Source organism: Thalassoroseus pseudoceratinae (assembly GCF_011634775.1).
Taxonomy (GTDB): domain Bacteria; phylum Planctomycetota; class Planctomycetia; order Planctomycetales; family Planctomycetaceae; genus Thalassoroseus; species Thalassoroseus pseudoceratinae.
In genome coordinates, this window is sequence record NZ_JAALXT010000004.1 from 1 (window position 1) to 57671 (window position 57671).

The 57671-nt window shown below is 55.1% G+C and carries 49 protein-coding genes and 1 pseudogene (1 of these 50 running past the window's edge); 29 read left to right on the top strand and 21 right to left on the bottom strand.

Annotated features, from left to right (window positions below; translation table 11 throughout):
• From G6R38_RS27855 to G6R38_RS14305, 3 genes and pseudogenes are all read left to right on the top strand, one after another.
• Positions 1-238 (top strand): annotated as a pseudogene (locus tag G6R38_RS27855) (hypothetical protein); the annotation flags it as partial.
• Between the two features lie 66 nt (positions 239-304).
• Complete coding sequence (locus G6R38_RS14300) at positions 305-823, top strand: hypothetical protein (protein WP_166826735.1); 519 nt, start codon at positions 305-307, stop codon at positions 821-823.
• Between the two features lie 48 nt (positions 824-871).
• The gene (locus G6R38_RS14305; RefSeq protein ID WP_166826738.1) at positions 872-1195 is read left to right on the top strand and encodes a hypothetical protein; all 324 of its coding nucleotides are present in this window, start codon (positions 872-874) and stop codon (positions 1193-1195) included.
• 13 nt (positions 1196-1208) lie between these two features.
• On the opposite strand, the gene G6R38_RS14310 is transcribed toward G6R38_RS14305, so the two are convergent.
• Positions 1209-1967 (bottom strand): BPL-N domain-containing protein, encoded by a 759-nt coding sequence (locus tag G6R38_RS14310; protein ID WP_166826740.1) that lies wholly within the window; start codon positions 1965-1967, stop codon positions 1209-1211.
• 218 nt (positions 1968-2185) lie between these two features.
• Here G6R38_RS14310 and G6R38_RS14315 point away from each other — a divergent pair, with 218 nt between their 5' ends.
• The gene (locus G6R38_RS14315; RefSeq protein WP_166826743.1) at positions 2186-2974 is read left to right on the top strand and encodes a VOC family protein; all 789 of its coding nucleotides are present in this window, start codon (positions 2186-2188) and stop codon (positions 2972-2974) included.
• Between the two features lie 81 nt (positions 2975-3055).
• Here the strand turns inward: G6R38_RS14315 and G6R38_RS14320 are convergent, their stop codons facing one another.
• Positions 3056-6325 (bottom strand): AAA family ATPase, encoded by a 3270-nt coding sequence (locus G6R38_RS14320; RefSeq protein ID WP_166826745.1) that lies wholly within the window; start codon positions 6323-6325, stop codon positions 3056-3058.
• Positions 6326-6396: 71 nt separating this feature from the next.
• A complete protein-coding gene (locus tag G6R38_RS14325; protein WP_166826748.1) occupies positions 6397-7809 on the bottom strand; it encodes a metallophosphoesterase family protein in 1413 nt (470 codons plus the stop codon).
• A 206-nt stretch (positions 7810-8015) separates the two neighbouring features.
• Here G6R38_RS14325 and crcB point away from each other — a divergent pair, with 206 nt between their 5' ends.
• Positions 8016-8426, top strand: coding sequence for a fluoride efflux transporter CrcB (crcB, locus tag G6R38_RS14330; protein ID WP_166826750.1), 411 nt, complete (start codon positions 8016-8018; stop codon positions 8424-8426).
• A 7-nt stretch (positions 8427-8433) separates the two neighbouring features.
• Here crcB and G6R38_RS14335 read toward each other — a convergent pair whose 3' ends face one another.
• Both G6R38_RS14335 and G6R38_RS14340 read right to left on the bottom strand, forming a co-directional pair.
• On the bottom strand, positions 8434-9237 hold the full coding sequence (locus tag G6R38_RS14335) for a hypothetical protein (RefSeq protein WP_166826752.1): 804 nt from the start codon (positions 9235-9237) through the stop codon (positions 8434-8436).
• A gap of 87 nt (positions 9238-9324) precedes the next feature.
• Positions 9325-10857: a glycosyl hydrolase family 28-related protein gene (locus G6R38_RS14340; protein WP_166826755.1), complete on the bottom strand. Its 1533-nt coding sequence runs from the start codon at positions 10855-10857 to the stop codon at positions 9325-9327.
• 294 nt (positions 10858-11151) lie between these two features.
• Between G6R38_RS14340 and G6R38_RS14345 the strand changes: the two genes are divergently transcribed.
• The 3 genes from G6R38_RS14345 to G6R38_RS14355 all read left to right on the top strand — a co-directional run bounded on the left by G6R38_RS14345 (position 11152) and on the right by G6R38_RS14355 (position 14802).
• Positions 11152-12474, top strand: a complete 1323-nt coding sequence (locus G6R38_RS14345) for an O-antigen ligase family protein (protein ID WP_166826758.1) — start codon at positions 11152-11154, stop codon at positions 12472-12474.
• A gap of 45 nt (positions 12475-12519) precedes the next feature.
• Entirely contained in the window at positions 12520-13347 is an 828-nt protein-coding gene (locus tag G6R38_RS14350) for an aldo/keto reductase (protein ID WP_166826761.1), read from the top strand.
• Positions 13348-13509: 162 nt separating this feature from the next.
• Complete coding sequence (locus G6R38_RS14355; protein WP_240928209.1) at positions 13510-14802, top strand: Gfo/Idh/MocA family protein; 1293 nt, start codon at positions 13510-13512, stop codon at positions 14800-14802.
• Positions 14803-14865: 63 nt separating this feature from the next.
• On the opposite strand, the gene G6R38_RS14360 is transcribed toward G6R38_RS14355, so the two are convergent.
• The 3 genes from G6R38_RS14360 to G6R38_RS14370 all read right to left on the bottom strand — a co-directional run bounded on the left by G6R38_RS14360 (position 14866) and on the right by G6R38_RS14370 (position 17853).
• Entirely contained in the window at positions 14866-15681 is an 816-nt protein-coding gene (locus G6R38_RS14360) for a metallophosphoesterase family protein (protein ID WP_166826766.1), read from the bottom strand.
• A gap of 115 nt (positions 15682-15796) precedes the next feature.
• Entirely contained in the window at positions 15797-16414 is a 618-nt protein-coding gene (locus G6R38_RS14365) for a peptidylprolyl isomerase (protein WP_240928210.1), read from the bottom strand.
• Between the two features lie 122 nt (positions 16415-16536).
• A complete protein-coding gene (locus tag G6R38_RS14370; protein ID WP_166826770.1) occupies positions 16537-17853 on the bottom strand; it encodes a DUF58 domain-containing protein in 1317 nt (438 codons plus the stop codon).
• A 160-nt stretch (positions 17854-18013) separates the two neighbouring features.
• On the opposite strand from G6R38_RS14370, the gene G6R38_RS14375 reads away from it, so the two are divergent.
• A complete protein-coding gene (locus G6R38_RS14375) occupies positions 18014-18943 on the top strand; it encodes a formylglycine-generating enzyme family protein (RefSeq protein WP_166826774.1) in 930 nt (309 codons plus the stop codon).
• A 248-nt stretch (positions 18944-19191) separates the two neighbouring features.
• On the top strand, positions 19192-21045 hold the full coding sequence (locus G6R38_RS14380) for a S1 RNA-binding domain-containing protein (protein ID WP_166826777.1): 1854 nt from the start codon (positions 19192-19194) through the stop codon (positions 21043-21045).
• 174 nt (positions 21046-21219) lie between these two features.
• Here G6R38_RS14380 and G6R38_RS14385 read toward each other — a convergent pair whose 3' ends face one another.
• Together G6R38_RS14385 and argB are read right to left on the bottom strand one after the other, a co-directional pair.
• The gene (locus G6R38_RS14385; RefSeq protein WP_390881413.1) at positions 21220-22437 is read right to left on the bottom strand and encodes an aspartate aminotransferase family protein; all 1218 of its coding nucleotides are present in this window, start codon (positions 22435-22437) and stop codon (positions 21220-21222) included.
• A gap of 105 nt (positions 22438-22542) precedes the next feature.
• The gene (gene argB / locus G6R38_RS14390) at positions 22543-23442 is read right to left on the bottom strand and encodes an acetylglutamate kinase (protein ID WP_240928212.1); all 900 of its coding nucleotides are present in this window, start codon (positions 23440-23442) and stop codon (positions 22543-22545) included.
• 154 nt (positions 23443-23596) lie between these two features.
• Between argB and G6R38_RS14395 the strand changes: the two genes are divergently transcribed.
• Both G6R38_RS14395 and G6R38_RS14400 read left to right on the top strand, forming a co-directional pair.
• Positions 23597-24223, top strand: coding sequence for an RNA polymerase sigma factor (locus tag G6R38_RS14395; protein ID WP_166826785.1), 627 nt, complete (start codon positions 23597-23599; stop codon positions 24221-24223).
• A 41-nt stretch (positions 24224-24264) separates the two neighbouring features.
• Positions 24265-25065 carry a hypothetical protein gene (locus G6R38_RS14400; protein WP_166826788.1) on the top strand — a complete coding sequence of 267 codons (801 nt, stop codon included), beginning with the start codon at positions 24265-24267 and terminating at the stop codon, positions 25063-25065.
• A gap of 13 nt (positions 25066-25078) precedes the next feature.
• On the opposite strand, the gene G6R38_RS14405 is transcribed toward G6R38_RS14400, so the two are convergent.
• Complete coding sequence (locus G6R38_RS14405; protein ID WP_166826791.1) at positions 25079-25786, bottom strand: RsmE family RNA methyltransferase; 708 nt, start codon at positions 25784-25786, stop codon at positions 25079-25081.
• A 97-nt stretch (positions 25787-25883) separates the two neighbouring features.
• On the opposite strand from G6R38_RS14405, the gene G6R38_RS14410 reads away from it, so the two are divergent.
• From G6R38_RS14410 to G6R38_RS14435, 6 genes are all read left to right on the top strand, one after another.
• The gene (locus G6R38_RS14410; RefSeq protein WP_166826793.1) at positions 25884-26756 is read left to right on the top strand and encodes an ExeA family protein; all 873 of its coding nucleotides are present in this window, start codon (positions 25884-25886) and stop codon (positions 26754-26756) included.
• A 15-nt stretch (positions 26757-26771) separates the two neighbouring features.
• Positions 26772-27791, top strand: coding sequence for a hydantoinase/oxoprolinase family protein (locus G6R38_RS14415; protein ID WP_166826796.1), 1020 nt, complete (start codon positions 26772-26774; stop codon positions 27789-27791).
• A gap of 107 nt (positions 27792-27898) precedes the next feature.
• On the top strand, positions 27899-28948 hold the full coding sequence (locus G6R38_RS14420; protein ID WP_166826807.1) for a Gfo/Idh/MocA family protein: 1050 nt from the start codon (positions 27899-27901) through the stop codon (positions 28946-28948).
• Between the two features lie 69 nt (positions 28949-29017).
• Positions 29018-29980 (top strand): hypothetical protein, encoded by a 963-nt coding sequence (locus G6R38_RS14425; RefSeq protein WP_166826810.1) that lies wholly within the window; start codon positions 29018-29020, stop codon positions 29978-29980.
• Between the two features lie 93 nt (positions 29981-30073).
• On the top strand, positions 30074-30913 hold the full coding sequence (locus tag G6R38_RS14430; protein WP_166826813.1) for an MBL fold metallo-hydrolase: 840 nt from the start codon (positions 30074-30076) through the stop codon (positions 30911-30913).
• A gap of 3 nt (positions 30914-30916) precedes the next feature.
• Positions 30917-32665, top strand: coding sequence for a serine/threonine-protein kinase (locus G6R38_RS14435; protein WP_166826817.1), 1749 nt, complete (start codon positions 30917-30919; stop codon positions 32663-32665).
• A gap of 11 nt (positions 32666-32676) precedes the next feature.
• On the opposite strand, the gene G6R38_RS14440 is transcribed toward G6R38_RS14435, so the two are convergent.
• From G6R38_RS14440 to der, 4 genes are all read right to left on the bottom strand, one after another.
• On the bottom strand, positions 32677-33306 hold the full coding sequence (locus G6R38_RS14440; RefSeq protein WP_240928214.1) for an RNA polymerase sigma factor: 630 nt from the start codon (positions 33304-33306) through the stop codon (positions 32677-32679).
• Positions 33307-33485: 179 nt separating this feature from the next.
• Complete coding sequence (locus G6R38_RS14445; RefSeq protein ID WP_166826818.1) at positions 33486-35069, bottom strand: prolipoprotein diacylglyceryl transferase; 1584 nt, start codon at positions 35067-35069, stop codon at positions 33486-33488.
• Positions 35070-35127: 58 nt separating this feature from the next.
• The gene (gene panC, locus G6R38_RS14450; protein ID WP_206028591.1) at positions 35128-36000 is read right to left on the bottom strand and encodes a pantoate--beta-alanine ligase; all 873 of its coding nucleotides are present in this window, start codon (positions 35998-36000) and stop codon (positions 35128-35130) included.
• Positions 36001-36245: 245 nt separating this feature from the next.
• On the bottom strand, positions 36246-37604 hold the full coding sequence (gene der, locus G6R38_RS14455; RefSeq protein WP_166826834.1) for a ribosome biogenesis GTPase Der: 1359 nt from the start codon (positions 37602-37604) through the stop codon (positions 36246-36248).
• Between the two features lie 249 nt (positions 37605-37853).
• On the opposite strand from der, the gene G6R38_RS14460 reads away from it, so the two are divergent.
• The gene (locus tag G6R38_RS14460) at positions 37854-38594 is read left to right on the top strand and encodes a hypothetical protein (RefSeq protein WP_166826837.1); all 741 of its coding nucleotides are present in this window, start codon (positions 37854-37856) and stop codon (positions 38592-38594) included.
• Between the two features lie 194 nt (positions 38595-38788).
• Complete coding sequence (locus G6R38_RS14465; RefSeq protein WP_166826839.1) at positions 38789-40069, top strand: phenylacetate--CoA ligase family protein; 1281 nt, start codon at positions 38789-38791, stop codon at positions 40067-40069.
• A gap of 17 nt (positions 40070-40086) precedes the next feature.
• Here the strand turns inward: G6R38_RS14465 and G6R38_RS14470 are convergent, their stop codons facing one another.
• A complete protein-coding gene (locus G6R38_RS14470; RefSeq protein ID WP_166826841.1) occupies positions 40087-40560 on the bottom strand; it encodes a ComEA family DNA-binding protein in 474 nt (157 codons plus the stop codon).
• Positions 40561-40680: 120 nt separating this feature from the next.
• On the opposite strand from G6R38_RS14470, the gene G6R38_RS14475 reads away from it, so the two are divergent.
• Together G6R38_RS14475 and hisB are read left to right on the top strand one after the other, a co-directional pair.
• Entirely contained in the window at positions 40681-41256 is a 576-nt protein-coding gene (locus tag G6R38_RS14475; protein WP_166826843.1) for a peroxiredoxin family protein, read from the top strand.
• Positions 41257-41282: 26 nt separating this feature from the next.
• Positions 41283-41870 carry an imidazoleglycerol-phosphate dehydratase HisB gene (gene hisB / locus G6R38_RS14480; RefSeq protein WP_166826844.1) on the top strand — a complete coding sequence of 196 codons (588 nt, stop codon included), beginning with the start codon at positions 41283-41285 and terminating at the stop codon, positions 41868-41870.
• 14 nt (positions 41871-41884) lie between these two features.
• On the opposite strand, the gene G6R38_RS14485 is transcribed toward hisB, so the two are convergent.
• Together G6R38_RS14485 and G6R38_RS14490 are read right to left on the bottom strand one after the other, a co-directional pair.
• Positions 41885-42760, bottom strand: a complete 876-nt coding sequence (locus G6R38_RS14485) for a diacylglycerol/lipid kinase family protein (protein ID WP_166826846.1) — start codon at positions 42758-42760, stop codon at positions 41885-41887.
• Positions 42761-42815: 55 nt separating this feature from the next.
• Positions 42816-43715 (bottom strand): GDSL-type esterase/lipase family protein, encoded by a 900-nt coding sequence (locus tag G6R38_RS14490; protein ID WP_166826848.1) that lies wholly within the window; start codon positions 43713-43715, stop codon positions 42816-42818.
• A gap of 173 nt (positions 43716-43888) precedes the next feature.
• Between G6R38_RS14490 and G6R38_RS14495 the strand changes: the two genes are divergently transcribed.
• On the top strand, positions 43889-44620 hold the full coding sequence (locus G6R38_RS14495) for a site-2 protease family protein (RefSeq protein WP_166826850.1): 732 nt from the start codon (positions 43889-43891) through the stop codon (positions 44618-44620).
• Positions 44621-44726: 106 nt separating this feature from the next.
• On the opposite strand, the gene G6R38_RS14500 is transcribed toward G6R38_RS14495, so the two are convergent.
• The gene (locus G6R38_RS14500; protein ID WP_166826852.1) at positions 44727-46079 is read right to left on the bottom strand and encodes a mandelate racemase/muconate lactonizing enzyme family protein; all 1353 of its coding nucleotides are present in this window, start codon (positions 46077-46079) and stop codon (positions 44727-44729) included.
• A 387-nt stretch (positions 46080-46466) separates the two neighbouring features.
• Here G6R38_RS14500 and G6R38_RS14505 point away from each other — a divergent pair, with 387 nt between their 5' ends.
• The gene (locus G6R38_RS14505; RefSeq protein ID WP_166826854.1) at positions 46467-48989 is read left to right on the top strand and encodes an excinuclease ABC subunit UvrA; all 2523 of its coding nucleotides are present in this window, start codon (positions 46467-46469) and stop codon (positions 48987-48989) included.
• A gap of 20 nt (positions 48990-49009) precedes the next feature.
• On the opposite strand, the gene G6R38_RS14510 is transcribed toward G6R38_RS14505, so the two are convergent.
• Entirely contained in the window at positions 49010-49369 is a 360-nt protein-coding gene (locus G6R38_RS14510; protein ID WP_166826856.1) for a hypothetical protein, read from the bottom strand.
• 337 nt (positions 49370-49706) lie between these two features.
• On the opposite strand from G6R38_RS14510, the gene G6R38_RS14515 reads away from it, so the two are divergent.
• The 4 genes from G6R38_RS14515 (at position 49707) to G6R38_RS14530 (ending at position 56510) form a co-directional block, all read left to right on the top strand.
• A complete protein-coding gene (locus G6R38_RS14515; protein WP_166826858.1) occupies positions 49707-50153 on the top strand; it encodes a hypothetical protein in 447 nt (148 codons plus the stop codon).
• A gap of 186 nt (positions 50154-50339) precedes the next feature.
• Positions 50340-50564, top strand: coding sequence for a winged helix-turn-helix domain-containing protein (locus G6R38_RS14520; RefSeq protein WP_166826862.1), 225 nt, complete (start codon positions 50340-50342; stop codon positions 50562-50564).
• 74 nt (positions 50565-50638) lie between these two features.
• On the top strand, positions 50639-51598 hold the full coding sequence (locus tag G6R38_RS14525) for a tetratricopeptide repeat protein (RefSeq protein ID WP_166826865.1): 960 nt from the start codon (positions 50639-50641) through the stop codon (positions 51596-51598).
• A gap of 286 nt (positions 51599-51884) precedes the next feature.
• Positions 51885-56510 carry an outer membrane protein assembly factor BamB family protein gene (locus tag G6R38_RS14530; protein WP_166826868.1) on the top strand — a complete coding sequence of 1542 codons (4626 nt, stop codon included), beginning with the start codon at positions 51885-51887 and terminating at the stop codon, positions 56508-56510.
• A 59-nt stretch (positions 56511-56569) separates the two neighbouring features.
• Here G6R38_RS14530 and rpsR read toward each other — a convergent pair whose 3' ends face one another.
• Positions 56570-56839: a 30S ribosomal protein S18 gene (rpsR, locus tag G6R38_RS14535; protein WP_206028592.1), complete on the bottom strand. Its 270-nt coding sequence runs from the start codon at positions 56837-56839 to the stop codon at positions 56570-56572.
• Between the two features lie 499 nt (positions 56840-57338).
• On the opposite strand from rpsR, the gene G6R38_RS14540 reads away from it, so the two are divergent.
• Positions 57339-57671 carry the 5' portion of an NINE protein gene (locus tag G6R38_RS14540; protein WP_166826871.1) on the top strand. It continues 126 nt past the right edge of the window, so 333 of the gene's 459 nt are visible here — the first part of the coding sequence; it begins with the start codon at positions 57339-57341; the stop codon falls past the right edge of the window.

Genomic DNA, 57671 nt, shown 5'->3' on the forward strand with positions numbered 1-57671 from the left:
TACAGTGTCAGTTGAGCTTGCCCATGATTCTGGCACGGTTTTAGTCGCATTTACAGATCATCCGCATCCGGACTGCTATACAACAGCAACACCACATCCTATCACGCCGAAACACATTGCTGATTGTGTTCGCCAAGCTCTTTCTAAAGGTTGGCGGCCGTCAGCCAAAGGTCCACAATTCACAATCCACTTCTCATCAATGGATACTCCACCTCTGGTAGAGCCAACAGGCGATTGAGCTTGAACGTCAGGCATAGCCTGACCTACAACTGATAATGGTATGCCGCCCACTAGGACAACTAGCATGGCACTTGTCTTTTCTGTTGCTGTACCGAACACTATGTTCACTGAGCCGTTCGCGTCGCAGGTTGCCGACACGCTTCGAGGGATGTTCGGAGATGACATTGACTTCAACAGCCAAACCGAACGTCATAGCGATGAGCTAGGCTGGTCCGGTTGGAGCGAACTGCAGGAGCGGGGTGTCGAAGCCCTTGGGGCAGACAAGCTGCCTCACTTCTTGTCGATGGAAGCATGGCACGGATGTTACTTACCCGTGAAAACCGATATCGGTTCGCTTGAATTCTCCGACGATTCCCCGAATCTGGATGTCGGCGCACTCGACAACTTGATACCCGAACTCGAGTCGCTTGGCAATGCGTTATCACTGCCCACCGAAGACTCGGCATTGGATGAGCTATTTCAAAAATACATTGAGGACGATGATCTAATCGACGAAGATATGGACGTCCAAACATTTACGCAGTTGCTGCCGCTCGCTCGTTTCGCGCGTGCTCAACGATTGCCACTTTGGGTCGTCAAATAGCGACTCAGTCTAGCTGTGCCGGACTTATGACTCGAACAGCATGAAACAATGCTCTACTTATGGTGGTCCCTTTCGATTCTGTTGATTGGGTTCTCGGTGTTGTTGGCGGTTGGTCAATGGTGGGCGATTTACTGGGTTCCTCGGACGCTCAATGCGCAGGGGCAACCGAGGAATTATTCGATGATTCCGCTGCTGGGTGGTTTGATCGGCACGGGCGGTTGTTTGTTGGCCCCCTCATCGACAGTGCAATCACTTTGGTGGATTCCACTCGTTCTTGACCCCGGTTGCGGACTGCTGTTTGGCCACCTTGCCGTATTCCTACTAACAGATGCCGTCAAGCGGTACTTCGGGAGGAAACCAAACGATGATTGACGCTTCGCCAGACCTACGGTTGATCATTCGTTAGCCATTCGACGGCAATCGGAATCAAGTGGTGTTGGCCTTCCGTGGATTCGGGGTGGGGGCTGTAGCAGAAGACTCGGCCGTCACCATATTGGCAGCGGACGGCAGCGGAGGTGCCGATCATCACGCCACGGGGAGCGCCTTTCTTGGCGATTTCCGAGGCGAAGATCGCGAGACTTTCGTAGTTGGGGACTTTGGGATCGTCCCACTCCCGGCGGGCGAGCAATGGGCCTTGACCGTAGTACAACGAAATTTCGTCGCGATCCGACTCAAAGAATTTGGTGCCCTGCGGTGAGAGGCGAAGCTTTACCGCTCCCGTGCCTCGGGCCCAATGCAATCGGTCAAGAACTTTGGCATCAATCAGATTCAGCGACCATGAATAATCATTCGTCGCCAGATACGCTCCCGCGCAAACGCCAAGATAACCACCACCGCCACGAACGAACTGCCGCACATTTTCGCGGCCAAGTTCTCCCAACGCTTTTCCCTGCTTGCTCCCACTGCCACCGGGGTGGACGAGCACATCAACATCGTCAAGCCGACCATTCTGGATTTCCTCCGCTGTGATCTTTTGCACCTCCACAGGGAAACTCTCCCGTGATTGCAAAGCATCGATCAGCTTGGTCGAACTGGCCCCTGTGCCACTGTCCTGGAAGACAGCCACACGAACGACCGGTTCCGCGGCACCCATCATCCGGGAGCCGAACACAAGCACATTCAGCAGTACCAAAAACTTCATCATGGTTGGAACCTTGCGAACGATATCTGTCCTAGTGATTCGGATACTCTGCCTCTCATATCCGACAGTCTAACATCGAACTCACTTCGAACACCAACCGTCGCGAGGTTGCCGAGACGACACTCGAAAAGAATCCAAAAACTGTACACTTGACCCTAAACGCATCGGCAATTCCAATACGGTTCAGCCTTCAAATCCGTCTGGTTTTCGGGAGTGATTCAATGGGTCGTCGAGAGTCTTACGCACCGCATCAGTTTTGTTGGGTCGATTTGATGTCCCATGGTTTGATGGGTGCCCACGATTTTTACTGTGAGTTGTTCGGTTGGACGGCCGAAGAGCAAGACACGCACAACGGACCTCCATATTACATCTTCAAGAAAGATGGCCACGCCGTCGCCGGCTTGGGTGAAATGCCTGGTAAAGTGAGGGAAAGTGGGGCACCACCGCACTGGAATAGCTATGTGCACACGCCGGATTTGGAAGGCGTTTTGGCGAAGGTGGCCGATGCGGGCGGAACCATCACGATGCCTGCGATGCAAGTCGTGCATGCGGGAGAGATGGCGGTGATTGCCGACCCCGAAGGCGCGATGGTCGCTCTCTGGAAGCCGATCGATCACCCCGGTGCCGGTTGGGTGAACGATGCGAACACCTGGGGTTGGAACGAACTCATCAGCCGGGATGTCGAAGCGTCGCAAGCGTTCTACAGCAAGTTATTCGGCTGGACGTTCGACGAAGACGAGTCGATGACCGACTACGTTGTGATCAAAAACGGCGAACAATTAAACGGCGGCATTCTGCCCTGGCGACAAGAAATGGGCGAGATTCCATCATTTTGGACAGCCTATTTCACGGTCGAGGACATCGAAAAAGCCACCAGCAAAGTCCAAGAACTGGGCGGCCAACTGATCCAACCGGTGATGGATCTCCCTGTGGGCAAGTTGGGCGTTGTTTCGGACTGCCAAGGTGCGATGTTCAACATCATCCAATTGAACGGACCGGCGGACGAATAACGATCGTTGTCGATGGGTCTGGTCGCGAGGCGTTGTGTCTTGATGACGAATCGCCTCCCGCCTGACTCATTTTGGAATCGATCATGCCACGCGATTGGTTTCCATGAGCGGATGGTGGCCGGGCAGCCAAATCGGTTCGATACCCAACGATTCGCAATACTGTGCCTGATGCATGTGACAGGTCAGCAGCAACACTTGGTGTCCACGCTCAGCGAATCGGTGAAGCGTTTCCACCACGGCGGCCGTGCGTTGGTGATCGAAATTGACGAGCACATCATCGAGAATCAAAGGCAACTCGATTCCATCTTCAGCGAATTGTTCCACCAAAGCCAATCGGATGGAAAGGAACAATTGCTCGCGGGTTCCGTTGCTGAGAGCATCGACAGCAAAACTCTGACCAGCTTCATCTTCGATGAGCAAATGCTGTTGATCGACCGGTGACCAAATTCGCCGGTAACGGCCGTCGGTGAATTCGTAGAGGAATTCTGACGCCAGTTCCAGTGTTCCTGTTTGGCCATCGCGTTCCAAATTCGAACGCAACCCACTCACCGCATCGGCGGTCGTTTCGGTTGCGATCCATTGCGTCACAGTTTGCTGGAGTTGCAACCGAGCATTGGCCAACTCCCGCCGCAACCTTGTGCCTGTGCGGTCATCGGTGAGTGTTGCCAACTCCTGTTTGACGCGTCCCAGATCCTCGCTCCGTTTCTGAAGTTCCGCTTCGACTTGTTCCAGTTGCCGAGTCAATTCTTCGCGGCTTTCCTGATTCCCGTGAGTGTCGTGGGAATGCAAATCGTCTTCGACGATCGCCAACTCGGGGGCTTCCTCCCGTGCAGCTTCGAGTTCCAACTTCGCCATCGCGATCAACTCTTCGAGTTCTTGCCGTCGACCGCCGTGTTGTTGTCGAGACTCCAATTCCTCACGGGAAGAGACACCAACTTCCGCCAACAATTCTCGCCGGCGTTTTTTCAACGCGACCATTCGACGTTTCAATCGCACGGCCTCGCGTCGGTACTTGCGAGCCGTCTTCAGAAACTTCTGCCGTTCGCTGTCGTCGATTTCCGGTGGAGTCGTCGCGACGGGAGCGGGAATCGTTTGCGGTTTGGCCTGCAACTGCGTGAGTTCGCGTTCCCACCGTGAAAGCACATCCAACGGGTGGGCGTAGTCTTCTTTATGCCGTTTGAATTGCCGACCGGTTGTCTCGATGCGTCCGCGGTACTGTTCCATCCGGCGGCTGGCATCGCGGGCGGCATTCTCGCTGAGATCCCATGCGTATTTGTATTCGCGTACCTCAGCGACTTGCTGCCAAGTTCGCAGGGCATCATCAACGTTGACTGTCTCCGGCAGACGGACTTGTCGAACACCGTCACACCACGCTTGGCGGGCGGCATCGTGTTCTCGACCGACGGTTTGAATACTTTTTCGCATTCGTCCGAGTCGTTTGCGATCCCGCTTCAAACGTCGTTGCACGGTGACAAGTCGTTTCAGTTCGGACAACCGTTGCGACGCCCGAGCAATGAGCTGAGCTTGCGGTCCTTCTGGGTGTGCGGTGTCAGTCCGACCGTCGGGCAGGCGGTGACGAATTACCTCGTGAATGTCTTTCAGCTCGGCTTCGTGTGTGCGAATCCGCATGCGAAGTTCCGCCAAATCTTCGTGCAGATGCCCTTCAGAGTGATGTTGGAATCCGCGTGCAATGAAGAACCCCGCCAAACCGATCAACGCCAAAATAAGCCCGGCAACACCGTTAGTGGTGAGCCCAGTGATGAAACCGAGTGTGGACAGAATCGCTCCGCCAATCCCCAGAAACAGCAAGAATCCTGGTGCCCACGGTGGCAAATCGGGGCGGCTTTCCAAACGGGCCAATTCGCGTTGCAGGTTGGAAATCCGTTGATCGACTTCGCTCTCGCGGAACTGCAATTGGGCCAATCCCTCACCGTCAGCGAGTTGCCGTTTTGCTTCGACGATGGCTTCTTTCAGGGTCGATTCTGGAATCTGACCGATCGCGGCATCGAACTCGCTTTGCAGCTTGTGACAGGCGTCGGCGGTCTTTTTGTACTTCTTCTGCATGCGGTTTTTGCGAGCCGCCAGCGATTGAAACTTCCGACCGGCATCCGCCAACCGATGATACGCCGTATGCGTGGAGTCGATGGAATCCAACCGCTCTGCCGACCAGTCCGGACCGAGCGTGCGAAGTCGAGCATCGAATTCGGCCTTTTTCTTGGTCGCTTCGGCTTGGGATTGCTCGGCGTGTCGGGCAGCTTCGGCGATAATCGGCCGTTGTGCCACCAACCCTTGGAGTACGAACATTTCCTCCGTCCACGGAGACGAAGATACCGCCACCGTTTCCGTCTGATTCGGAATGACCTTCGGTTTGGCGGAGTCAGCTTTCTTTCGCGCGGAGTTTTCCCGCCGTCGTGCGTCTCGATATTGTGGTTTCAATTCGGCAAAATCGAGATCAATCTCTTCGATCACACTCCAATCGAATTTCGGAGCCGAATTGGTTTTCGGGAGCGACGCCAACTCGCGTTCCAATTCGCGAAGTTGTCGCCACGGTGTCGCCACGCGATTGACGATTTCGTGCCCTTGCAATTGCTGCCGTAGTCCCGCTCGCTTTGCTTTCAGCGATTCGATTTGCGTTTGCCATTCGGTTTGCTTGGCGAGTAACTTGGCGTACTGACGCCGTTGATCACCAATCCGGTTGACCGCCGCATCCAGTTCCTTCACTCGCGAAAGTTGCCGCAACAGTTCGCCACGGTGTCGGTTCGACACAAAGAACCGTCGCCGGAATTGGTCTGCATCGCTGATCATTTTGACCAGTTCGCCACCATCCGGACCAAGCGACAAACCGTAGATGCGTCGAGCGACTTCGGCGTTTTGGAGCGTGGAAAGTTCCTGCAGCTCACTCAAACCGATCGCGAAGACATGCCGAAAAGTCTGCTCGCCAGTCTCGCCGAGAATGTGAGTCAGCTTGTCTTGCGGGGCCAGGTTCTGAAACTCGCTGGGCAAATCCGACCCATCGGCCAGATTTGAAAGCGAATCCGCCACACGTTCGACGGACAGCGTTCCGCGTCCATCGCCGTCGGCATGTCGGGTCACTTCAAACTCATGACCGTCATGCGTCAACCGAAGCGAACCCCCGAAAACCGTCGGTTCGTCCTCAAACTCAGACCGTTCCCATCTCGGTCGAGCCGCTCCCGAATCGAACCCGAACAGATTCCCGCGAATGAACTGGAGCAACGTTGATTTCCCGGCCTCATTCGGACCGTAAACCACGTTGATTCCCCCTGGACGCAACGGCATTGCGAGTCGCCGCCACACACCGAAACGATCGATCTGAATATCGGTCAATTGCATGGTCTGGGTCCTTCCATGACTCCAGGCCCGCCGTTTTTGTGGCGGGAGTTTCCCGGTTGCAGCGTCTTGAGTTAGGCGTTGGTTTCCAATTCGTTCTGGAGCCAATCGTTGCCGATGGTCCAGGCGAGTTGCCGAATGGCGTCCTTGTCGTGGCTCGAAATGTGCTCGTCCAAAAGTTCCCGTCCACCAACAACTCGCTCGGCTTCCGGAACAGCTTGCCAATGGTCCTCGAGTCGTTGCGACAACTCGTGAGTCGTCAACGATTCCAGTGAGTCCAATCGTTGTGCGAAACGCGTGGGCAGACTTTCATTCGAGAAGTCCACTGGCATGGCTCGGTGCAAACGAACGGCATGACACAGGATCGGAGACTGCGGTGGTTCCGCGGTGAGAATTACGTCTTCGAGTAGACTTTCCCATGTCGTCCGGTCGCGAAGTGAAGCCCAGAGCGTTCCCGTGCCTCGAAGTTCCCATTGAATCAGTAAGAAGTCTTCGTCTCGATCGGTCGCAGCGTCCAACAGGGCTTCGGCCATTGTTGTGAGAAGATCGTCGCGGGTGATTTCGTTGGGAACGTCGATGTTGATGCAATCAAATCGCACAACCGCTGTCGGTAGCACCGTTTCGTGTTGACGACCATCAGGCCGAACCTCGACGAGTTTCACACCAGCCTGTGCACGTTCACTGTCCCGAAGTGGTTGCGTCGTCAACGGTCGGGAAATCGATTCGCCATTTGTCTGACGCAGCAATTCTGACTGAAACCGTCCGGTCTGCGATGCCCATGTCAAATAGTTGAAGCGTGCAGATTCTTTGACCGGCGTCTCTTGGCTCGGTTGCGGTTCGATTTCGGATTCCGGTTCAGTCGTCGGTCGTGCCCACGAGGGTCGTTGCCAATCGGTCTCTTTGGGGAGTTCGTTCGATTCTTTGATCGATTCGCGATCGGGGCGGTTCGACAAGGGAGTCACGATCGGGGCGGTCATCACGCCGAGACGGAACGGTGTGACGTGCCGATGATGTCCGTTGGTCGCTCCATTCGTGTGGCCATTCACGTAGGGAACGGCGTCTTCCGTTTCCGCCCCCGCCCAGACCGTGGCAATCGTTTCGTGATCGCGGTGAACGGGCAGGGTGACGCCGGGTTCGCAAATCGTGACGTTCTCCGGCAGATCCGAAATCGCCCTCCATGCGGGAAGCGGGGCTTCATCGCTGGGTACGACAAACACGGCAATGTCGTCGCCTGCAAGATTCTTCAGACCATCCACCAATGCAATCCGAGCCCGCAAGCTGAGATCGGAATCGATGAAAGTCGCGCCGGTGAGCAATACAAAATCGACCTGCCGCTCTTTCGCAGTCTCGACGGCCAATTCGAACGCCGTCAGCGTGGCATCGTCAATGTTGTCCAACAAATCTTCCGGCACATCACCTATGTACTCCAGCGGGCAATCCAACCGGGCATCGGCAATGTGGAGAAATGTCAGCGAGGCAAACGTCATGGCAGATTCCTTCCCGCCAACTCGAAACTGGTCTCTATGGACGAACGCTCATCAACTGTTCCCAACTTGAGCGTGTTCGGTGAAGTTTAGCGGAATTGTAAAAACGTTAAAAGACCGGATCGTCTGCCTGCCGTAGTGTCCGTGAACCAGTACAATTTGCCCAAAATCACTGCGGATTTTCGTCATCAACTGGAATTCGGATCACCATGACATCACCAATTCTGCAAATGCTGACCGTCGGACTGGGCGGTTTCTTCGGAGCGATCGCCCGATTTACACTGACCGGTCTGGCAAGGCGGTGGGTTCCAAGTTTCCCACCGATCGGCACGCTCGCCGTGAATGTGCTGGGTTGTTTCTTGATCGGTGCGTTGATGGCCTGGGTGATCGACATCCCCCGCACCACCGATCGCCAACCTCTTCCCGAACTCGCCCGCATGCTGCTGGTGACCGGCATGTTGGGTTCCCTCACCACGTTCTCGGCATTCGGATACGAAGCGGTCGAACTCATGCGAGAATCCCGCTGGCAGTTGGCGTTCGCATATGTCGCGGGGAACCTGTTCATCGGGTTAGGAGCGGTCGTCGGTGGACGGCTTCTCGCCTGTCGCATTTGGGGTTAATGGTTTCTCACGGCAACCATTTGAGGGCCGCAGTCGCTTCGCGGATGACATCTTCACGTCCAATCTCGACGCGACCTTCTTGGGTGAAGACGGACGACGATTTTACGCTGTCCAGTCGAGTCGCCTCGGTGATTGCTTGCCTCGACAACGGATCGTCAAAGATTCGCAGTTCCCGAATCGCACGGATTTTCTCAGCGGCCGGCCCGTCTTTTAACATCTTGATGAAGTAGTCTCGCCGCTCGGTCGTGAACGGAACAATCAAGACAAACGTCTCGCCCCCCGATTCAAGTGGAAAGTCCGAGTGCGCGACGACTCCAGATTTGCGAGCGTGGGCCACTCGTGGATTGGGATCAATGGTCGGCCCCGTTTTGGCACGCAAACGGCCCGAGAGCGTTTCCAAGAGCACTCGCTCGGAGAGCACAACGTTTCCATATTGAGTGACGCCGTAGTAGACATCCAGCAGCGTGGGGAAGTCGATCGGGCTTCGGCGGCCGATCTCAATTTCCTCAAGAAGTTCGCTTGTCCCACGGATAAATCGCAACCGGATTGGCCCTTCAACCATTCTCGAAAAGTAGAGATAGCCGTCGAATTTCGGAGGGGCTAGCGGATATTCGATGTTCGCGGCATCCCCTTTGAATGTGTGCAGCACCGCCGGTGGCTTGGTCTCATCGACTTGGAAAACGCCAATTGTGTCGGAGTTATCCACCAGCCATTCAATTGTCCGCAGACGATACTGGTTCAGATCGGCGAACGCGCCAGTTGTGTTGACGAACAACATCCAGATGCCGCAGAGCCATGTCGTCGGTTTCATGTCAGCAACTCCAAGGTTTGATGAGTTCCACCTGCTCAACGGTTTGGACGTGGGTCGAAAAAACCACACGGTCGTTGTGAGTCTTGTTCAGTCTCGCGGAGACACGGATTTCAAGCGACGTTCGACTTGGGCTTGATGGAGATTCGCCGGTGCGAAGCGTCCCGGAGTTTGTGGCTCGTAATACCAACCGTTTGGCAGCGTGACTGGTTTCTTCACACCGCCGTCGTACGCATTGAGTCCAACGAAGAGCAAACCCGCTGGTCCGAAATCCGGTTTCGGCGGCGTGATCTTCGTTCGAGAATCGATGTTCCAAAAAACGTTGCCCGTCCCGGCGTGTCTTCCTTTGCCCCGCGTCCCACCGGAATTCCACGGTCGCGATGCTTTCCCAAGACTGATCTGCGTAAACAGATTTTCGTAGGGTGCCTCACGGTGGAAATCAAAACAGAGGTCGACACCATTGCCTTCGGAAAACACATTCCCCACGGAACCGCGTGTGACGGTGACATCGTGAATGAACCGTGTCCGAATGCGAAATTTCGTCACCAAACAATCCTGACCAGCGGCGGTGAATCCATGGTGGCCAGTACGACCTTCCCGATCGGGCTGCCGATCGGACCGAATCGTGACGTCGGTCACGGTGTGAAATTGGCCATGAATGAAGATTCCCGAATCGCAATTGAGAATCTCAACGTCGCGGACCCAATTGTTCGTTCCGATCAAATCGATGCCGTTGAACCCGACCTCTTTGAAATGCCCGCCGTATGGTGTTACGGGGAATTCGATCGACACGCCTTCCAACCCGCTGTTCTGTGTTCGCGGCTGAAATTTCGTCAGCGTTGGTTGCCAACGGGGATTGATGTCCGCGCGCAACGGACGATCAAGCGTGACGCGATCACCCGAAACCGCCGTCACACGGGCAACTTGGACGATCGAAAGTTTGCCACGCACCGTCTTGTCATCCCCCGAGTCTCCCCGGTAGAGGTAATCCGTCAAACTGCCCGCGTCGTCGTCGGTCATTTTGAGTTGGACATCGTCACCAACCTGAACATCTTGCAGATTGGCGACTTGAACTTCGGTGTCTCCACGCTCGGCCGTTCCGCTGATCGGTTGTTTCTTTGCCGACGCGACACCCCATCCGCCAACCGTGATCAAACCGCCCGACCAGGAATACTTGGTTGTGGCCTGACCGCCGCCAGTTTGCGTTTGTGTCGGCTCGATTTCTTGCAGACTCCGCGTGAAGAACAACGTTGTCTGTCGTGAGCCTTCTCCCTGAAGCACCGTGCCCGCGGTTTGGATCCGGAGTCGATCCGACAGCACAAAACGCCCCGCTGGAACGCCGATGCACTGACCGGGATTCTTTTCAATGGCTTCCTGAAACGCCTTTGTGGCATCGATACCCGGTTGGGCTCCGTAGTCCGTGACTGAGACCGTGGGCGTTCGTTCCGGAATTGGTTGTTCACTCCGCTGATACCCGGCGAACGAGAAATCGGGCAACGGGCCTTTCGGATCCCACTTCTCCCCAGTTCGCCCCCAGAGACTTGTCTGGGCAACGAGTTCACCGCTCGCGGCATGGAACACCAGCAGTGCGAGAAGAATTCCCCCGAGACTCCACCGTGTCATTTCATATTCCTTTGCGGGCCGGTTTTCGCCCGTCAGCGAATTCAGACTTTGTGTTACGGCATCGAAATCGTATTTAGTATCAAGATTTGTCGATGCCATCGCAACGGGGCAGGGTTTGATTTCGAAGCGTGACAGTTCGATGACCGGAGGAATCGGTTCATCCGTCAAAGTCACCGGACGAGTTGCCAAAAATCAACGGAATGCGGATGGGATCGGCGAGCACTGCGGCGACACAACCCACACTTGGGATGAGACCGTCTCTTCCGCGATTCACGTTTGGGCTGCCCCTCGCTCATGATCGGCATTCTTGTCACCTATTCGCTGACGCTGTTCGGCACACTGGCTGGGCTGGTGGTGCCGTTCTACGGTCTGTTGGCGTATGTGGCCTTGGCGATTCTCAAGCCGGAAGCACTTTGGGCGTGGTCCGTCCCAGCGAGCAACTACAGCCGACTCGTGGCACTTTCGATGCTTCTTGGCTGGGCTCTTCGCGGTTGCGGTGATTGGCGACTCGGGAAAGCGAAGGGAATCACGCTGGCGTTGGTGGGGTTTTGGTTCTCCAGTATCTTCGGAGCCGCCACAAGCGAAGTCCCCGAAGCCGGTTGGTATTTCGCCTCACAGATCGGCAAGATCGTCGCGCCGTTTATTGTCGGCATTACAACCGTCCGCACGACGAAGCAAGTCCGCATCTTGGCATGGGTGATTCTCATCTGCCAAGGTTATATCGCCATGCAAATGAACCTCTATTACTTCGGCGGCTACAACAAGCTGAAGGAAGAGGGCTTCGGCGGACTGGACAACAACGGTTATGCCATTTCGCTCAATGCGGCCATTGGGCTGGCGTTCTTTCTCGGGTTGTATGAAGAGAAACTGTGGAAGAAGGGCATCGCGTTTTTCTTCTGGTTGATGATGGTCAACGCGGTGTTGTTTAGCTACTCCCGAGGTGGAATGCTGGCGTTGTGCATCACCGGCGGAATCGCGTTTCTGCTGATTCCCAAACGCTCGACGCACTATCTGATGCTCGGATTGGCGATCGCGCTCGGCGTGCGGTTGGCGGGGGAAGAAGTTACCGAACGGTTCATGACGATCTTCGCCGACGCCAAAGAACGCGACCGCTCCGCCGAAAGCCGACTCGAACTCTGGGGGGCATGCTGGCAAGCAATGCTCGACAACCCGCTGTTCGGCATCGGTCCCGATCACTTCCAAATCAAAGCTCACACCTTTGGATTCAAAAAAGGAAAAGCCGCCCACTCGTTGTGGTTCGAGGTCGGTGCGGAACTCGGTTTTCCGGGAATCATCTGTCTGATTGCGTTTTACTTCCTGTGCATTAAGGGGCTGTGGCGTTTGAGTCGAAAGTTATCGAACTCACCCGATGCCGACCCGTGGCTCAAACCGATTGCATCGATGGTGATCAGTTCCTTGATCGGGTTCATCGTCTCCGCACAGTTCGTGACCGTCGAAGCCGTGGAAATTCCGTACTACGTGACACTCCTGGGGGCCATCGTGCTGAAACTCCAATCCGGTCGCCCTCAACAAACGTACGAAGATGACGAGGAGGAGTGGATCGACGAGGAACCAGAGTTCGACTACGCCGAAGCGGACGTCGTCGGTGCGGTATGATAGAATCTCGGAATCGTGTTTCGTGCCCGATCCGAGAATCAAACCATGTCCACACCGCTGCCAAAGACCGTTGAGTTTCCATCTCTGGGAACCGTTTGCCGACTCGGTTTGGCGTCTCGAGGGAATACCGAGTTGCCCGCCGATGCGGTTCACGAGGCGATCGAGCAGGGCGTGAACTATCTCAATTGGTGCGGCACCGAGAACGGTATGCAACGGGCAATCCGTGAACTCGGTTCGCGTCGTGATGACGTGCGAATCGCCGTTCAGTTGGAATCTCGCAGTGCGGAAGTTGCTCGACGGGAATTCGAGCAAATCTGTGAGGAACTCCAAAGCGAGGTGATCGACGTTGTCACCTATTACTACGTCGAAGACCAAGAAGATTGGGACCGCATTCACGAACCCGATGGTGCCGCCGGCTATTTGGAGATGCTCAAGTCGGAGGGGCGTGTGAAGTCGATTGGTTTGACCAGCCATCAACGACCGCTCGCCGCGAGTTTCATCCAAAACTCTGACTACCTCGACATGCTGATGCTCCGCTACAACGCCGCCCATCGCGGTGCGGAAAACGATGTGTTCCCAATCACACAAGGTCGGTTGCCGGTCGTCTCGTTCACGGCTCTGCGTTGGGGTGCGTTGTTGCGTCCCACCCCGACCGATCCGCCGGATTTCGTCATTCCACCAGCGACTGATTGGTACCGCTTCGCTTTGGCACATCCGGCCGTGAGCGTCACGCTAATGGCTCCCAACGACGCCGACGAACTTCGGCAAAATCTTTCGCTGCTCGAATCTTGGGACGCACTCTCCCCCGAACGCCATGCCGAACTCGCCGCCCACGGCGACCGTGTGCGTGAACATGCGGGCCGGTTCCCGTGATCGTCGAATGAGGAGAATAAGGATTGCGAGTGGCGAATGACGCTTTTTCAAACTGTCAAACTTCACCGCTCCACATTTGCTCAATCTCGACATCAACTATGGGCGACGTTACCATGAAGACGAATGCTTGAACGTTAATATGTTTCCATTGGAGTCTCCGTCGTGAGCGAACCCGCCCCAACATCTTCAAATGTTTCCCGCCGTTCATTTCTGCAAGTTGCCGGTGCTGCGGCAGCGACGACAGGCATGACCGCTGCCAGTTATGCTCGTGTTCTCGGTGCGAACGACCGTATCCGCACGAGTTTCATCGGCGTCGGCGGCATGGGAACTGGCCACCTCAATGCCATCAAAAAATTGACCGGCCCAGACAACCTGCAACCCGTTTCTGTCGCGGACTGCTGGCAGAAGCGAGCCGAAGAAGGTGCCGCCCGTGTCGGTGCCGAAAACGCTTACCAAGACTATCGTCGTGTGCTCGATGAAGAAGTCGATTACGTCACCATCGCCACGCCAGAACACTGGCACGCGAAGATGACAATTGACGCCTTCGATGCCGGGAAAGCCGTCTACTGCGAAAAGCCGATGACGCACAACATTCCCGAAGCGATCGAAGTCGTCAACAAGCAGAAAGAAACGGGCTTGGCCCTTCAAGTCGGCGTGCAGGGCATGTCTGACGACAGCTACTCATCCGCCGCGAAAGCCATCGAAGACGGCGTACTCGGGCAAGTCGTGCAAGCTCAGATTGAGTATGTGCGTCGCTACGGTTCACAAGGCCCCTGGCGAAAACCGGGTCTGAAAGACGACATGCCCAAACCGGAAGATCTCGACTGGAACGCTTGGCTCGGGAAAGCTCCCAAGACCGATTGGAATCCGCACCATTACTTCGAATGGCGATGCTACTCGATGTACTCCGGCGGGGTCGCGACGGACTTGTTCATCCACCGCATCACGCGGATTATGAAAGCGTGTAACTTGCTCTACCCGAACCGCGTTGTCGGCATGGGTGGCATCTGGCAATGGCCGGACGGTCGGAACTTGCCGGACAACTTCGAAATGATCTGCGAGTACCCCCGCGGCATGACGGTCTACGTGCTCGGTACGCAGAGCAACCGGGTGGGTGTCGATCACCTCATCCGTGGGTATCGGGGCACGTTGTACTTCACCCGAGAAGGGTGGGTCGCCAAGGACAAAGACGGCAAAGTCCTCGCCGAACACAAAAAGTCCGGTGCCGAAGACATCCACTTGCATCACACCAACCTGCACAACCATCTCCGCAACGGCGAAGAATTGAACTGCCCGCCGGAGTTGGGCCTGGCTGGCGTGGTCGCCGTGAACTTGGCCAACGAATCCTGGCGAAGCGGTCGCATGATGGCCTGGGACAAAGACAAAGGCGAAATGGTCTCCGCCGACCAAATCAAATGGGATCCCTACCCAGACACCGACCCCGACGCTGCCTAAGCGATGATGAGGTCTAATGTGATGATGTGAAAGAAGCCGCCGGTTCCCGACCGGCGGCTGTTCTTATTGCGCTCGTCGCAGAATCACCACGCGACAATCCACATTCAGAACCTGTGTGCCGTTTGCCATTTCGACCAGTGGAATCGGCCAATGAGAATGACCGCGAACCACCAGCGTTTTGGGAAATCGCTCAAGGGTTCCTCGGATATTCGATGAACCCCTCAAGTCATTTGCCGGAAAATCAGGACCGTCATGCATCACCAACACGTCAGGAAGCTGATCTAGTAGCAATTCCGTATAGGTGAGAAAATCCGATTCGGTTTTGCGGTGGAGTTTGTTTGGATAACCTATGATGCCACCTATCCCGGCCACGACCAGGCTATCGAGATTCGTTGAGTTGCCATCAAGATAATGAGCATTGCCGGACACGTTACGTGTGGGTTCGTCGCGGTTTCCGAAGGTATCGTGATTGCCCGCCACCCCAGCGACCCAGCGAAAACTCTCTGCAAACGCTCTCCAGACTGGCAGGACATCGCCGGAGCCCCCACGTTTGTCGAGATTGGGCACTGTATAGAAATCCCCAGCGAGAATCACACCGGTTCGATTCGGATCGAGATTTAACTCCGGCAAAAGCTCCGAGCACAAGCGTTCTGGCAGTGCTTCACCAAGCAATCGCTGCGGACCGCAGTTGGCTTCTTGAAATCGTTCGCGTCCTTGCAAGTCCGCCGTTGCCAGAAGTGCTTCGAGATCGCCGGGGAGCCCCGAGACTTCTCCGGTGTGAACCGGCAACCGATCCGTATAAAACGCTCCCGGCCCTTTCCCCGCATTGAGGAACGGAATTTCAAGGATTGGATGCTCAGTGATTGATACGATTCTCATTAACGACTACGACAACGAACCGGAGCAAGAAGTTCGCCATTAATGCCAAATAAACAAGCCGCCGGAGGGAACCGGCGGCTTGTTTCACATGATCACATCAGACCACATCACATCATCACTTCTTCTCAACAATCGTCGCTTTCTTGATGTAATCGAGCTTCGGAAAGTTTTCTTTCAGATACTCATTCCCACGACGGGTGATCATCGCTTGGCTGGGTTGTTCGCGGTATTGGGCGTTGATCTTCTTGACGACGTCCATGCCCTTCGAGACTTTCCCGAAAGCGGCGAAACCGTAGCCGCCGTAGTTGTCGAGACGAGAGTTGTCGGCCAAGTTGATGAAGAGTTGTGTCGTGCGGGTATTGGGGCCGGAGTTCGCGAAGGTCAGCGTGCCTTCTTCGTTGGTGTGCTTCGGCGGATCGTCGGGAATGCGGGCTTCGGCCCACTTCTGTTGAATGTCTGGGTTGCCGTTCATGCCGAATTGTACAACGAACCCAGGCACGACGCGGAAGAACCGGCACTCGTTGTAGAAACCCTTCTTGACGGCGTCGTGGAACCGATCGACACCACGCGGGGCCCAATCCCGATGCACATCGACAATGAAATCACCAGCGGTCGTTTCAAATTTGACCTGAAACTCCGCGGGTGCGGGACCACCCTCGTCCGCCGCCATTGCCGACCGCCATGCCAACGCCGTGAGGGCCAAAGCCGTTGCAAACTTCAGAAACTTCGACATCCGTTCCTCTCCTGTCATCATAGAAAATGGTTTCCGTTCGGGGGGATTGATCATAGCATTGCGAACCGGCGAACCCAACCGGCAACCATCCTGTCCTTCGCACCAAGTGTGCCACTGACGCGCTAGCCGAACGCGCCGATCATGCGTTGCGAGCACAATGCGGCCAGCATGGCTTCGTCATCGACTCGGCGGACGTCAATTCCCTCGGCCACCAGCCGACCACCGCAGGCGACGAAGTGGTGTTCATCATAGGTGACCACCACCGCCGTAACCGAGTACCCGCTGCGTTTGAGCGTTCCAAGCGCAATGGCGGTTTCCTCGGGGACATCCGGCAGAATGGCAATGACGGTGGCGTCGCGAGGCAGACGACCGGACACTTCGACGACCAATTCGGAAAACGTCAGGCCATCGGTGAGTTCAAGCCGTGCGAGTGTTTCCAGAGTGCGTTGAAATTGATCGGGACCGCGTGCCGATCGCAACTCGACGGGACGGAGTCGATCGCTTGAGGTCTCTTGGGACGCATCTGTTTGAGCAGCAACGCGAGACCGGAATTCCAAGCGGTGTCCTTGCTGACGAATTCGATCGGCGGCGTCTCGTCCGTTGGAATACAAACCAAATTGCTGACCGAGCAAATACACCTGATTCGCCAATGCTGTTGCCGTTGTCACGGCGAGTTCCGAGCGGTGCGGTTCGGCTCGGCTGTTGTAACCGTCTTGATGGAAGTCCACCAGCAGCGTTGCCCCAGCGACAGTCGATGGCTCGTAGACCTTGCTATGAAGTTCGCCAGTGCGAGCCGTCGCGTGCCAGTGAATTCGCCGCAATGGGTCGCCTTCTTCGTACGCCCGCACACCGGCAATCCGCGTTGGGTCTTCGAACAACCGATACGTCATCCGCACTTCACCGATCGGACGCCGCGAAGCGATATCGTACCCCGACAGCGGAACGACAGTCGGGGTAATTAACACGTAGACCGGTTCCGTCAGAACGCGATACCGGCGATGCAAACCGAACAAATCCCCAGTTTCTGCCAAGAGTGGACCGAGTTGGTAATAACCGCGATAGTCGAATCGAACACGGTAGGAAAGCTTCTTCGTTTCTCCCGGCTTCAGTCGCATGATCGCCGATCGCGGTTTCTTGATGCCGATTCGCGGCGGACGCTGCATCATCGCCGACTTGGGCACCGAGTCTTCGAGCAGCAACCACGCAATCGTCCAGCGACCGGTATTCTTGATGGTCACGGTCACGGTTGCTTGATCGCCAATCACACCGTTCGTGATGTTACAACCTCGCTCGGCCGTCACGCTTTCGATCCAACTGCGTGCGAAAAACCGACTGGTTAACATCACGCCAAGCAACGCATACATGGCGTAAACCAACAGCCCGAGTTGGAACACCAAACCCACGACTAACAATAAAACGACGACCAAATACCAACGCATCGAGCAAGCCGTTTCGAGTGAAAAAGTTCTCAATTTCCCTTCACGGTGCCAGTTTGCCGACGATTCGGCAAGCCTCTGACGTGGAATGCACGATATGGTTTTTCCATGAATTCCGGCTCCGAGTGTTGCGAGAGTGCCCGCCCCGCGTAAGATAAACGCCATGTCGAAACTTATCGTTTTCAATTTTGAACTTCTTCGTCGCGTCGTTGACAGCCGGTCTCCGCAACTCGTGCTTTGTTTCGCGGTGGTGGCTTGGTCTCATTTGGCATCCGCCGACGAACCTGCAGGCCGATCGAAGCCAACGGCTCTTTTGAAGACCTTCACCGACGAGCTGGTTTCGATCACACCGGGCCAGGGGAAGTTTCCAAAGTCCTTCCGCATGGGAAGCGAAGACGGCAAACCCGCCGAACGCCCCGTTCACGAAGTGACGTTTTCCAAACCATTCGCGATTGGTTGCTACGAAGTTCCACAGAATCTGTACGAAATTGTGATGGGCGAGAATCCCAGCCGATGGAAGGGGCCTCGGAATTCGGTTGAAATGATGTCCTGGCAAGATGCCAACACATTTTGTAACCGGCTGACGAAATTACTTCGCCAAGAAAAACTCATCGCCGACAACGAACTCATTCGACTGCCCACGGAAGCGGAATGGGAGTACTGTTGCCGAGCGGGCACCGAGTCGGCTTATAGTTTCGGTGCATTCGCGACGAAACCCGGCGACGTCGGCAAGACGGCCAGTGTTCTCGATGCGTACGGTTGGCACACTGGCAATGCCGCCGGCAACGATCCCCCTGTCGGCGCTCTGAAGCCGAACCCGTGGGGACTTTACGACATGCACGGATACCTTGCGGAATTCGTTGCCGACGACTGGCACGAGAACTATCAAAACGCCCCTGTCGATGGAACAGCATGGGCGACGAAAAAACCAACGAAATCGGCCGCCACTCGGAAAGTCATCCGCAGTGGATCGTGGCGAGACGCCTATCCAGAATTGCGATCCGCGGCTCGGCAGGCGTTCGGTCAAAACGAAAAAAGCGATGCGGTCGGGTTCCGATGTGTTAAGAGCACAACCCGGTCAAACAAGAATTGAGACAAGACTTCACAGAGATTTCACGAAACAGGACTCCTAGATTTCTTGAAATTCCTGTCTTGACAGAAAAATTTAGATTCCGTCCGGAAGATGGTTTTTTCTCTGAACTTTGGGTATTCTGCACCCCTCAACCCGTAGAGGGGAAAAGATTTCAGACAAAAGCACTTCTGGAATTCAAAAAGAGTTGCCCGCCGGTTGTATCGGCTAACGGTAAGATGTGTAGGACTGTGGAATAAGGTTGGAATGCGATGAGCTCCGACGAACAAGCACCCCGCGACGAAGACACTCAAGAAACGAATCAGCAAACGGCGACTGAAACGCAGGCGGAGCAAAATGCTCCACCGACGCCAACGTCACCGGCTGAATCGACCACTCCGGAGCCAACGGCATCGGCTGAAAACGCGAGTTCCGCAGAGAATTCGAGTGGTGATCAGAGTGTCCCGCCGTCGGAACCAACGGCGGTAACGCCAACGCCCCCCGAGCCTGTAACGCCCGCGGAACCCGCCAACACACCGGCCGAGCCAACGGCCTCGTCGGAACCTGAGGCAGCAACACCTGCCGAAGCTGCCAGCGACGAAGACAAGCCGCGCGTGCAAGTTGGTGTGACGTCTGGTTCGGCTAAAGCCGTCCCGAACTTGCAAGCCGGCGATGTGCAATCGGCCACCGCTCCAGCACACGTTGAACAAAAAGAAGGCGAGCAACCAGCGTCTCAGAAAGATCCGTCGGCGGAAGTTGTTCCTCCGCAGAAGCCGGTGGACATCCCTAAGGCGGACGATCTCGACAAGGATTTGGAATCCCAGATCACCAGCGCCCTGTCGAGCAGCACCAGCGAACCGACTGCGAACGTGCCGGAATCTTCCGTCGCTCCTGCGGTTCCCGCAGGTGGTGAGACCGAATCCGCCACGCCAGCAACCCCGCCCGAAGACGCGGCACCGAAGTCCGAAGAAGAACTCGAACCACGTCAAAAACTCAAAGCGAAAGTGCAATCCATCAGCGACGACGACGTTTTCGTCGATGTCGGTTTGCGTTCGCCGGGCTTGGTTTCGTTACGACAGTTCGACAAAAACAAGCCACCGGAAGTTGGTCAAGAACTGACCGTCTCTGTCGATCGCTATGACGCAGAGAATGGATTGATCCACGTCAGCCTTCCTCGTGGCAAACGAAAAGTCGGTGCCGACTGGAGTGCCGTGGAAGTCGGTCAACTCGTCGACGCCACAGTCACCAAGAGCAACAAAGGCGGCTTGGAAGTTAACATCAGTTCGCTTCGAGGTTTCCTACCAGCTAGCCAAGTCGATCTGCAATACGTTTCAGACTTGGAACCATTTGTCGGTCAAAAGCTGACCGTCAAAGTGATGGAAGTGAACCCGGCGAAACGCAATCTGATCGTGAGTCGTCGCGAGTATCTCAAGATCGAGCGTGAGGAACAGGAAAAAGAGCTCTGGGAAAAACTATCCCTCGGGCAAACCTTCACCGGCACGATCAAGACCATCAAAGACTACGGTGCCTTTGTTGACATCGGTGGTGCGGATGGCTTCTTGCACATCGGCGAAATCAGCTGGACGCGAATCCGTCACCCCAGCGATGTCCTGAAAGAAGGACAGCAATGCGAAGTCCAAGTGATTTCGCTTGACGCCGATCGCAAGCGAATCGGGCTGGGAATGAAACAGCTCAAACGAAATCCATGGGAAACGGTGGAAAGCACTTACCCAACGGATTCAACGGTCAGCGGTCGGGTCACACGGGTTACCGATTTCGGTGCTTTCGTCGAGTTGGAACCCGGCGTGGAAGGGTTGGTTCACATCAGCGAACTGGACCATCGTCGCGTGAATCGTGTGGCTGACGTCCTGAAAGAAGGCGACACTTCAGAATTCAAAGTTCTTGAAGTGGATCCCAACAAGAAACGCATTAGCCTTTCGCTCAAAGCACTCAAGGAAGTGCCCGAAGAGTTCAAAAAGAAGACTGACGAAGAGATGGCTCCCGGTGGCGACAAACCTTACAAACGCCAACGCAAAGGTCCGTTAAAAGGTGGTTACGCACCGAAGGGCGGAGGCGGAAAACCCAGCAGCGGTGGCGGCTTGTTCGGCAACCCGGATGACTTTTAGACCGTATTACAGTGTTCTAGGCCCGTGGCGGGCGTGAAGATGCGTGCGTTTTCCGGCCGCCACAAGACTGCACCCACTGCGATCTTGAGTGAACTGTCCTCGATCTCTCGCCGAAAAATTGAAAAGCCCGCTGGTGACACGCCAGCGGGCTTTTTTTGTTGATCGGTGGTTTGGTTACGCACTCACGGAGACTTCGTCGGCAAGCTCCCGCAGAACGTTCGCGAGGATGGCACAGCCTTCATCGACTTCTTCCGGAGTCACGTTGATGGCGGGCAACAATCGCACGACCGTGTCGTGTGTCGCATTGACAAGCAAGCCCCGCTCCATGCATTTTCCGACCACAGGCGTCGCAGCGACGGTCAGATCCAACCCAATCATCATGCCCTGAATTCGCAGTTCCGAAATGATAGGAAGTTCGGCCATCAGAGCTTCAAAATGCTCGCGAAATCGATCGGCCATTTGCAGGCAGTGTTCGAGCAAGCCTTCCGCTTCGATCGTTTCCGCCGTGGCGATTCCCGCCGCCATCGCAAGCGGATTTCCACCGAACGTGCTGGCGTGCGTGCCTGGTTTCAAACTTGGAGCCACTTCATCGGTTGCCAAGAACGCCCCGCAAGCGACACCACCCGCCAGACCTTTCGCCAGCGTCATGATGTCCGGCTGAACGCCCCAATGTTGATGGGCAAACCAAGCTCCCGTGCGGCCCATGCCGGCTTGAACTTCATCGAAGATCAGCAAGCAATTCGCCTCATCCGCGATCTGCCGCAATCCTGCCAGAAACTCGTCACTCGGCAAATTCACGCCGCCTTCCCCTTGGATCGGTTCGACCAAGATTGCACAGGTTTCGTCATCGACCAGCGAACGCACGGCTTCCAAATTGTTGAACGGTGCGTATCGAAAACCGGGGAGCAGGGGACCGATCCCTTGATGATATTTCGGCTGTCCGGTCGCGGAGATCGCGCCGAACGTCCGCCCGTGAAAGCTGTTCTCGAACGTGATGATTCGATGCCGTCCAGGACCTCCGTGCAACCGGGCCAACTTGATCGCTCCTTCAATCGCTTCGGCACCGCTGTTGCAAAAGAAGGCTTTGCCAAAGGCCCGAGTCGAAAGAATCTCCGCGAATCGTCCTTGGGCTTCAGTGTACCAGGTATTTGGCACGTGAATCAGTTTTGCAACCTGTTCTTGCAACGCTTCCACAACGCGGGGCGGACAGTAGCCAAGCACATTGCAGCCCCAGCCAGGGAACAAGTCGAGATAGCAATTCCCCTCCGCATCCCAGACCCGCGAACCTTCGCCACGCACTAAACAAATCGGATACCGTCCGTAATTGGGAATCACAAACTGTTCAAACTGGGCGATCACATTCGGGCTGGTTACGTCGGTGGTGGTCACGATGGTTCCTTAACGAACTGCAATAGAGGAGCGGACAGAATCGATCTTAAACGGACAAAGCGGACCGGGAAATGGTTCAGCGGATTTCTCCGCAAAGTTGCGAGGCGTTTACAAAACAATTTCCGTGCCAACGCCGGTATTCGAATAAATCTCAAGCAATACCGAGTGCGGCATCCGCCCATCGACGATGTGTACTTTTTTCACGCCGGCCTGCAACGCTTCGATAGCGGCATCGACTTTTGGCACCATTCCGGAATCGATCACGCCTTCCGCGATCAGTTGCCGACATTGGTCCGCGGTCAAATGGGAGATGAGCGTACTCGGGTCGTTCTTATCTCGAAAGATGCCAGGCACGTCGGAGAGGAACACCAGTTTTTCGGATTGCATCATGCCCGCGACCGCAGCAGCGGCGGTATCGGCGTTCACATTCAATTTTCCACCGTCGGCATCGAGCACAACGGACGGAATCACCGGAATGCAACCGGATCGGCAAGTGTCTTCGATTAAACTGCGGTCGATGGAAACGACTTTCCCGACGGCTCCCAGGTCGAGTGATTCACCGTTCTCACCCGGCAACTCGATCCGTTCACCCACGAGGGCGTTTTGCGTCAGGTAGCTGAGTTCCACAGCTCGTCCGCCGGATTTCCGAATCAATCGGACCAGTGATCGGCAAATATCACGGGCGAGGACTTCAGCCACGATGTCCAAGGTTTTTTCATCGGTGTACCGTCGTCCTTGGACAAAATGCGGAGCGATTCCCGCAGCGGTCATTGCGGCGGAAATTGCTTTGCCGCCACCGTGTAACAACACCGGACGCATCCCCACGGTTTCCATGAAGACCACGTCTGTCAGGAAGCTGCGAACAGCGTCTGATTGTTCTAACGCACTTCCGCCAAACTTGATGACGACATGCTGACCGCGAAATCGCCGAATCCAACTCAGCGCCTCAATAAGGACGCCCGCCTTACGGATGGCTTCGTCGTGGGTTTCAACTTCGGAGCTTGTCACGGTTTGCACTCCCAACACCGGGAAAAACCGCCTATTGTAGAGTCCGCCGGTCGAGTGTCAATTTTCGCCGAAGGATCTTTGCTCAACTGCGACATACACACTTGGAAATCAAGGATGATCACCACACACAATCATTTTCTGAGAGGAATCACGATTGTCCTCTCCCAATGAATCCATTGAGTTCGATCACGACTGGCATACCCGAGCACTCTCAGGCGATGCGAACGCCGTTACGCAATTGGCGCAGCGAACCATCAATCCATTGTTCGCGTTTTGCCTGCATCGACTGCGGGGAGATCGCCATTTGTGCGAGGAAGTTGTGCAGGAAGTCTTGTTACGGGCTTTGCGTGAACTCCCGAAGTACGACCCAGAGCGATCGGCAAACGAAATTTTTCCGTGGCTTCAGGGATTGGCCCGGAATGAAATTCGTCGCAAACTCGATCAGGAAAAGCAGTCCGCACGATGGCAAGCCGTTTGGCAGCGAATCGATCAGGACTTGTTCGCCGAGTTGGCACGGATAGAATCCCAACCCATCAACCAAACTGCTTTGGATCGACAGGAAACCGAGACGTTGGTCAACGCAGCATTGTCGCAACTTCCGCCTCACTATCGGGATACGCTCGCCGGTAAGTATTTGCATGGTCGAAGCGTACGCGAGATTGCAGCGAAACTGCATGTGACCGAGAAGACGATTGAATCCCGTTTGACGCGGGCACGAACCGCGTTCCGTGTTGCGTTCGTATCTCTCGCGAAGTCGATGAATTTGGAATTTGAAGGCTAAGATTCGTCGGCTCGATCAAATGTCGAATTAAGCAATGTCCCATGTCCAATTCACAACCGAGTCGCAACGATGTCACAAACTCCTCAGAAGCAAACGTGGAGAATCTTTTGGCTCGCATGAGTTCGGCGGACCGTCCCGATGCGGAATTCGTGACCCGATTGCAAACCGAAATGTGCCAGGAAGCCAAGCGATTAGCCGATTCTCGAGCCGCTAAACTTCCGGCGGCAAATCCCTTTCGGTGGCGTTTCGCGTTGCCAACCGTGGCGGCGGTTGCAGTCGTGTTCCTGCTGGGATACTGGGTTGGAGTTCAACACAACCAAACGGTGGATCACCCGATTGTGAAGTCCCGTACGTTGGTCAACGCCTCGGATGAAACGCCCGCCCCCCCGAACACCATGACGAAACCGATTTCCGTTGCGGTGATGGCTTCACCGCGAATTCCGTTTCACCGGCAACTCACGACGGTTGGGCCGGAGAATGCGGTTTGCCTGTCCTACGATGATCTGGCTGTTCCACCGAAATCGAGTGCAGCTGGTCTGAATACCCAGAAGCTACAACCGCTTTCGGGACAACGAGTTCGTATTCGCGGGTTCATGCGTCCGAGCTTCGAGGAAACCGACCTCACCCGGTTTTGGTTGGCGCGAGACAATCAGTTTTGCTGCTTCGGCCCGAATCCAAAACTGTGCGACATTATCCGGGTGACGCTCCGCGATGGATCGACGACGGATTATATCGAAGGTCGGCCGTTCGATGTCGTTGGGGTTTTGCACATCGATTCCAAAACCGACGATCAAACCCCCGAATTGCTGACACTGAACGATGCCATTGTGGTTTCCCGGTAAGGTCACTTCACGTTCAGCGATTCAACCCAAACACTGCCGCAACCGCCAGAGCGGCTGTTTCAATGCGGAGAATGCGAGGACCAAGCGAGATGGGAGTCGCACCGGCCGCCATTGCTTGATCGACTTCCCCATTCGTCAGACCGCCCTCGGGACCAATCACGATGAGATGTTCGGCCGCGTCGGTTTCCCAGTTGGCGGCTTGCCAATCGGTTCCCGTCGGATGAGCCACCCAACAGGTGCACTTTGGAACCCATTTCTCAAGCAATTCGTCCCAAGCCGTCGGAGCGGTAATTTCCATCAACCGATTTCGCCGAGACTGCTTGCACGCCGCAATGACGGTTTGCCGCATCTTATCTAACTTGCCATCACGGGGATTCACGACGCCGCGTCGGGTTTCGAGCGGGATCAGCTGATCCACCCCCAACTCGGTTGCCTTCTCGACCAACCAGCGGAAACGGTCCCCCTTGGGGGGAGCGACGGCGAGCGTCAGAGTTGGTGTCGTAATTGGCTCGGTCGGAAGTTTCTCGTCGATTTGTAGAGTAACTTTTCGTTTTTCGATCCGTTCGACGCTGGCCGTCACCGAACGACCGTTTCCATCGAAGACCTCGACCATTTCCCCAACATTCTTCCGCAACACCTTGGACAAATGGCGGGCCTCCATCTCATCGAGCGTAACTGATGGGGCGTTCCAGTCGAGTTCAGCGGCGAAGAATCGGTCCATCGATCTTTTGAGATTCCGGTCGAGAAAACGGGGAAGAGGTTCATGGGCGCGCGAATTTATACCGATTATAACAATACGATGGATTCGGATGCCATCGGTGTCACGTTTTATGACGACGCTTGAGCCGATTCGAGGGTTCGGAATGTACGCCAGCTATTGGGGGTTGGAAACGGCTCCTTTCTCGAAGTCGCATGACATTCGTCACTTCCACGAAAGTGAAGTTCACGAAGAAGCACTGTCGCGGTTGTTGTACCTCATTGAGGAACGTCGCCGCTGCGGTTTGCTCTGTGGCGGACCGGGCACGGGGAAATCCCTGTTGCTCAAAATTGTCGACGACCAAGTGCGTCGCTCCCAACGCCAGAGCGTCTTGATGAACTTGCCCGGTCTGACCGGCGAGGAAATTCCGCGACGGCTCGCCCAGGAACTTGGCATCTACCCCGTCCCGACGGATATTTTTCGGGCGTGGACAGCCGTCGAAGACCATTTGCTGTCGATGTTGGCGTTTGAGCACCAAGCTGTCGTCATTTTCGATGGTTTGGAACGTGCCGGAAGCGGTGGATTAGAAGCCGTCGAACGACTCGTTCAACTCGCCGATAACGTCGCCGGTGGGCTTACGGTGATTCTGGCAACCCGGGCAGAGCGTTTGCCAGCCGGAGCGGCTCGTGTGGCGGAACAAATTGATTTGCGTGCCGATCTTATTCCCCTCGATACCACGCAGATCGCGGATTATGTGACCGACATTTTGGCCCAATGCGGCCGGACCGATGTCACATTCACGCCGGAAGCATTCCGAAAACTTGCGGAACTTTCTGAAGGGATTCCCCGAGCCATCGACCGTCTGGCCGACCTGTCGATGTTGGCCGCAATGAGCGAAGACATGCCCTACGTGGACGAATCCATTCTCGAGCAAGTGGCCGCCGAGTTGCAGCCGCAATCTGAGCGAGTCGCGCAACCGGTGAGTTTTAGTTGATTGAAACGAGACGCCATGCGGACGCTCGGTTTGGATATTGGTGGCGCGAACATCAAAGCCGCCGATGTTGACGGTATGGCTCGGTCAATGGCGTTCCCACTGTGGGAGCAACCCGATCGCCTTTCCGAAGTCCTGCGGGATTTCATCGCGGAATTCCCACCACCGGATCGGTTTGCCGTCACGATGACCGGCGAATTGGCCGACTGCTTTCGAACAAAAGCGGATGGTGTTGACTCAATCCTCGCAGCCGTTGAGCAAGTTGCTAACGACCGACCGATTGTCGTCTGGCAAACGGGGGCGGAATTCGTCAGCCCCGAAGTCGCCCGAGAAATTCCCCTGCTCGTTGCGGCGGCGAATTGGCACGCGTTGGCAACGTGGGTTGGACGGATACTTCCCGCGGACTCGTTCGCGATTCTACTCGACGTCGGCAGCACGACCACCGATGTCATTCCGCTGACGAATGGCGTCCCGACTCCAACCGGCTTGACCGACACCGAACGTCTGTGTTCCGGAGAGTTGGTGTATACGGGCGTCCACCGCACACCAATCGTGGCCTTGGCGAATGAAGTTCCCTGGCGAGATGGGCATTGCTCGCTGGCGGCGGAGTTATTCGCCACCACACAAGATGTCTACCTTCTGACCGGCGAACTTCCAGAGGAACCCACCAACTCCGACACTGCCAACAATCGCCCCGCGACACGTGAGGCCGCCTGCGACCGATTGGCAAGAATGCTCTGTGCCGACACTACAGAGGTCGCGGAAGAAGAAATCACGTCGCTGGCTCACGATCTTTCGGCCATCCAAATTCGTCGTATCCTCTCGTCCATCGATCAAGTGCTCGCCACGCAAGCTTCTGTTCCAACGCACGTCTTGACGTCTGGCTCCGGCTCTTTTCTGGCCGAGCGTGTGACTCAAACGCATCCACAACTCCGAACGTGTGAACACGTCGATTTGGCCCGGATGTTTGCCGACCGTATCTCCGAAGCCGCATGCGCATTTGCGGTTGCTCGACTGGCTGTCGAACGCGACGTTTGACGCCTGCGAACCGACCCGCCAAACTGTCTCTCAACACAAGCAGTTTGCAGCGATCAAGCAGCTCGCAGAGACGTCACGCGCAATTATCGGAAACGGAAGAAAGAAACATGGTTAATATCGGCATCGTGGGTATCGGGTTCATGGGTTACACCCACTTCACCGCCGCCGAACATCTCAACGGTGGGCGAGTCACTGCCATTTGCACACGAAGTCAGAAGAAACTCGACGGTGATTGGACGGGAATTCAAGGCAACTTCGGGCCACCGGCAGGGCAGGTCGATACGTCGAATCTCAAGAAGTTCACTGACTATCATGACATGCTGGCTGACCCAGAGATTGACCTCATCGACATCTGTCTGCCGCCGGACATGCACGAAGAAGTCGCCGTCGCAGCCGCCAAAGCAGGCAAAGCGGTGTTCGTTGAGAAGCCGATCGCCGTCGATCTGGGTGCGGCCGAACGGATGGTTGCCGCCGCGAACGAAGCGAACGTCCCACTCATGGTCGGACAAGTGCTCCCGTTCTTTCCTCAATTCCGCTGGGCTGCCGACGCCGTTCGGAATGGGCACTATGGGAAACTGAAAGCGGCTCATTTCCGTCGGGTGATCTGCCCGCCAAACTGGTCGGACGACATGAGCGACTTCCGCAACCTCGGCGGATGGGGAATTGATCTTCACATCCACGACAACCATTTCCTTTCGCTACTCTGCGGCGTTCCGAAAGCGGTCTTCTCGCGGGGGATGCTCGTTGATGGATTCGTGAACCACGTTCACTCTCAGTACATCTACGACACACCGGATCTTGCGGTCTCCTGTGTTGCGGGTGGTATCGCCGCTCAAGGGTTGCAGTTTGCTCATGGGATCGAACTGTACTTGGAAGAAGCGACGATTATGTATTCTGCTGGAACTGTCGGCGGTGAATGGGTGATTGATCGTCCACTGTCCCTGATTCTCCAAGACGGCACTGTCACCGAACCGGAACTCACCGGCGGAACCGAGTGGTACTCGGCATTTACCGCCGAACTCCAAGCCGCCGTAGACGGTCTTCAATCCAAGTCGACACCGCGAGCACTCAGTGGCGACCTCGCACTCGATGCCCTCAAACTCTGTTACGCAGAAGCTGACAGCATCGCCAAGAATGAGGTCATCACCCTCAGCTAGCGTCGTGGTACAATTGTCACACGTGTCACACCATTCCGGGTCACAGTTGAAACAAGGACTGAAAATGCCATGAGTCAGTTCGACGATTTTGATGACGACGAAAATGGCCCGGAGTGGTGGGAACCGCCGGAGGAAGTCGTGACACATGCCGGAACAGAAATCCCGGTAACGATGATTTTCTTCGAGCCACCACCTGCAGAAATTGGCAAAGTCCTCAGTGCTTGGTCGAGTTTAAAAGAAGGCAAGGAACCACATTCGGGACTAGTCCAACTATTGATCGTGGGAATGGTGGCGATTGGAATCACACTGGCATTGCTAGTCATCGCGGCAGCAACCTTCGGTGGCCTTGATCCTGACGTCGTCTATATTTCTATTGGATTCGGTTTGCTAGCCGGCATCATCACCTACTTTGTATCCATTTTCCGCCATCAATGCAGTTATGTGGGTGAGCAGGGTGTTGCAATTCTAAAAATCCGAGGAGACTGGGATTCAGAAATCAAAGAACAACTACTGCTATTTGAAGACGCCGTTAGTCTCAATGCGGCTCAAACCCGTAATTACACAAACGGAATCTACACAGGCACAAGCTATGATTTCACTTGGAAGAACGGTGCCGGCGAACGGCTAATGCGACTCAATGGCAACTACCATTCTAAGACCGGGAACCCGAAAGAGAAATCGCCGTTCCACTTGGCTCGCATGGCAGAACACGCATGGAACATCCATCTGACCGATCGTTTGCAAGACGAACTTGATGAATATGGCTATGTCGAGTTTCTTGTGAACAAAAAAGATGCCGTCCGTGTCGGACCACAGTTCATTGAGTTCTGTTTCAAAGGACGCACCGAACGTGTCCCGGCTCATGCCATCAAGAATCTTTCGATCAATAACGGGATATTCGCGATTCATACAAATGAAGCGAAATGGTTTAGTTCGAAAGGTAAGTTTTCGTTTAACTACAGCAGTCTAGCAAACGCCGGCATGTTCATTTTCTCACTAGAACGATTGCTGGGTTACGAGTTCAGCGACTAATCGTTTCGACATTCAATTTAACATTGAACCAACGTGTCGAATCATCCACCATTCGATGCAATCACACGCATCAAACGAATATAGTTTTGACATATGTTAGAGAATCTTCCGCTGCTTACTTTGCAGCATAAAGCTTTGACCATTGAAGGCTACTCACGAGCGGCGGTCCAAACGTATTGGCGGATTCCGGAACTAAAACTCGGGTTCGACCTGGGTGCTAGTCCTTGGGCATTCATGGGAACCGGTACTTATTTCATCTCACACTCGCACTTAGATCACATGGCGGCGTTGCCGGTGCTCGTTGCTCGACGAAAAATGATGAAGATGGAACCACCGACCATCTACGTCCCCGCCGAAGTCGTCGAGAATGTCACTCGAATGCTCCGCGCGTGGCAGAAGCTCGATCGTGGGCGGATGCTCTGTGAACTCGTGGGAGTCTCGCCTGGTGATGAAATTGAACTTTCTCGCGAGCATGTCGTCACAGTTTTTGAGACAACACACACGGTCCCGAGTGTCGGTTTTCTTGTGTGGGATCGTCGTCGAAAACTCAAGACGGAATATCAAGGTTTACCGCAGGATCAAATTCGTGACATTCGACTCTCAGGGGAAGATGTCAGCGAGGAGGTTCGCGTTCCGTTAGTGTGTTATACCGGGGATACATCGCCAGCCGGTCTTGATAGTGACCCGGCGGTCTACGAAGCTCAAGTCTTGATTACAGAGATGACTTTCTTCCGACCGGAACACCGCAAAGAGAAAATTCATAAGCACGGTCACACCCACCTCGATGACATTCTCGAGCGAGCCGATCGTTTCCAAAACGAATTGATCATTCTCTCGCACTTCAGCACTCGCTATCACGAGCGGCAAGTGAAACGAGCCGTGGAAAAACGCCTACCGCCGCAACTGCAAGACCGAATTCACATGTGGATGTAAAACGTGACTTCAAACTCCCAGACCGATCGGGATGATGAATCAGACCGAGAAGCCGTTCTTTGGAATCTCTTGGAATCGTTGCTGACCAGCCACGGTGATCGCCAACCGGATTGGTCGCAAGTCGCGACGGAGCACTCGGAATACGTCAATGAGTTGCGGGAGTTGTACGCCACGGCAATGGTGGCGGAGGAATTTGGGAAGCTCGCAAATTCCGATGCCCAAGAAACCATCAGTGTTTCGCCTCCGATCTCGACTTCATCGGACGGGGCAGGGCGTGTTCACGTTCTGCCAGACGTTTCGCTGGGCTGTATCGGCGACTACGAGTTGCTAGAGGAGATCGGGCGTGGGGGAATGGGCGTGGTGTTCCGGGCTCGGCAGATCAGTCTCGATCGGATTGTCGCACTCAAGATGATCCTGCAAGGAAACTTGGCGTCGGAGGAAGAGCTGACCCGGTTTCGGTCTGAAGCCGAGGCCATTGCCAAGCTCGACCACCCTCATATCGTGCCGATCTATGAGGTTGGTGAGTGGGAAGGGCAGCCGTTCTTCAGCATGCGATACGTGGACGGCCCCACGCTCTCGCAGCGGTTGATCGACGGTCCATTGTCGAATCGCGAGGCAACGGAACTCATGGTGCCGATTTGCGAAGCGATTGAGCATGCGCATCGTCAAGGAATTCTGCACCGGGACTTGAAGCCATCCAATATTCTTTTGGATCGGCAAGGGCGACCGTTTATCACGGATTTCGGGCTCGCGAAACAGTTTTCGAGACCTTCGGACGTCACCGCCCATCGTGAGCCGAGTCTCACGGAGAGCGGAGCCATTCTTGGAACCCCCTCGTACATGGCTCCTGAGCAAGCCGCCGGTCGACGCGGAGAAATCGGCCCGGCGTCAGACGTTTACAGCCTCGGAGCCATTCTCTATGCGATGCTCACCAGTCGTGCACCATTCCAAGCTGCGTCACCGGTTGACACGGTTTTGCTGGTCCTCGAGCAAGACCCGCTGCCACCGCGTTTGCTGAACAAAGGAGTGGATTCCGACTTGGAAATGATCACCCTCAAATGCTTGCAGAAACCAACCGATCTACGCTACCCCTCCGTCGATTCGCTCAAGCGTGACTTAGAGTCTGCCCAGCGTGGGGAGGTACCGTCTGTGCGGTCGTCCCATTTCACGCAGGTGCTCAGTCGAATGTTTCGTGAAACGCACCATGCTGGCATCTTGGAAAACTGGGGCCTGCTATGGATGTGGCATAGTCTGGTGCTGTTCGGGTTGTGCGTGGTGACAAACGGTTTTCAGCTTGCCAACGTGACCGCTCGCTGGCCGTACGTGACTTTATGGACGCTGGGGCTGGGAATTTGGGCGGCCTGCTTTTGGAGTTTGCGTCATCTGGCCGGGCCGGTCACGTTTGTCGAACGTCAGGTGGCGCACGTGTGGGCGGGAGCAATCGGCGTCAGCTCGTTTCTGTTTTGGGTGGAAGCCGTGCTTGAGTTGCCAGTGCTGTCGATGTCTTGCGTCCTGCCGCTGATCGCAGCCATGGTCTTTATGGTCAAAGCTGGCATTCTCTCGGGGCATTTTTATGTCCAAGCGTTGATCATGTATTTCTCTGCCGTCGTGATGGCGGGATTGCGGATGCTCTCCGAATCACACGGTTGGCCGGATCTCAGTTTGACCTTCTACGGCCTGGTGTCCGCCGGATGCTTTTTCGTTCCCGGCTGGAAGTATTGGAAGCAACGTCAACGCGGTGAATCCGATTGACACCCAGGCGGTCAAACGCCATCCATTTGGAGGATGATGCGAAGTTTCTCGCGGAGTTCTACACGGCCACGGTGAATCCGGCTGCGGACGGTGCCAATCGGGCAACCTACGATTTCCGCGATTTCCTCGTAACTGAGATTCTCCATCTCTTTGAGGACCAACACCTCTCGGTATTCCTCGGACAACTCCGCAAGGGCTCGGCGGACCTGCGTCTGTTGTTCAGCGAGTTCCATAGAGTGTGACGGATGAGCTTCCGGATGGAAATCGGTTGGATCGACGCCGGCTTTCTCACGAGCGGCATCCAACGAAGTCGTCGCTCGGCGTTTTTTGCGTTTTCGGCTGACGAGTACGTTGTACGCAATCCGGAACAGCCAAGAATAAAACGCCGATTCGCCGCGAAAGGTGTCCAACTTTGTGAACGCCAACACGAACGCCTCCTGAGAGATGTCGCGGGCATCTTCCGTCGACCCGAGCATCTTGGCGAGCGTGTTGTGAAGTCGGTTTTGGTGGCGCAGCACCAAGTCCCCGAACGCTTCGGTTCGGCCATTCAAACATTCCGTGATCAGTCGCTGGTCGTCGGCGTTCACGGGAACCGTTGCGAAACTACAGGAATCTCCAGACGAATTGTGGTCGCGGCCCACTCGATTCCGCCAGAGCGTAAGTTGATATTTTGATGGACTCAGTCATTCACTCGTCGTTACCGAAGCTATCGTCTCCTCGCCAGAGAATACTGTCAAGGAGTCCGCGTTTGAACGCCGCAGTCGACTCGTCTCCACCCATAAGGAACAGTGCAAATCGGCAAAATACGAATAACGTGTCACTAGGTAGACGTTCCAACAGCCGGTTTCTTGATCACATTTTCGGACGATGGTGCGAAAATTCGCGAAGTTGTTAACTTGCCAGGGCGATTTAGCAACCAAGCAGTGTACACAACCCCAGAAACAAACATCGTCACACTAACCCACTGAGAGATGGTGAGAGAAGTCCCGAACTTGCCCATTTCATCACCGCGTAGATACTCAATGATGAATCGTGCAATCGGGTACAGAAGCATCCCAACCGAAAGCACCAAACCGTTGCGGGTCCGGTAACGGAACACCACCAAGGCCACGCAGCAAAGCATCAACGCATTGATCGTGCTATAGATTTGTGACGGTTGTAGCATCATGACCGAGGTGGAATCAGGACTGAGGAATCCACGGTGCACCAATGCCATATCCGGCACGCTGCCCATCGGAAATTGAATTGCCCAGGGAAGTTCGCAGCGATCGCCGTAACAGCATCCGTTCATCAAGCAGCCTAACCGACCGAAGGCCAACGCCAAGAAGAATGCAGGAACCGCGATATCCGCGAGTAACAACGGACTGACCTTCTGTTTCCAGCAGTACCAGATCATCGCGCTCGAACCGGCGATCACACCACCGAGCAGGACCAGTCCACCTTCTTGCAGTTGAAACGGTGCGAACAGAAGTTCCGTTCCCGTTTTTCCGCCAAAGACTCGGTCACTGTATTGGACGATATAGAACAACCTTCCACCGACAATTCCCGCCAACAACCCAAAGACACCAATATCCCAGATAAATTCGCGAGGAATTCCGACTCGTGTGGCCAATCGCGAAGCCAACACCATACAGAGCACAAATCCAATGAACAGCATAAACCCATAACCGTAAATCGGCAGGGATTGCGGAAACGTCTTCGCGATCCGGCTCATGCGAAACGCTTCGTTTCCTTGATACAATTGAATTCGTTCACGAATTTCTGCCAGACCGATTGACGTATTCGGCGAGTACGAAGCAATGTTCGCCGCTTTTCGTTCTGACGCAATTGCGTTCTCGAAGTCCCCCTGATCCGCGTATGCGGCGGCCAACGTATCGTACATCCTTGCTGTTTGCACGCGGCCAATTTCGATCGCTCGCCGAGCGGCTTGTAAGGCACGTTCTCCATCGCGAATTTCCGGATCCGGAGCCGTCGCCAACAACCATCCTAACCGCTGATAACCTTCCGCGAGATTCGGAGCCGATTTGATTGACTCGGCATAGTCATCATGAGCGGCTTGGTAATCTCGTAACGCGAGTTGTGTATCACCACGGACGATCAATAGCTCAGCCATCGGCACGCCATTCATTGCCGACTCCATCGCCACAGATGTCTCAGCCAGCTTCTGATGGAGAGATTTAGTCGCCCAGGCGGGAGCTTTGATGATCACCATCGCCCCGACAACCCAAATCACGACTGGTACACCAAGCGTTTGGAGATCAAGTTGCTTCCGGTATTGCCACAGCCGAATCAGGCCATACAAAACCCACAGTAGCAGCACCAGGCCCACACCGAACAATGGCAGTTCCCAGGAACCAAGCGGAATTCCCACGTCAATCGGAATTCGAAATAACGTTTGTCGCATGGTGGGAGTGCTTCCGTTCTATGGTTAGCTGAAGTCAATCCGAGGGGCGGTCACTGTGTTAGGAAAGATGAATGAGTCGATTGTCGATCAAACGGGTCTGTCCGACCCGAGCCGCAACCAACGCCACCATCTCAAGTTGAGCTTCGGTCAACTCGATCAATGTATGGGGATCAGCAATGGTGGCGTAGTCGAGGTTAACTTGAGGATCGCCCCGGAATCGATCGTGCATCGCTTGTCGGACACGCGAAACATCGGTTTCGCCCGCTGCAAGCTGATCGTCCGCGAGTTGCAATGACTCCGAAAGAATCAATGCCGACCGTCGCTCGTCAGGAGAGAGGTAGACATTTCGACTGCTCAACGCGAGTCCGTCCGCCTCACGGACGGTCTCGACGGTTTCGATCTCGATTGGCAAATTCAAATCCCGGACCATTCGCCGAATGATCAACTGTTGCTGATAGTCCTTCCGACCGAAAAACGCCACATCCGCCGGAGCAATCGAAAAGAGTTTTAACACGACCGTCGTCACGCCATCGAAGTGGTCCGGACGATGGGCACCTTCCCACACCCGAGCCAACTTCCCAACAGAAACCGTCGTCTGAAACTCTGGCGGATACATGACTTCGGGCGTCGGATGGAAGATGACGTCGACACCAGCGGCCCGGCACTTTTCCAGATCGTCTTGAAAGGGACGCGGATATTGCTCCAAGTCTTCCTGCGGCCCGAACTGCGTGGGATTGACGAAAATCGTGACGACGACAAAATCGCACGTCTTCCGAGCTTCCTCGACCAACCGCAGATGCCCCGCGTGCAACGCTCCCATCGTCGGCACCAACCCGACGCGTTCGCCTTGCCGCTGAGCCGACAAAATCCGAGCCCGCACAGCATCCGGCTGCTCAAGCACCATCAGTTCACGTGATTCGGCATCGGACATAGAAGGTTTTGATTCTGGAGAAAATTAGAGCCCGCAATGCCGGAATTTTAGCCGGTTCGATCGTTCGAGGAAACACCACGTGTGCCACTGGCAACTTCTTTACAAGTGGCGTCCTAAGAGTCAAACACACCATCACCCCAGTCGTAGGGTGCGTCATGACGCACCTCTTTTCCACGCGGAATCATGGTGCGTCACGACGCACCCGACAAATTCTTCATACCATCACCCCAGGCTTCATCACCTCATCACGCTTCGTCTTCATCGTCCCGCACACGTGACCGGAAGTACAGACGAATTGGCACTTCTTCGAACGGTGTGGACTCGCGGAGAAATCCGAGCAAGTAGCGTTTCCAAGACGGTTCAAATAGTTTTGGATCGTTGACCTTGAGCACAATTGTCGGCGGGTCGGTCGCAACTTGCGTGGCGAAGAAGATTTTCGGCCGACGATTGCGACGGTAGGGCGGATTCCGATTGTCGACCGCCGCCTGCACGATGCGGTTGAGTTCACCGGTGCCGACACGTTCGTGTGCCTGCTTGAAAATCGCCTGAGCCAGGTTGATCAATTGGCGGATGTTTTTGCCGTCCATCGCCGTAATGAATGCCACCGGCACATGCCGCATCGAAGCGAAAGTCTCGAACAGATATTCCGCCCACTTCTCGGTCGTCATGTCCTCTTCGAGACCGAGATCCCACTTGTTGACCACGAAAATGCAGGGTTTGCTGCGTTCGTTGATTTCGTCGACGAGTTGCTTGTCGACTTTGGAAATGGTTTGTGAGGCATCGAAGAACATCAGCACCACATCCGCTCGGCGAATGCTCTTCTGAGCCCGCACGAGACCGTAGAACTCAATGTCATTCGCCAGACTTTTCTTCTTCCGCACACCAGGCGTGTCGATCGCCAAGAAAGATTGCTCATCGACATCGAACCGCACGTCGATGCTGTCCCGCGTGGTGCCGGCGACTTCGCTGACGATCACACGTTCCTCGTTGGCCAGCGAGTTGATGAATGTGCTCTTGCCGACGTTTCGCCGCCCGACAATTGCTAACTTCATCAACGGATCGGATGTCTCCGACTGAGCAGACTGCTCCTCGTCTTCGGCGGCTGGAGGAAGTTGCTCGACGACAAGGTCTAACAGTTCCTTCCGATTCCGTCCACCGATCACGCTGGTCACAATCACCGGAGCATTCGGAGCAAGCCCGAGAAACTCTGGCACCTCGGCATCGGTTTTGGTGGAATCGCACTTATTGACCACCAACACGCAGTCTTTTTCGATCTTCCGCAGTCGGTCGGCAACCAATTTGTCCAACGGCACGACACCGGTTTTGCCATCGACGACGAACAGAATCACGTCGGCATCTTGTAGACCGACTTCGATTTGCCGTTCAACGTCGGCGGTGAGATCGTCCGTGTCTTCGACGCCCATCCCACCGGTATCGACGACTTCGAAATACCGTCCGCGATGATGCATCAAGTACGTAACACGATCGCGGGTGACGCCGGAGGTCGGATCGACGACCGACACCAACTTACCGGCCAACCAGTTGAGAATGGAACTTTTGCCAACGTTGGGACGGCCAACGATGACCACGCGAGGAATCGACATACAATCGGCCATATCAGTGCGGAGTCTGTTTCTGGATCGGCGTCGGAGAGTCTCCGAATGACACGACGCCCGCACATCATAACGAATCGATTCAGCTGCGAGAATCCTACCGACCCGGCTCATCATGGGCATTTGTTTCCGGTTGGCGGATTCTTTGTTTGCAACTCCCTCGCCGATTCGTGAGAATGTGTGTTCAAGATTTCGCCGTGAACGGCACGGCTTCAGATATTTCTGCGAGGTCCAAACCTCGTGCGTGATCAACTTGCGGGGCAGCAATCAATGAACATGCGGATTCGATCGGGTTTCACTCTGGCATTGTTGGCCGGAACGATCATGACGAGCGCGGTGACGAGCATTTCCGCTCAGGACTCAAAAAAGATCACCCTTAAACGCCCCGTTCAAGATCAAGCCATCGCGGACCAAGACGGCGGTTTGCAGCTCACTGTTCCCGACGGCTGGACGGCCGAACTCAAAGAGCCTCAAGCCACCCCCAACTCTCAAGACACGATCTTGCTGCAAAGGTTCAAGACCAGCGAGGGATTGTCGGTGCCGGTTTATCTTCTCGCCGGTGGTGGTGCCAAGGTGCGAAGCAGTGTCGAACGTTGGCAAGATCAATTCCCAAAACCACCGACCGGTGCCGATGTTGAGAACACCCGGCAAACCCGCTCGGCGATCATCTCCAAAGATGACCCACAAGACCCATCCCAGAAGCTGGCCATTCGTTATGTCTTTGTGGACATTACGGGCAACTTCAAAGGAGCATCAGAGCCGCTGTTGCAACATGCCGGTGCAATTGAAGATGGTCGCTTGCTCGGTGCAATCATCGGTGTTCCGGACTCTGGAATTTACGTGATCACGATGGTTGGCTCGCAAGACAACGTGGAAGCTGAATTCGATGCCTTCCGAAGTTCCTTTGGTGCACTTCCCGAGGACAGCGAAAACGACATCGACCTGAGTCCCGCCCCGGAAACGTCTGGCGGAGCTGAATAATCTGACGTGCCGAGAAGTCGTTCAATTGATTCTTCGCAACAAACCGGTGGCTTCGGCTTCCGGTTTGTTTGCGTTTGACACTTGCTTTCGGCAATCGTTTGCTCTCTCAGAGGTTGGCTGACATACTGGGAAACCGCCTCAATAAAAAAGCTCGACTAACCACCCCCGCCGACCGCGAATCGCAAGATCGACTCATGCCGGATCTCCCGCCCGAACAACAGACTCGTTCACAAATCCTCGAAATTCAGTCCCGTCGCTTGCGAGAGTTGATCAGCGAGGTTGTTGGAAAGAATCCATTCTGGACGCGTAAATACGAGTCGATCGACGTTCAAGCCGTGCAGTCGGTCGATGACCTGCGTCGCTTGCCGATTTGTACCAAGGCAGAACTCGTTGCCGATCAAACCGATCAGCCGCCGTATGGCACAAATCTCACGTACTCGAACACCGATTACTCACGATTGCACCAAACGTCCGGCACAACCGGTCGACCGATGCGTTGGCTGGACACGCCCGCCAGTTGGAACTGGTTTATGGATTGCTGGGAGTGCATTTATCGGCTGACGGGAATCACATCGGAAGACGTGTTCGCGTTCCCGTTCTCGTTCGGACCGTTCATCGGTTTTTGGGCCGCTTTCGAAGGAGCGGGACGGCTCGGCAATCTCTGTTTGCCAGGCGGCGGCATGAGTAGCCAAGCCCGGTTGCGTTTGATCGAAGAAAACGCCGCCACCGTCGTGTGTTGCACACCGACCTACGCTCTACGACTTGCGGAAGTTGCTGCGGAGCAGGGCATCGACTTGGCAAGCGGAAGCGTGAAGAAACTCATCGTCGCTGGCGAACCCGGTGCGAGTATCCCAGCCACGAAACAACGGATCGAATCCGCATGGGGAGCGGAGTTGTTCGACCACTGGGGCATGACAGAGATCGGCGCGCTCGCCGTGGAACCGATGGGGCGTCGTGGCGGATTGACAGTCCTCGAACACCAGTGCATCGCCGAAATCCTCGATCCAGAAACCCTCGAACCAGTCACTCCCGGCGAACAAGGTGAGTTGGTCATCACGAATTTGGGACGACTTGGTTCCCCTCTCATCCGTTATCGGACCGGGGATCTGGTGCAAGCCGCTACGGAACCCGCTGATTCCACCTGCAGCTTTCTCCATCTAGAAGGTGGGATTCTCGGGCGAGCGGATGACATGGTCACGATTCGGGGCAACAATGTGTTCCCGTCCAGTTTGGAAGCCATCCTACGGGAGTTTGACGCGGTTGCAGAATACCGCATCGAAGTCCGTGAAGTTCGTTCGATGCATCATCTCAAATTGGAAATCGAACCGACACCAGAGACCAACCCCGATACCCTCATTGGGCAAGTCGCCCGGACCATCAAAGACCGGCTAAATTTTCAAGCCGAAGTGTTAGCGGTCCCGGTGGGCTCGTTGCCACGGTTTGAATTGAAAGGGCGACGGTTCACAAAGGTGTAGGTCAGCGACGTCGCGAGCTATTCTTTGATCGTCATCCACGGTCGCAATTTCGCGAGCGTTTTCACACCGATGCCTTTGACACGCTGCACGTCTTCGATCGAGGAAAATGGTCCGTGGATTTCTCGGTTCTCGACAATCCGCCGAGCCAACGTCTCGCCAATGCCGGGGAGTTGCATCCACTCCACCCACGTTGCGGAATTCACATCGAGTTGATATTCGAAGACTTTCTCGACCGGGCGATTGATTTCAATTTCCCGTAGTCCCCATCCACTGAGTCGCCCCCAATGCCAAACGGCGAACGTCAAACAGGTGATGACCAACGCTACGCCGACCACGTTATCACTGCGGCGAAGTCCCCACCATGCCTGCCCCGAAACGGGCGAGACGGGCGTCGGTTGTGGGGGCGGTAGCGGCGACGCTGACCGGTCGTGCGTCTCCACCGGTTGCGGGTCAGTTTCCGGAAGCGATTGGGAATCCGTGGTCGCAGACACGCCCGTCCTGCCAAACTCAAATTCAAAGTGACTTCACCACAGGGTTGCATGGCATGATGCCGGTTTGATCGGCATAATGAAAGCGTGGACGGATCGGAAATCGCCTCAGGAGTTTTCACAATGGTCGCAAAAATTCTTGGTTGCTTGCTGCTTGTTGTCGCGATGGTCGGCGGCGGGACGGTCATGTCGGCGGACAAACCGAAAAGTTCCGAACCGCCGAAACTACAAGATACGGCCCCCGATTTTGCGTTGAAAAACCTTCAAGGTAGAACAGTGAAACTCTCCAAACTGCGAAAAGACGGCCCCGTGGTCGTTTTGATGCTTCGCGGTTGGCCCGGTTATCAATGTCCCATTTGCAGTCGGCAAGTGACCCAGTTCTTGAACAAGGCTGACGAATTCGCCGAACACAACGCCACCGTCGTTTTGGTTTACCCTGGACCGGCGGACAAGTTGGCGGGACGGGCCGACGAATTCATCTCTGGCAAAACGCTGCCAAAGAACTTTGAACTCGTGATCGATCCCGATTACACCATGACCAATCAGTACAACTTGCGATGGGATGCCCCTCGCGAAACCGCTTATCCGTCCACCTTCGTCGTCGATCGCGCTGGCAAAATCCAATTTACGAAAGTCAGCAAGACCCACGCCGGACGTTCCCGCGCTCCCGAAGTGTTGGCCGCTCTTCAGAAACTCTAGACAACATTTGAAAATCGTCTTTCATCATGACACGCACCGCGAGCATTCACCGCGAAACTGCCGAAACGCAGATCACCTTGGAATTGAACCTCGATGGCACCGGCCAATCCGACATTCGCACAGGTGTCGGATTTTTCGATCACATGCTCACGCTTTTTGCCAAGCATGGATTGTTCGATCTTACGGTCCATGCCCAGGGCGACTTGCACATTGATTCCCATCATACGGTCGAAGATGTCGGCATTTGTCTCGGCCAGGCGTTGCGGGAATCGTTGGGTGACAAACGGGGCGTGACCCGATACGGCAGCATGACGTTGCCGATGGAAGAAACGCTCGTTACATCGGCTCTCGATTTCAGCGGTCGAATGCTGTTCGTCTGGAAGACCGAATTTCCCACTGAGAAAGTCGGTGAATTCGACACGGAATTGGTCCGTGAGTTTTGGCAAGCGGTCTCGTCGAATGCGCTCATGAACTTGCATCTCGTGTTGCATCACGGGGCGAACAGCCATCACATTGCGGAGGCACTTTTCAAAGCGACCGCACGAGCCATGCGTCAGGCAATCACGATCGATCCGCGTCAACCCGGTGTCCCGTCGTCAAAGGGTTCGCTGTAACCACACTGAGTTCATCAGGCGGGCACAAACGCTTTCAGTGCCGATGGGAGCACCCGAACTTCCGCGGGTGCCAACCCAGCCGGATCGCCGTCCACTTGTGCCGGGATCGGTTCATCGCATTCGATGCGAACACTCGTCGCACGAATACATTCCACATCGTCTCGTTTTTCATGACGACACCGCACGACGCTCAAGAACATGCTCACTAACTGTCGTCGTGACTTGGGTCGAAACAAGCGGATGTCGAGCAGACCATCATGTCCATCCGCATCGGCGGCCAAGGGTAACCGCATCGCGTATGAGGGCAAATTGACAATCATCGCAACCGAAGCCGTCAGCGGGGTCGTCGCATCGTCGATGAAGAACCGCATTTCCGGAAATGAATACCGGCGAAACACATCGAAAATCGGGCGGACATAACTCAGGTGGGTAATGTGCCCTCCACGTTGTGCGTGCAGGCGGTGGACGATATCCGCGTCAAAACCAAATCCTGCCATCAACGCGAACCGTCGATCTCCAATGGTTGCGAGATCGAAATGCTTCGTGTGACCGGCGGCGATCATGTCAGCGACGAACTTCCCGGAGCAGGGCACTTTCAGATACTTTGCCAGAAGGTTTTCGGTTCCCAGCGGTAACACTGCCAGCGGCAAACCAGGAAAACGATTGATCAGGTCATCCGCCGTGCCGTCGCCACCCGCTCCGACGATACACACAAGGTCGTCCTGGTCTCGCTCGATCTCAAGTCGTTCGGTCAGTTTTTCCCGCCGCGAATACAAACGAGGACGGAGTCCGTGGTACTTCAGTCGAGCAATCAGTTCCAGCAACACTTTCCGACGCGGCCCCGAGCCGGAACGCGGATTGCGTTGAATGGCGACCCAAGGCTGAGCCATCGGCTTGTTCCCAGACGAGTAAAATGCGGAATTGCAATCGGAGTGGACGCGCCGATTAATGAGGCGATTTCAGTTCGCGAATCCGTTGTTCTTGCTTGGCGATCAGTGCGTTGAACTCGGCCAACTCGGCAGCGTTCTGGCCTTGTTCATGTTTCCGGAAGCCAGTGAGATACGTGATATTCTGCGGCCGCCATTGTTGGAAGTAATAGCGATTTTTCAGCACGATTGCTTGTCGCAGGGGTTCATGCTCGGCACTAGTTTTGACTTCGCCAAAAATCGTTTTGGCACTGAGTCGAAACCCATCACGATTGGGAATCACACCATCATCCGTCGCGCGATTTGCTCCATCGACGTTCTGGTATCGGGACAGCAAATTCAAGGCGGAAATGTACGAGACCCCGCGATCAACCGCCATTGCTTGAATGCCCTTGGCGTAAGCTGCGATCAAACGGTTGTTGTGTTCCACGACTTTCTCCGGTGCGATCACCGGGGTCTGTAACGTTGGTGAGAGCAAAACGAACCGGGCGTTTGCTTCCGTCGCAGCTTGTAAGTCATCGAGCAATTTGCCGTATTGCTTGAGAAATTTCGGAAGCTCCGCGACTCCTTTCAGCGCCTCGTTGTTGCCGTATTGGAGGAAAAACACGTTCGGTTGCAACTCGCGGACTTGCTCGATCAATCGACGATACCCAACGGCTGGCGAATCAAAGATGCCACGCGATTCCGCCCAGACGGTGTCGCCACTCCAACCGAGATTCCGAAACGTGAGATCCCGATCTGCATTGAGCAAAGTGAGCGCGGTTTCCCAGTAGCCGAAACGTTGCTCTCGTTCCACAAGTGTCCCGCCCAGAAAGACCACACGGTCGCCATCTTGCAGTTCCACATGCGGTTCGGCGGCGGTCGCTAACTGAGCCGGCAGAAAGAACAGACACATCCAATAAATGGGCAAACGGAGCACGATCGGCCTCGGATTGAAAACACGGAGTCGCAAGAACGATCCATTTTTGCCGGGCAGTTCGCAAATGTCCAATCAGTCGGGAGAAGATCCGGTTTGCCACTTTCCTGTCGGATGAGTACAGTTCATCGACGCGGCCCAACGAGGGCAACATTTATTGCAACGTGGAGAGAATTATGTTCGGGCAAGCCCGTCCGACGGCATTCGATATGTACTTTCGGCTCGGCCCCATTCCGGTTCGTGTCGTGCCTTGGTTTTGGGTCATCACGATTCTGATGGGATATCGAGGCACAATGCCGGACCGTCCCGATTTGCTCCTCACCTGGATGGGCTGTGTGTTCATTTCGATCCTGGTTCACGAACTCGGTCATGCAATCGCCGGGCTGGCATTCGGCTGGCACCCCGAGGTGTGGTTGTACCATTTCGGAGGCTATGCATCGTTCCGCGACCAACCGAATTGGACCGTCGGCAAAAACATTGTGATGCTGTTCGCTGGCCCGTGGGCCGGTTTTCTGCTCTACGGTCTTGTGGTTCTTGGAGAGTATCTTTTTAGCGGCGAAATACGGAACGCAATCGTGAGTGGCGTTGTGACAGACGGTCCGCAAAGTTATCGAATCCCGTGGTGGTACGAAGCCATTCACCAGCTGAAGTACATCAATCTCTATTGGGGATTGGTGAATCTGCTGCCCGTGTTTCCGCTGGACGGTGGACAGATCGCCGGCACCTTGCTCGAAAAATACCGCTACCGGGATGGTCGCGAATTGACGTTCAAGTTGGGCATCGGCGTCGGGATTGCCGCGGCAGTCTTCTTCATCAGCCAAGAACGCCGATACCCCGCGTTTCTGTTCGGATATCTGGCATTCATGAACTACCAGAATCTCGAAATGCACCGCCGTGGATACTACTAGGATTTCGCGCCGCTTACTATTGATTGTGGCGGGTTCTGTCTCGCGGCGGGCAGGAAACAAACGCTCTTTTCGCGTCCACCGTGAAGATAGAAAACCATAATACGGTCTAGAACCCCAAACCGATGCCGTCCAGACTTCCGGTATGGACGGTACCGTCGGTGATGTCGAACATGCCGGGGAACCGCTTGGTCCAACTCTTGTTAGCGGCCGGGCAGTATTGCCGACCGTTCCCCTCGATCGCAGCGACCGCCGGAATGTGAGCCGCCAGCGAAGCCGATTGAAGGAATGAGAACCCCGGGCATGTCAAATCTTGCACACAGAGGAACATATCGAATTTCTGCGCGGCGGCGGCCAACAGCAGAGAATCCGTTTGCCCTTTGCACGCTTTGAGCGCCACTCCCGAGTACCCCAATTCACGGGCCATCAAGAGGGAATCGTAGTCGATCAGCGATTCATCGATCACAACCGGCTTGATCTTCGCCGCCTCGTGCATTTTGTTCTGCGGATTCGCTTCAAGGTCGCGATGCGTAGGTTGTTCGATGTACTGGATGCGATCAAACGCCGGAGCATTCTGCTCTTTGAGACGGTTCAAGAAGTCGAGCACATACTCAACCGTCTCGCACTTCTCATTGAAGTCGAGTGAATAATGCCAGTCGCTCACACCGCGTTCTTGCTGGGTTTCACTGGCGATCCGGTCCACAATGAGAACACGTTCCAAATCCCAGTCGGCGTTGTCACCGGCGAGCTTGATCTTGAGATGCGTCAGTCCGTCGGCTTTGATCCATTCGCTAAGCGTCTCGGGAAGCCCGTCATCGAGACGTTTTTCGATATCGCCATCGGTCAGGGGATCTGCTGCTCCAACCAGGTGATAAATCGGCAAACGATCCTTGGGTTGCTCCAGCGTGTATTGGTCGAGAAACTCGCCTTCGAATTGTTCGTCGAGGTACTCCGAAAGATCGTACGTCATGAATTCGTCGGAAAGCATCCGGAAGCAATTCATATCGTGCACACGACCGTAGGCATCGTGGAGAGCAGCATCAAACGGACTCGCCGCCACGAGCTGCGCCAGATCGGGCATCGGTTCGGGCAACCCGAGTCGTCCTGGCAGTGTCTGACCCAAGTGGTGGTATTCCGCCGAGAGATGAAATGTGAGGTCAATCGGATGACCGTATTCCGGATAGCGGTTGCCCAACTGAACCACTTCTTCGGCGAATTGCCGAATCACTTTCGCTGTTTGCTCGTCGGTAAGTTCTTTGGACGGCCAAGCCCAGACGTTCCCTAACGGCATGCTACCGAAGCCGTCGGCCATCAGGCCATCACGGGTTTCCACCGTGACTCGCACCTCGATCGTTTCCGTCTGTTCGACGACTCGCCCGCCGAACTTAAGAGGCGAACGAAATGGAACAGGCTTGTACTCCAATACAGCTTCAACGATACGAATGTCGGTCGACTTATCCATGGTCGAATCGGTGGGGTCTCGAATGAGGAAACAAAGAAGAAAAGCGATACGGCCACATTTTATCGGTGTCGTCAGTTTGTCGCAAGTTGCTATCAGTAATGATGCTGTGTTGACTCGCGACATCTATTTTTGATCGTACCGGGTTTTGTCTCACTGTGGTTAGGAAACATTCATTTTTTCATAGCAACCACGCATATTGAAGTCCGCAATCCGGCCGACTTTGACCATATCGTTCCGTGCTGATTCTCCCGCGTCTGGTCGATCGCATGCCCGTGGGTCGTGCGGGGAAGGGTGCGGTACTCAACTTTGGACGCGACTTGGTATATAACCAACTCCCACTAATCGAGAACCGACCACACATCTGGCGACCTGGCGACTGAAAACTTAATGACACTGTCGAATCATTCGAGCCCCCAAGAACTCAGCGAATTCATTCACGTGCGGAATGCGCGGACGCACAACCTGAAGAATTTGGATCTTCAAATTCCGCGAAATCGGCTGGTGGTGATTTCCGGGGTCAGCGGGAGCGGAAAAAGTTCGCTGGCGTTCGACACACTCTTCGCCGAAGGGCAGCGACGATATTTAGAAAGTCTGATGGTCGGCCGTCGGCAGCCGTTGCCACAGTTGCCACGTCCTCCGGTCGATGAGATCGACGGACTTCCGCCCACTCTCTCCGTGCGGCAAGGCGGACCACCGGCGAATCGACGCAGCACGTTGGCCACTCTCACGGAGATCGCGGACTACTTGCGACTCATCTACGCATACGCCGGCACCGCACACTGCCCGAAATGCTCGGCGGTCATCACTCGGCATACGTCGCGGCAAATCGTCGAGGAAGTTGCCAGTTGGCAGCCCCGCACGAAACTCATGGTGTTAGCACCATGGCCGACCGAGGACTCCAAAGATGGCCCAACGGTCGTGGAACAAATCAACCAAGCGGGTTTTGTCCGATTGCGAATCGCGGATGAAGTCGTCGACATCAGCGAAGCTCCTCCGGAGACAGGCACAAACATCGATGCGGTTGTTGACCGGTTAATCGTCAAGGACGGCTTTGAGTCTCGGTTGCGGGAATCGATTGATCTTGCGTTGCGACATGGTGAAGGTCGGTGTGTTGTCAGCCGACAGGACGAGCAAGGATGGACCGATCTCGCCTTCACAACACAATTTCGGTGCGGAGCCTGTGACCTCGAATTTTCCGAACTGACTCCCCAAACTTTCAACTTCAACAGCCATCGCGGAGCCTGCCCCCATTGCGAGGGGTTGGGGTCCCTCGAGCAGAACAACGAAACTAGCCCATGCCCCGAATGCGGTGGCTCGCGGCTGAATGAGTTTTCTCGGTCCGTCACGGTCGCCGACATTTCGATTTCGGATCTACAAGCCGATTCCATCGACGAGACAATTGCGGCCGTCGAAGCGTGGCGGCCCGAGACGTTCCGTTTGGATGCCGCCGCCGTGATCGAGCGGACTCGACCGGAATTGTTGGCAAGAATGCGTTTTCTTGAACAGCTTGGGCTAGGATATTTGTCCTTGAATCGAGCCGCTCCCACTCTTTCCGGCGGTGAATTGCAGCGGGCACGATTGGCGGGCGGACTCGGGGCGGGGTTGGTTGGTGTGTGTCACATTCTTGATGAACCCACGGCGGGACTTCACGCGAAAGACACCGACCGGCTGATTTCCGCACTGCAAGAACTTCGTGATCGCGGGAACACCGTGATTGTCGTTGAACACGACTTGCGTGTGATGCGTGCCGCCGATCACGTGATCGAAATTGGTCCAGGGGCCGGCGGAGAAGGGGGGCGGTTGCTAATTTCCGCACCGCCCGCAGATGTCGCCAACTGCGAGTCGGCTCCTTCAGCTCGTTTTTTGACGACACCGCAGAACTCAGAACCGTCGCGTCAACGGAATCCTGAAACGCAAGGTTGGCTCACATTGACTGGTGCATCGTTGCACAACTTGAAGAACACGACGCTCAAGTTTCCGCTGGGTTGCCTGACGAGCGTCGTTGGTGTGAGTGGTTCCGGCAAGAGTACGCTCGTGTTAGACACACTCGTGCCCGCCGTCGCAGCCCATCTTCAAAACGACACGAGTGCCAAAGCGAAACGAACATACTCGGAATTATCCGGCGTGGAATCCCTGCAACGAGTTCTCAAGATTGACCAATCGTCGCTAGGCCGCTCAAGCCGTTCCAACCCGGCCACTTTTAGCGGAGTCTGGGACGAAATTCGGCGAGTCTTCGCGAAAACTCGCGAGGCACGCATGCGGGGATTCACAGCGAAACGTTTTAGCTTCACGGACAAGTCTGGCCAATGTCCGGCGTGTCGTGGGTTGGGGATCGAAGCGGTCGATCGACACGTACTTCCCGACATCGAACTGCCGTGCGGAGTCTGCAACGGTCGTCGGTTCAACCCCCAAACACTTGCGGTGCGTTTTGCGGGTCGAAATGTCAGCGATATCTTGAACCTACGAGTCGACGACGCTCGGGAAGTTTTTCAGAACTTTCCCCGAATCACACAAACACTCGCAGTGTTTCAAGAAGTAGGGCTCGGATACCTGACGTTAGGGCAATCGACTCAGACACTTTCCGGAGGCGAGTGCCAGCGGATTCGTTTGGCCACGGAACTCGCCCGAGAGAACCATGAACTGACCCTTTTCGTGCTGGATGAACCCTCTACCGGACTGCATTCCGCTGATTTGGAACGTTTGCTATCCGTGTTTGACCGCTTACTCTCGGCAGGGCATACCGTGCTGGTTTGCGAACACCGACTGGATGTTATGCAACACGCGGATTGGCTGGTGGAACTTGGCCCGTCAGGTGGAGAAGCAGGTGGACGCGTGATTGCAGAAGGTCAACCGTCCCAATTCAGAACGGACTTCGACACCCCCACCGCGACAGCACTCCAACGGACCTAACGTCCGGCGTTTTACATCCTTCAAGAAGCCGATTCGGCAGCTTGTTCTTCGTCTTCCCAACGCATCAAGTGTTCATCGAGCGATGCGATAGTGACGGCGTCTTCTTTGTCGCTTGCATCTTCCAACTCGAGGCCACACTCGCGGAGTTTGTCTTCGTGTTCCGATCCTTTTTCGATCAAGCCGTTATCGTGAATGGCTCGCCACCACTGCAGATGTGACCAGTCCCGACGAACGGTCTTCAGTGTGGTGACCACAGTTCGACCGTTTGCACCAGCGCTGAATCCTGCACGTGAAGCAATTGCACTGTATGTGGCGAATTTGTCCGCCCGTTTGAGTTCAAAAAGAACCTCCGCAACATCTTGCGCTCGTGTGGATGCCATGAACGATACCTCTTCCGCAGAATGGAAACACTTCAAAGCCGAAGTGGTCGCAACGACACGTCCCTGATAAACTAGAACGAGCGAATCGAACGAGAATTGATCAATGATGGACTTGCGTCCTATGACCACGTTCCATTGCGACCAAGTATCTCCGTGGTTTGAGAAAGCGGTTTCCATACTCTCCAAACCTAGATTTCAGACTACTCTGAATTCCGGTTCGACTCAACCCTGATCGTATCTCGCCGCCTCCAAATCCCAAGGGGTTGCCTGCTCGAGCCAGGGAATCCGCAATTTTGAATGAGTCTGCACTCCAAACAGGGCACACCTGTATCCAGTCATGAATGTCTACCAAGAACACAATATCCGTCTGGAATACCCGACCGATTGGACCCTCGAAGAACAATCGCAAGACAATGATGTGACCATCACGATTCAAAGTCCGACCACAAGTGTGTGGGCCATCACACTGTTGTCTGGTCGGCCGGATCCGAGCCATGTGCTCAAAACGGCGATCGCCGCCTATGAAGCGGAGTACCCCGATCTCGAAATCGAAGACGATACCGAATCCGTACTGGAAGTCGACCACCTAGCCCGTGATTTGTACTGCGAACAGTACGACTTGGTAACGAGAATCTGTCTCCGGGTCTTCACGGTTGGAAATCGGACCGCGTTGGTCTGGTTTCAAGCTGCGGATGTCGAACTGAAAACGACCGGCGCCACTCTCGACAACATCACTGCCAGCCTTTTGATTGAAGACCCTCCTCAACCCTTTTGGCCATATTGACTTAAATCAACAGAAGGACAGCAGGAGACACAGGCACACGTGTATCCAAGATTTTCCCGAACGTGACCGGACCAATGGTGCCGGAACTCAACAACGAACCATCAATGATGTAGAATATCTTTGCATCGCATACAGCAACACCGATACAATATGGAAAATTTCTCTCTGGGTAGGAGCGAACAGTCAATGACCACAATTGTCGGACAGCAAGTCGAAAGTGTGGGTGTTGTTGCCGGATTGGTTTGGGAATATCTGCATGATCACGAGCCGGTCACACTCAGCAAGCTGGCTCGCGACATCGACGCCCCCCGCGACTTAGTCATGCAAGGCTTGGGTTGGTTGGCGTGTGAGCGGAAAATTGCATTCCACCCCGGCGAGAATTCCAAGTTGGTTTCCCTGAAAGACCTGTGAAGCGAAGCCGTCGCAATTCGGCGGCATTTTCAGTTAACGTCTCAGCGCTCTCTCCATCGGAATTTCAATCGGCCATGAGTACTGCCCCAACAGCCGAGAGTTGTCTTCGTGAAGGCCGAGCACGGTTGAAAGCGAAGGATATTGACGAAGCCATCCGCTTTTTCGAAGCGGGGTTGGCCCTCGATCCCGATGCCATCAAGTTGCATGATGGTTTGGGAGCCGCCCACTACATGCGGAAAGACTTCGCCAATGCAGCCAAGTGCTTCCAACGAATCATCGAGCTAGACCCACAGAACGGCCGAGCGTTTACGAACTTAGGTGCGGTCTATAATCGTCTTGGCGAGTTTCCCAAAGCGGTCGAAGCACTGCGAAAGGGTGTTCAACGCGAGAAAACCAGTGTCGGTTTCTACAACTTAGGAATCGCGCAGAAGAATATCGGGCAAGTCGCGATGGCAGTGTCGGCTTACCAACAAGCGGTCCGATTAGATCCACTCAATGCCGACGCCTATCTCAATTTGGCGAACTGCCTGGTTGAAATGAAGAACGTGCGGAAAGCGGTCGAGAGTTACCAAAAAGCTCTTGAGATTCGACCGGATTTCGAAGCCGCCAAACAAGGGCTCGCCAAAGCAAAATCCGACCAGACCGCCGCTCGGGAAGAAATCGACCCGTTTGGTCGTTTGGTCAGTGACAGTTCGCATAGCGGGGTCATTGAGTCATTCGGTCTTCAGGAAATGACGGAACTACAACGCCTGGAAGACCGGCAAAAAGTCCACGATCTTTGTCAAAACATCCAGGAGAAGTCCTCGGAAGTTCTCGAATTCCTACGCGAACAACTCTCACCAAGTTTGCATGGCCTCGTACGCGGGACCGCTGCGGTGGGACAATCCACGAAGGAATTACAGGCGGCCCATGACGACTACCAAACCGTTTTGACCGACCTCATTTCGCTTCGGCAACGCATGAAAAAACAGCTACTGGCATTGCGAGCCCACGAAGAGTTAATCCACACGCCCGACATTGATGACGTGAAGTAGCACCGACTGATCAATTGCGACCGATCCGATTGGTTGCGAACAACTGTCGAACGGCGTGCAGCCATGCACCCTCGTTCGCTGGCTTCACGATCCGAATGAACGCTGTTGAAGTTGCCTAGCGCACGCTGTTAACATTGGACGAAGGACGAAACGGATCGACGGCTCGTGCTGGATGCTCGACAGCGAGATTTTTCGCTCCCACCCAATTTGGATCCATCCACGATGTGTTTGCCTGCCTGCGATGGATCACCACCACAATGGATTGCCAACCCGACGGAGTCGTTTCATGGCCACCACTTCGTGTTGCCCATCAGTGCCTCGAAGCCTATTGGCATGTCTTGTGTTGATCGTTGGCTGGGTTCCGTCTGTCGGGCACGCTCAAGTTCAGGCCCCGAATCGGCCCATCTTTGTTCCGCCCAACGTTCGGCTCCGCCAGTTCCAACCGTCCCCCCGTGGCGTTCACAACGCGGAACCATCGTTCACCGTCGATCGCGAATCCACACAACTGCTGAACCGGGCCCGTGGATATCTTGAAAAATCGAAATACGACCTGGCTCTGCCGCGTCTACAAGCATTGCTGAACCAAGACAGCGATACGTTCTACCAACCCGATGCGGAAACGGACGCCAACCGTTACGTCAGTGTCAAAGCAGCCAGTCTCGCGATGATTGACAATCTCGCGGAGGATGGCCGAAGACTTTACGAGCTTCAATACGGTCCGGTGGCGAAGAGGTTGCTCGAACGTGGGATGCAAACCGGCGATCAAGTCGCCCTCGAAGACGCCGTGCGAAAATACAACTCCACAGAAGCGGGGTTTGAAGCCGGCTACCGTCTCGGTCAATGGCGACTCGATCAAGGCGAGCCCGCCGCGGCTGCGCTCCAGTTCCAAAGTTTGCTCAGACACCCAGACCGTGCCAAACGGTTTGAACCGACGTTGTCGGTGATGCTATCGGCCGCATGGGCCCAGGCCGGGCACCCGGAAGAAAGTCAGGCCGCTTGGGACCGGGCCGCCAAATTTGCACGGCAAGACCGCATCGAACTGGGCGGAAGGGAATACACAGTTGCAGAACTCTCCAAGAACTATATCGACTTGTTCTCTCCGCAATCCAATCGCTCTCAACTGACGAGTCGGTCTAACGATCGGGATTGGCTATTGTTTCGTGGAAACGCATCACGAACCGCGACCAGTCCAGCCGTTCTCCCATCGTCCGACATCGCCTGGAATCGTCCAACGCTTGTCACAGAATCCTTTTTCGGTCCGACAACCCGTCATCGCAACGAGATCGAACAGCTCGTTGACCATTTGCGAATGTACTACCGTCAGATCGGCCGACTGTCAGGAATTCCGACGATGCACCCGCTTGTAGTGGGCGACTTGGTCATCGTTCGCGCTCTTTCAAACGTGCAGGCGTATCGACAGTCGACAGGGGAATTGGCGTGGGAAACGGCTCGCCTTGACCGTTCCTTGCTGGAATTGCTGGACGATCCCAGCAGCCGACGACGGATCAATGGCGATGCACGATCCGATCTCGAGAACTACCTCACCCAACGACTTTGGCTGGATTCGACTTTCGGACAGATCAGCAGTGATGGCGTTCGCGTGTTTGCCATTGAAGAGATGGGGTTCCGCGGTCGGCGCCAACTGACGCAACGCGGGGAGCCCCACCCATCCGCACCGACCGACACCAACCGGCTCGTTGCCTACGACATTTCCACCGACGGTCAAATTGCCTGGCAAACCGGCGGCCCGTTGGCCGGGTATTTTTTTCTCGGACCACCCTTGCCGCTCGGCCCGGAACTGTATTGTCTCGCGGAATCCGGTGGCGAGGTTTCCCTGATTGTACTGCGAGCTGACACCGGTCAGCTGCAATGGCGACAGACATTGGTTCAACCAAGCCGAACCGTCTTGGCATCGGGAGTCCGGCGAACCGCAGGGATCAGTCCAGCTCGGGCTGCGGGTGTGCTCGTTTGCCCGACGGCTGGGGGTGCGGTCGTTGCTCTGGACTTGTCTCGTCGAATGCTGCTGTGGGGATATCAGTACCCTCAAAAACGTTCGGAATTCACCTATCAACGCAATGTCGCAAACTTTGGAATTCCTGGTGCCCAACCGGCCATCATGATTGAAGATAGTTCGGACGGATTGGGTGACGCGGGTGACCGCTGGGTCGATTCCACTCCGACAATCACCGGCCAATACGTATTGCTGACGCCCCGCGATTCGAACGAGCTACACTGTCTCGATCTTTGGGACGGGCAGGTGCGTTGGAAACTGCCCCGCGCCAACAACCTTTACATCGCCACGACGACAAATCGTGAGGTTGTTGTCGTCGGCCAAGCGACCGTGATGGCCTACGATCTTCGTACCGGCAAACCGGCATGGTCGAAGCCAATTCCGATTGATGAACCCGCCGGACGTGGGTACCGCAGCGGTGACTACTACCACCTTCCTCTCGTCAAAGGCCAGTTGGCCACCATTCATCTCCCCGAAGGACGTCTGCAAGCCATTTCGTCGATCGGTCGTGATTTTGAGGGCAACCTTGTGGCCGCCGGGAATCGTGTGTTCTGCCAGACAGCGAACCGCATCGTGGGATTTGCGGACCAAACACAGTCTGAGGAACAAATCGATCAAGCTCTTCGAGAGAACCCCAATGATCTCGACTCACGTATTCGCCGAGGACGCATGCGGCTCCATCTCGGTGATGATGCGGGTGCGGTCGAGGATTTTCGGTTCGTCTTGGCGAGCCAACCCACGGGAACTGCGGTAGAGCAGCTTGCTGACGTCTTCATTCGCCGTGTGCAGAACGATTTCGGCAACCTGGAGAACGATGCCGATTTGTTGGCCAAACTGCCGATGTCGCCGGAACAAACGCGGCAGTTCTTTCTTGCCTATATCGACGGCCTAATGAATCAAAAGCGGTACGTCGATGCATTTCTCAAGGGCATCGAGTGTGGTCAAAGCGGCACACTGACTTCCGAATTGGAATCGGTCAGTGGGACATGGTCGGCGAGTGCACGGGAGCAACTTGCCGCTCGGATTCATTTCGCCTGGAATCAACTATCGAAAAACGAGCGACAAACGGTTCGAGCAACCACCAGTGAGATTGGAAAGAATCTCGAAACGGTTAGCCAGGCTCAGTTTTGGCTCACATTGCTCCCCAGCGATGCGGTTTCGGAGGACTTCGATCGGCTCGTCCGCGAACACTCCAACCATCTAAGTTGCCGAACCGAGTATGCGGTCAGTCTGGAGAGGTTACGCCGATCGAGCGAACCGCAAATTGCCGCATCGGCCACCGTGGAGTTGCTAACCCTCCAAACGAAGGCCGGTTATCTAGAGTCCGCCGCGAAACTTGTCAACGAATTGGCACAGCAATTCCCAGAGGTTCAACTCGCAACCGGACAAACCGGAGCCGAGTTCGCCGACGCTTGGAACAAGAAACACAAGCCATCCGAACTTTGGACGCCCACCCACAATCCCTGGTCCGGTCGCCAACTTGAATCGAAACTCCTGCCCAACGGAACCTCACAGCGAGAGTTTCCACTGCTTTGGCGAGGAGAACACAGCCCTATTTTTGCTGACTGGTCTTTCACGCTATCACCGACGCGTTCCCACCTCATCGCCCGCGATGGCTTCGGACGGCCTCGCTGGGAGTTGCAAGTGCATGAAGACGGTCTCCAAGTCCCGATTTACAATGAAAGTTTCGTCGCTGCGAAAGGACATTTGCTGTTGGTGTCTTTCGGGTCGGAGTTCATGGTTCTCGAGACTCTCACCGACGACGGAACACCCCGAATTCTTTGGCGTCGGAATCAGATGGAAGATTTCGCGGAAGATCCCCAGGGGAGGGTCAAAGGGGGAAACGTGCAGCGGTTCCGCATGAGTCGCTACGCGGGTCCACATCGACTCATGTATGAGCATACGGACGATGAAGGTCGACCGCTTGGCGGTATCACCCCGCCGAACGATTCCATCATTGTCTATCAGGCAGGCACGTTCGTCCGGGCGGCGGATCGCTACACTGGCGAAATCCGTTGGCAGTACCGGAACATTGCCCGTGGATGCCGAATTTTCGCTACCAACAGCCGAATCTTTCTTGTACAGCCGGATGACGAGATTTGGATACTCCGGGCAACCGATGGCGCCAGAGTTCTCAATGACAACCCAACGACGGCCGATTCGTTGTTCGCTGTTTTCGGACAACATGGCCTCAGTTGGAACCAAACTCGCGAGAAATCCGAACTGTTATGCACGGACTTGGCGACCGGTGAAAATCTTTGGCAGAACGAATTTGAACCGGGAGCTGCCGTCTCCGCATTCTGCTCCGATGAGGTCGCAGTGCTAGATCGCTCGGGAGCATTTCACATTCTGGGCATCGAGGATGGAAAGCCGCGATTCCAAACCACGCTCCCGGATCAACCACGATTGTTGATGATGGCCGTCGTCCGAAGCGAGGCCCGATATTTGGTTCTGACGAACCAATACCGGCCCGAAGAGAATGCCAGCTTGATCACTCGCCCCGTCGTCGAAGGGGAGCGGGCGACATTCGTAAACGGGATCTTCGCAACGATCGACCGTGACTCAAAAAGCGTGCAACATAGCGCAGTTGATATTGAGTCCAGGAGTTCGCTCACCCAGCCGAAGTCTCTCCCGTTTTGGGTGGTTCAGCGGCCGGTGTTTCATCAATTCGCGTCGAATTTGAACACCGCAAAAAACGAAGTCCGGGTGTTTGACACCCGGACTGCAAAGCAAATCTTCAATGACGCAACAACGATGCTTCAATCACCAATGACAATTGGTAGTCCCGATGAATCGGGTCAGACCGCGTTGCGATTCTCCAATGCAACAATCGAAATCAAACCCGGCGATCCACTCGTCAACAAACAAGAATACGAAGACCGCCCGGAGAACGCCGACTAAGCGACACGGCGAACATCGAAATCGCGCCTGTCGCTTACCCAAGGTCGGCAAATGAGGGCTTATTCATCAGGGACGTAAGGCAGCAGCCCGATGAAACGTGCTCGCAAAACGGCTGTGCGGACGGCTCGCTGATATAGAGCCGATGTGCCGGTTCGGCGGCGAGGCAGAATCCGACCTTCGCGGTCGATCAACGTACGCAGCAATTTGACGTCTTTGTAGTCCACATAGACTGGACGTACTGGCTTGCCATCCGGCATGAACCGGCATTTCAACTTCTTCTTGAGACGGGCTCGTTTCTTCCGTCGTCGACGGATGTCCATACGACTCATATTTCAACGCTCCACAGTTTGGGTTGTCGACTCAGAAAAACGCGACAACACACCGGTTCGCTGGAGTTCACGCGGCACGCAAACATGGTTACCTTCCCACGAAGGTATCCGGCGAAACTAAGACAAGTCGCTGATTGTAGTCGCAAGCCGGTGAAATGAAAGCGTTTCAAACGCGAAAACTCCGATTTTCCCTCGCCCAACGGATCGCAAATCGGCAAAGATGACTCGCAAAACCGGTCAAGAAGTCACCAGTTTGGCGGAGTTTCGTACATTGGTCACCCCCCGCGAAATCCCGACCCCGACAAGGACCGAAACACACGATCCACGTAACCTATTCCTAAACCGGCAGTTACGACTTCTTCACCAACGAATCACCGTCACCGGCTGACTCGCTTCTCAGAGAATCGGCATGGATTCTGCAACCATATCTGTCTCAAAACAATTGTCGGACACGTCGCCCGATTGATGAACTAATGAGACTCCAGAAGGAAGTAGTCAGATGTCCTCATTGACCTCTCATCATCGCCATTCCAATACCACACACTACGAAGATTCGGTCCTGGCCCAAGATACTCACTCGATGATGCTTGGTTACATCATGTGGATCTTCGGCTTTCTTGGAATGCATCGATTCTATTACGGCAAGAAGATCACCGGGACCATTTGGTTCTTCACGGCGGGCTTGGCAGGCATCGGTTGGTTGATCGACCTGTTCCTGATTCCTTCGATGGATGATCGGGCCGACGAACGGTATGTGGAAGGCCCAGTCGATTACAATGTCGCCTGGATTTTGCTTTCGATCCCGGTCGTCGGCACATTGGGAGCCCACCGT

Excerpts from the sequence above, each read along its gene's own strand:
- G6R38_RS14300 (WP_166826735.1), top strand. The coding sequence starts at position 305 with ATGGCACTTGTCTTTTCTGTTGCTGTACCGAACACTATGTTCACTGAG.
- G6R38_RS14305 (WP_166826738.1), top strand. The coding sequence starts at position 872 with ATGCTCTACTTATGGTGGTCCCTTTCGATTCTGTTGATTGGGTTCTCG.
- G6R38_RS14310 (WP_166826740.1), bottom strand. The coding sequence starts at position 1,967 with ATGATGAAGTTTTTGGTACTGCTGAATGTGCTTGTGTTCGGCTCCCGG.
- G6R38_RS14315 (WP_166826743.1), top strand. The coding sequence starts at position 2,186 with ATGGGTCGTCGAGAGTCTTACGCACCGCATCAGTTTTGTTGGGTCGAT.
- G6R38_RS14320 (WP_166826745.1), bottom strand. The coding sequence starts at position 6,325 with ATGCAATTGACCGATATTCAGATCGATCGTTTCGGTGTGTGGCGGCGA.
- G6R38_RS14325 (WP_166826748.1), bottom strand. The coding sequence starts at position 7,809 with ATGACGTTTGCCTCGCTGACATTTCTCCACATTGCCGATGCCCGGTTG.
- crcB (WP_166826750.1), top strand. The coding sequence starts at position 8,016 with ATGACATCACCAATTCTGCAAATGCTGACCGTCGGACTGGGCGGTTTC.
- G6R38_RS14335 (WP_166826752.1), bottom strand. The coding sequence starts at position 9,237 with ATGAAACCGACGACATGGCTCTGCGGCATCTGGATGTTGTTCGTCAAC.
- G6R38_RS14340 (WP_166826755.1), bottom strand. The coding sequence starts at position 10,857 with ATGACACGGTGGAGTCTCGGGGGAATTCTTCTCGCACTGCTGGTGTTC.
- G6R38_RS14345 (WP_166826758.1), top strand. The coding sequence starts at position 11,152 with ATGATCGGCATTCTTGTCACCTATTCGCTGACGCTGTTCGGCACACTG.
- G6R38_RS14350 (WP_166826761.1), top strand. The coding sequence starts at position 12,520 with ATGTCCACACCGCTGCCAAAGACCGTTGAGTTTCCATCTCTGGGAACC.
- G6R38_RS14360 (WP_166826766.1), bottom strand. The coding sequence starts at position 15,681 with ATGAGAATCGTATCAATCACTGAGCATCCAATCCTTGAAATTCCGTTC.
- G6R38_RS14365 (WP_240928210.1), bottom strand. The coding sequence starts at position 16,414 with ATGTCGAAGTTTCTGAAGTTTGCAACGGCTTTGGCCCTCACGGCGTTG.
- G6R38_RS14370 (WP_166826770.1), bottom strand. The coding sequence starts at position 17,853 with ATGCGTTGGTATTTGGTCGTCGTTTTATTGTTAGTCGTGGGTTTGGTG.
- G6R38_RS14375 (WP_166826774.1), top strand. The coding sequence starts at position 18,014 with ATGTCGAAACTTATCGTTTTCAATTTTGAACTTCTTCGTCGCGTCGTT.
- G6R38_RS14380 (WP_166826777.1), top strand. The coding sequence starts at position 19,192 with ATGAGCTCCGACGAACAAGCACCCCGCGACGAAGACACTCAAGAAACG.
- G6R38_RS14400 (WP_166826788.1), top strand. The coding sequence starts at position 24,265 with ATGTCCAATTCACAACCGAGTCGCAACGATGTCACAAACTCCTCAGAA.
- G6R38_RS14405 (WP_166826791.1), bottom strand. The coding sequence starts at position 25,786 with ATGGACCGATTCTTCGCCGCTGAACTCGACTGGAACGCCCCATCAGTT.
- G6R38_RS14415 (WP_166826796.1), top strand. The coding sequence starts at position 26,772 with ATGCGGACGCTCGGTTTGGATATTGGTGGCGCGAACATCAAAGCCGCC.
- G6R38_RS14420 (WP_166826807.1), top strand. The coding sequence starts at position 27,899 with ATGGTTAATATCGGCATCGTGGGTATCGGGTTCATGGGTTACACCCAC.
- G6R38_RS14425 (WP_166826810.1), top strand. The coding sequence starts at position 29,018 with ATGAGTCAGTTCGACGATTTTGATGACGACGAAAATGGCCCGGAGTGG.
- G6R38_RS14430 (WP_166826813.1), top strand. The coding sequence starts at position 30,074 with ATGTTAGAGAATCTTCCGCTGCTTACTTTGCAGCATAAAGCTTTGACC.
- G6R38_RS14445 (WP_166826818.1), bottom strand. The coding sequence starts at position 35,069 with ATGCGACAAACGTTATTTCGAATTCCGATTGACGTGGGAATTCCGCTT.
- panC (WP_206028591.1), bottom strand. The coding sequence starts at position 36,000 with ATGTCCGATGCCGAATCACGTGAACTGATGGTGCTTGAGCAGCCGGAT.
- der (WP_166826834.1), bottom strand. The coding sequence starts at position 37,604 with ATGTCGATTCCTCGCGTGGTCATCGTTGGCCGTCCCAACGTTGGCAAA.
- G6R38_RS14465 (WP_166826839.1), top strand. The coding sequence starts at position 38,789 with ATGCCGGATCTCCCGCCCGAACAACAGACTCGTTCACAAATCCTCGAA.
- G6R38_RS14475 (WP_166826843.1), top strand. The coding sequence starts at position 40,681 with ATGGTCGCAAAAATTCTTGGTTGCTTGCTGCTTGTTGTCGCGATGGTC.
- hisB (WP_166826844.1), top strand. The coding sequence starts at position 41,283 with ATGACACGCACCGCGAGCATTCACCGCGAAACTGCCGAAACGCAGATC.
- G6R38_RS14485 (WP_166826846.1), bottom strand. The coding sequence starts at position 42,760 with ATGGCTCAGCCTTGGGTCGCCATTCAACGCAATCCGCGTTCCGGCTCG.
- G6R38_RS14495 (WP_166826850.1), top strand. The coding sequence starts at position 43,889 with ATGTTCGGGCAAGCCCGTCCGACGGCATTCGATATGTACTTTCGGCTC.
- G6R38_RS14500 (WP_166826852.1), bottom strand. The coding sequence starts at position 46,079 with ATGGATAAGTCGACCGACATTCGTATCGTTGAAGCTGTATTGGAGTAC.
- G6R38_RS14505 (WP_166826854.1), top strand. The coding sequence starts at position 46,467 with ATGACACTGTCGAATCATTCGAGCCCCCAAGAACTCAGCGAATTCATT.
- G6R38_RS14510 (WP_166826856.1), bottom strand. The coding sequence starts at position 49,369 with ATGGCATCCACACGAGCGCAAGATGTTGCGGAGGTTCTTTTTGAACTC.
- G6R38_RS14515 (WP_166826858.1), top strand. The coding sequence starts at position 49,707 with ATGAATGTCTACCAAGAACACAATATCCGTCTGGAATACCCGACCGAT.
- G6R38_RS14520 (WP_166826862.1), top strand. The coding sequence starts at position 50,340 with ATGACCACAATTGTCGGACAGCAAGTCGAAAGTGTGGGTGTTGTTGCC.
- G6R38_RS14525 (WP_166826865.1), top strand. The coding sequence starts at position 50,639 with ATGAGTACTGCCCCAACAGCCGAGAGTTGTCTTCGTGAAGGCCGAGCA.
- G6R38_RS14530 (WP_166826868.1), top strand. The coding sequence starts at position 51,885 with ATGGCCACCACTTCGTGTTGCCCATCAGTGCCTCGAAGCCTATTGGCA.
- rpsR (WP_206028592.1), bottom strand. The coding sequence starts at position 56,839 with ATGAGTCGTATGGACATCCGTCGACGACGGAAGAAACGAGCCCGTCTC.